The 54,631-nt window shown below is 60.3% G+C and carries 61 protein-coding genes (2 of these 61 only partly in view); 37 read left to right on the forward strand and 24 right to left on the reverse strand.

What is annotated here, in order from left to right:
- The 3 genes in view from ABXH05_RS04745 to ABXH05_RS04755 are tightly spaced (at most 17 nt apart) and all read left to right on the forward strand, a layout consistent with a single transcriptional unit that may run on beyond the window.
- A protein-coding gene (locus ABXH05_RS04745) for an exopolysaccharide biosynthesis protein (RefSeq protein ID WP_353560000.1) crosses the window boundary here: on the forward strand, window positions 1-151 show its 3' portion. It extends 503 nt beyond the left edge of the window; 151 of the gene's 654 nt are visible here — the last part of the coding sequence; its start codon lies off the left edge, out of view; its stop codon occupies window positions 149-151.
- Window positions 152-155: 4 nt separating this feature from the next.
- Window positions 156-686, forward strand: coding sequence for a disulfide bond formation protein B (locus tag ABXH05_RS04750; RefSeq protein ID WP_353560001.1), 531 nt, complete (start codon window positions 156-158; stop codon window positions 684-686).
- A 17-nt stretch (window positions 687-703) separates the two neighbouring features.
- Entirely contained in the window at window positions 704-1,264 is a 561-nt protein-coding gene (locus tag ABXH05_RS04755; RefSeq protein ID WP_353560002.1) for a demethoxyubiquinone hydroxylase family protein, read from the forward strand.
- 16 nt (window positions 1,265-1,280) lie between these two features.
- Here ABXH05_RS04755 and ABXH05_RS04760 read toward each other — a convergent pair whose 3' ends face one another.
- From ABXH05_RS04760 to ABXH05_RS04770, 3 genes are all read right to left on the reverse strand, one after another.
- Complete coding sequence (locus tag ABXH05_RS04760) at window positions 1,281-1,928, reverse strand: HNH endonuclease (protein WP_353560003.1); 648 nt, start codon at window positions 1,926-1,928, stop codon at window positions 1,281-1,283.
- A 156-nt stretch (window positions 1,929-2,084) separates the two neighbouring features.
- On the reverse strand, window positions 2,085-2,765 hold the full coding sequence (locus ABXH05_RS04765; protein WP_353560004.1) for an alpha/beta hydrolase: 681 nt from the start codon (window positions 2,763-2,765) through the stop codon (window positions 2,085-2,087).
- Between the two features lie 27 nt (window positions 2,766-2,792).
- Window positions 2,793-3,419 (reverse strand): DNA-3-methyladenine glycosylase family protein, encoded by a 627-nt coding sequence (locus ABXH05_RS04770; RefSeq protein WP_353560005.1) that lies wholly within the window; start codon window positions 3,417-3,419, stop codon window positions 2,793-2,795.
- Window positions 3,420-3,467: 48 nt separating this feature from the next.
- Here ABXH05_RS04770 and gluQRS point away from each other — a divergent pair, with 48 nt between their 5' ends.
- The 3 genes from gluQRS to ABXH05_RS04785 are packed head-to-tail and all read left to right on the forward strand — an operon-like array spanning window position 3,468 to window position 5,487.
- Entirely contained in the window at window positions 3,468-4,331 is an 864-nt protein-coding gene (gluQRS, locus tag ABXH05_RS04775) for a tRNA glutamyl-Q(34) synthetase GluQRS (RefSeq protein ID WP_353560006.1), read from the forward strand.
- A 4-nt stretch (window positions 4,332-4,335) separates the two neighbouring features.
- On the forward strand, window positions 4,336-4,920 hold the full coding sequence (locus ABXH05_RS04780; RefSeq protein ID WP_353560007.1) for a GNAT family N-acetyltransferase: 585 nt from the start codon (window positions 4,336-4,338) through the stop codon (window positions 4,918-4,920).
- 6 nt (window positions 4,921-4,926) lie between these two features.
- Complete coding sequence (locus ABXH05_RS04785) at window positions 4,927-5,487, forward strand: AAA family ATPase (RefSeq protein ID WP_353560008.1); 561 nt, start codon at window positions 4,927-4,929, stop codon at window positions 5,485-5,487.
- Here the strand turns inward: ABXH05_RS04785 and ABXH05_RS04790 are convergent.
- The 4 genes from ABXH05_RS04790 to ABXH05_RS04805 all read right to left on the reverse strand — a co-directional run bounded on the left by ABXH05_RS04790 (window position 5,484) and on the right by ABXH05_RS04805 (window position 9,398).
- Window positions 5,484-6,446, reverse strand: a complete 963-nt coding sequence (locus ABXH05_RS04790; protein ID WP_353560009.1) for an AEC family transporter — start codon at window positions 6,444-6,446, stop codon at window positions 5,484-5,486. The two genes, ABXH05_RS04785 and ABXH05_RS04790, sit on opposite strands and share 4 nt — an antisense overlap.
- A gap of 73 nt (window positions 6,447-6,519) precedes the next feature.
- The gene (locus ABXH05_RS04795) at window positions 6,520-6,909 is read right to left on the reverse strand and encodes a hypothetical protein (protein ID WP_353560010.1); all 390 of its coding nucleotides are present in this window, start codon (window positions 6,907-6,909) and stop codon (window positions 6,520-6,522) included.
- A 260-nt stretch (window positions 6,910-7,169) separates the two neighbouring features.
- Window positions 7,170-7,889, reverse strand: coding sequence for a hypothetical protein (locus ABXH05_RS04800; protein ID WP_353560011.1), 720 nt, complete (start codon window positions 7,887-7,889; stop codon window positions 7,170-7,172).
- Between the two features lie 75 nt (window positions 7,890-7,964).
- A complete protein-coding gene (locus ABXH05_RS04805) occupies window positions 7,965-9,398 on the reverse strand; it encodes a hypothetical protein (RefSeq protein WP_353560012.1) in 1,434 nt (477 codons plus the stop codon).
- 451 nt (window positions 9,399-9,849) lie between these two features.
- Here ABXH05_RS04805 and ABXH05_RS04810 point away from each other — a divergent pair, with 451 nt between their 5' ends.
- Entirely contained in the window at window positions 9,850-11,514 is a 1,665-nt protein-coding gene (locus tag ABXH05_RS04810) for an acyl-CoA dehydrogenase family protein (RefSeq protein ID WP_353560013.1), read from the forward strand.
- A 131-nt stretch (window positions 11,515-11,645) separates the two neighbouring features.
- Here the strand turns inward: ABXH05_RS04810 and ABXH05_RS04815 are convergent, their stop codons facing one another.
- Window positions 11,646-12,083 carry a hypothetical protein gene (locus ABXH05_RS04815; RefSeq protein ID WP_353560014.1) on the reverse strand — a complete coding sequence of 146 codons (438 nt, stop codon included), beginning with the start codon at window positions 12,081-12,083 and terminating at the stop codon, window positions 11,646-11,648.
- Between the two features lie 113 nt (window positions 12,084-12,196).
- Between ABXH05_RS04815 and ABXH05_RS04820 the strand changes: the two genes are divergently transcribed.
- The 4 genes from ABXH05_RS04820 (at window position 12,197) to ABXH05_RS04835 (ending at window position 14,624) form a co-directional block, all read left to right on the forward strand.
- On the forward strand, window positions 12,197-13,243 hold the full coding sequence (locus ABXH05_RS04820; protein WP_353560015.1) for an alpha/beta hydrolase: 1,047 nt from the start codon (window positions 12,197-12,199) through the stop codon (window positions 13,241-13,243).
- 9 nt (window positions 13,244-13,252) lie between these two features.
- A complete protein-coding gene (locus ABXH05_RS04825) occupies window positions 13,253-13,756 on the forward strand; it encodes a DUF2867 domain-containing protein (protein WP_353560016.1) in 504 nt (167 codons plus the stop codon).
- A 42-nt stretch (window positions 13,757-13,798) separates the two neighbouring features.
- A complete protein-coding gene (locus ABXH05_RS04830) occupies window positions 13,799-14,002 on the forward strand; it encodes a twin transmembrane helix small protein (protein WP_348135964.1) in 204 nt (67 codons plus the stop codon).
- Between the two features lie 97 nt (window positions 14,003-14,099).
- Window positions 14,100-14,624 carry a hypothetical protein gene (locus tag ABXH05_RS04835; RefSeq protein WP_353560017.1) on the forward strand — a complete coding sequence of 175 codons (525 nt, stop codon included), beginning with the start codon at window positions 14,100-14,102 and terminating at the stop codon, window positions 14,622-14,624.
- Between the two features lie 27 nt (window positions 14,625-14,651).
- Here ABXH05_RS04835 and ABXH05_RS04840 read toward each other — a convergent pair whose 3' ends face one another.
- On the reverse strand, window positions 14,652-15,662 hold the full coding sequence (locus ABXH05_RS04840; protein ID WP_353560018.1) for an alpha/beta hydrolase: 1,011 nt from the start codon (window positions 15,660-15,662) through the stop codon (window positions 14,652-14,654).
- A gap of 86 nt (window positions 15,663-15,748) precedes the next feature.
- Between ABXH05_RS04840 and ABXH05_RS04845 the strand changes: the two genes are divergently transcribed.
- The 6 genes from ABXH05_RS04845 (at window position 15,749) to ABXH05_RS04870 (ending at window position 21,113) form a co-directional block, all read left to right on the forward strand.
- Window positions 15,749-16,570, forward strand: a complete 822-nt coding sequence (locus ABXH05_RS04845) for a helix-turn-helix domain-containing protein (RefSeq protein WP_353560019.1) — start codon at window positions 15,749-15,751, stop codon at window positions 16,568-16,570.
- A gap of 60 nt (window positions 16,571-16,630) precedes the next feature.
- Window positions 16,631-17,404, forward strand: coding sequence for a rhomboid family intramembrane serine protease (locus ABXH05_RS04850; RefSeq protein ID WP_353560020.1), 774 nt, complete (start codon window positions 16,631-16,633; stop codon window positions 17,402-17,404).
- 263 nt (window positions 17,405-17,667) lie between these two features.
- A complete protein-coding gene (locus ABXH05_RS04855) occupies window positions 17,668-18,414 on the forward strand; it encodes an electron transfer flavoprotein subunit beta/FixA family protein (protein WP_348135975.1) in 747 nt (248 codons plus the stop codon).
- Window positions 18,414-19,352 carry an electron transfer flavoprotein subunit alpha/FixB family protein gene (locus ABXH05_RS04860; protein ID WP_353560021.1) on the forward strand — a complete coding sequence of 313 codons (939 nt, stop codon included), beginning with the start codon at window positions 18,414-18,416 and terminating at the stop codon, window positions 19,350-19,352. Before ABXH05_RS04855 ends, ABXH05_RS04860 begins: the two co-directional genes overlap by 1 nt.
- Before the next feature lie 181 nt (window positions 19,353-19,533).
- The gene (locus ABXH05_RS04865; protein WP_353560022.1) at window positions 19,534-20,409 is read left to right on the forward strand and encodes a 3-hydroxybutyryl-CoA dehydrogenase; all 876 of its coding nucleotides are present in this window, start codon (window positions 19,534-19,536) and stop codon (window positions 20,407-20,409) included.
- 41 nt (window positions 20,410-20,450) lie between these two features.
- Window positions 20,451-21,113 (forward strand): PAS domain-containing protein, encoded by a 663-nt coding sequence (locus tag ABXH05_RS04870; RefSeq protein WP_353560023.1) that lies wholly within the window; start codon window positions 20,451-20,453, stop codon window positions 21,111-21,113.
- Window positions 21,114-21,116: 3 nt separating this feature from the next.
- On the opposite strand, the gene ABXH05_RS04875 is transcribed toward ABXH05_RS04870, so the two are convergent.
- The gene (locus ABXH05_RS04875) at window positions 21,117-21,803 is read right to left on the reverse strand and encodes a TlpA family protein disulfide reductase (protein WP_353560024.1); all 687 of its coding nucleotides are present in this window, start codon (window positions 21,801-21,803) and stop codon (window positions 21,117-21,119) included.
- 48 nt (window positions 21,804-21,851) lie between these two features.
- On the opposite strand from ABXH05_RS04875, the gene argH reads away from it, so the two are divergent.
- From argH to ABXH05_RS04895, 4 genes are all read left to right on the forward strand, one after another.
- A complete protein-coding gene (gene argH / locus ABXH05_RS04880) occupies window positions 21,852-23,231 on the forward strand; it encodes an argininosuccinate lyase (protein ID WP_353560025.1) in 1,380 nt (459 codons plus the stop codon).
- Window positions 23,228-23,410 (forward strand): LPS translocon maturation chaperone LptM, encoded by a 183-nt coding sequence (gene lptM / locus ABXH05_RS04885; RefSeq protein WP_353560026.1) that lies wholly within the window; start codon window positions 23,228-23,230, stop codon window positions 23,408-23,410. The genes argH and lptM overlap by 4 nt, the downstream gene beginning before the upstream one ends.
- Before the next feature lie 8 nt (window positions 23,411-23,418).
- On the forward strand, window positions 23,419-24,702 hold the full coding sequence (lysA, locus tag ABXH05_RS04890) for a diaminopimelate decarboxylase (RefSeq protein WP_353560027.1): 1,284 nt from the start codon (window positions 23,419-23,421) through the stop codon (window positions 24,700-24,702).
- Window positions 24,703-24,771: 69 nt separating this feature from the next.
- The gene (locus tag ABXH05_RS04895; protein WP_353560028.1) at window positions 24,772-27,393 is read left to right on the forward strand and encodes a TIGR02302 family protein; all 2,622 of its coding nucleotides are present in this window, start codon (window positions 24,772-24,774) and stop codon (window positions 27,391-27,393) included.
- A 6-nt stretch (window positions 27,394-27,399) separates the two neighbouring features.
- Here the strand turns inward: ABXH05_RS04895 and ABXH05_RS04900 are convergent, their stop codons facing one another.
- Window positions 27,400-28,281, reverse strand: coding sequence for an MJ0042-type zinc finger domain-containing protein (locus tag ABXH05_RS04900; RefSeq protein WP_353560029.1), 882 nt, complete (start codon window positions 28,279-28,281; stop codon window positions 27,400-27,402).
- Window positions 28,282-28,623: 342 nt separating this feature from the next.
- Between ABXH05_RS04900 and ftsE the strand changes: the two genes are divergently transcribed.
- From ftsE to ABXH05_RS04920, 4 genes are all read left to right on the forward strand, one after another.
- Entirely contained in the window at window positions 28,624-29,277 is a 654-nt protein-coding gene (gene ftsE / locus ABXH05_RS04905) for a cell division ATP-binding protein FtsE (RefSeq protein ID WP_348135990.1), read from the forward strand.
- Complete coding sequence (locus ABXH05_RS04910; RefSeq protein WP_353560030.1) at window positions 29,274-30,266, forward strand: cell division protein FtsX; 993 nt, start codon at window positions 29,274-29,276, stop codon at window positions 30,264-30,266. The genes ftsE and ABXH05_RS04910 overlap by 4 nt, the downstream gene beginning before the upstream one ends.
- 257 nt (window positions 30,267-30,523) lie before the next feature.
- The gene (locus ABXH05_RS04915) at window positions 30,524-31,168 is read left to right on the forward strand and encodes a YdcF family protein (RefSeq protein ID WP_353560031.1); all 645 of its coding nucleotides are present in this window, start codon (window positions 30,524-30,526) and stop codon (window positions 31,166-31,168) included.
- Between the two features lie 54 nt (window positions 31,169-31,222).
- Window positions 31,223-31,951, forward strand: coding sequence for a lysophospholipid acyltransferase family protein (locus ABXH05_RS04920; RefSeq protein ID WP_353560032.1), 729 nt, complete (start codon window positions 31,223-31,225; stop codon window positions 31,949-31,951).
- Here ABXH05_RS04920 and ABXH05_RS04925 read toward each other — a convergent pair.
- The gene (locus tag ABXH05_RS04925) at window positions 31,948-32,499 is read right to left on the reverse strand and encodes a gamma-glutamylcyclotransferase (RefSeq protein ID WP_353560033.1); all 552 of its coding nucleotides are present in this window, start codon (window positions 32,497-32,499) and stop codon (window positions 31,948-31,950) included. The two genes, ABXH05_RS04920 and ABXH05_RS04925, sit on opposite strands and share 4 nt — an antisense overlap.
- A gap of 21 nt (window positions 32,500-32,520) precedes the next feature.
- On the opposite strand from ABXH05_RS04925, the gene ABXH05_RS04930 reads away from it, so the two are divergent.
- Window positions 32,521-33,606, forward strand: a complete 1,086-nt coding sequence (locus tag ABXH05_RS04930; protein ID WP_353560034.1) for a DUF2125 domain-containing protein — start codon at window positions 32,521-32,523, stop codon at window positions 33,604-33,606.
- A gap of 22 nt (window positions 33,607-33,628) precedes the next feature.
- On the opposite strand, the gene ABXH05_RS04935 is transcribed toward ABXH05_RS04930, so the two are convergent.
- The 3 genes from ABXH05_RS04935 to ABXH05_RS04945 all read right to left on the reverse strand — a co-directional run bounded on the left by ABXH05_RS04935 (window position 33,629) and on the right by ABXH05_RS04945 (window position 36,746).
- Window positions 33,629-34,588, reverse strand: coding sequence for a prephenate/arogenate dehydrogenase family protein (locus ABXH05_RS04935; RefSeq protein WP_353560035.1), 960 nt, complete (start codon window positions 34,586-34,588; stop codon window positions 33,629-33,631).
- A complete protein-coding gene (hisC, locus tag ABXH05_RS04940) occupies window positions 34,585-35,688 on the reverse strand; it encodes a histidinol-phosphate transaminase (RefSeq protein ID WP_353560036.1) in 1,104 nt (367 codons plus the stop codon). Before hisC ends, ABXH05_RS04935 begins: the two co-directional genes overlap by 4 nt.
- An 89-nt stretch (window positions 35,689-35,777) precedes the next feature.
- Window positions 35,778-36,746, reverse strand: coding sequence for a chorismate mutase (locus ABXH05_RS04945; RefSeq protein WP_353560037.1), 969 nt, complete (start codon window positions 36,744-36,746; stop codon window positions 35,778-35,780).
- A 246-nt stretch (window positions 36,747-36,992) separates the two neighbouring features.
- On the opposite strand from ABXH05_RS04945, the gene metX reads away from it, so the two are divergent.
- Both metX and metW read left to right on the forward strand, forming a co-directional pair.
- Complete coding sequence (gene metX, locus ABXH05_RS04950) at window positions 36,993-38,180, forward strand: homoserine O-acetyltransferase MetX (RefSeq protein WP_461494848.1); 1,188 nt, start codon at window positions 36,993-36,995, stop codon at window positions 38,178-38,180.
- Between the two features lie 14 nt (window positions 38,181-38,194).
- Complete coding sequence (gene metW, locus ABXH05_RS04955) at window positions 38,195-38,842, forward strand: methionine biosynthesis protein MetW (protein WP_348136006.1); 648 nt, start codon at window positions 38,195-38,197, stop codon at window positions 38,840-38,842.
- A 17-nt stretch (window positions 38,843-38,859) separates the two neighbouring features.
- Here the strand turns inward: metW and ABXH05_RS04960 are convergent, their stop codons facing one another.
- Entirely contained in the window at window positions 38,860-39,204 is a 345-nt protein-coding gene (locus tag ABXH05_RS04960) for a P-II family nitrogen regulator (RefSeq protein WP_348136008.1), read from the reverse strand.
- Between the two features lie 117 nt (window positions 39,205-39,321).
- Complete coding sequence (locus ABXH05_RS04965; RefSeq protein WP_353560039.1) at window positions 39,322-40,083, reverse strand: methyltransferase domain-containing protein; 762 nt, start codon at window positions 40,081-40,083, stop codon at window positions 39,322-39,324.
- Between the two features lie 128 nt (window positions 40,084-40,211).
- Here ABXH05_RS04965 and ABXH05_RS04970 point away from each other — a divergent pair, with 128 nt between their 5' ends.
- From ABXH05_RS04970 to phaR, 6 genes are all read left to right on the forward strand, one after another.
- Window positions 40,212-40,646 carry a DUF3995 domain-containing protein gene (locus ABXH05_RS04970; RefSeq protein WP_353560040.1) on the forward strand — a complete coding sequence of 145 codons (435 nt, stop codon included), beginning with the start codon at window positions 40,212-40,214 and terminating at the stop codon, window positions 40,644-40,646.
- A gap of 86 nt (window positions 40,647-40,732) precedes the next feature.
- A complete protein-coding gene (gene gloB, locus ABXH05_RS04975; protein WP_353560041.1) occupies window positions 40,733-41,503 on the forward strand; it encodes a hydroxyacylglutathione hydrolase in 771 nt (256 codons plus the stop codon).
- Window positions 41,504-41,520: 17 nt separating this feature from the next.
- Window positions 41,521-41,958, forward strand: a complete 438-nt coding sequence (locus ABXH05_RS04980) for a cupin domain-containing protein (RefSeq protein ID WP_348136015.1) — start codon at window positions 41,521-41,523, stop codon at window positions 41,956-41,958.
- A gap of 91 nt (window positions 41,959-42,049) precedes the next feature.
- Window positions 42,050-43,039 carry a polysaccharide deacetylase family protein gene (locus ABXH05_RS04985; RefSeq protein ID WP_353560042.1) on the forward strand — a complete coding sequence of 330 codons (990 nt, stop codon included), beginning with the start codon at window positions 42,050-42,052 and terminating at the stop codon, window positions 43,037-43,039.
- Between the two features lie 29 nt (window positions 43,040-43,068).
- A complete protein-coding gene (locus ABXH05_RS04990; protein ID WP_353560043.1) occupies window positions 43,069-43,734 on the forward strand; it encodes a peptidoglycan L,D-endopeptidase MepK in 666 nt (221 codons plus the stop codon).
- 252 nt (window positions 43,735-43,986) lie between these two features.
- Entirely contained in the window at window positions 43,987-44,586 is a 600-nt protein-coding gene (gene phaR / locus ABXH05_RS04995; protein ID WP_353560044.1) for a polyhydroxyalkanoate synthesis repressor PhaR, read from the forward strand.
- A gap of 9 nt (window positions 44,587-44,595) precedes the next feature.
- Here phaR and ABXH05_RS05000 read toward each other — a convergent pair whose 3' ends face one another.
- The 6 genes from ABXH05_RS05000 to ABXH05_RS05025 form a co-directional block, all read right to left on the reverse strand.
- The gene (locus tag ABXH05_RS05000; protein ID WP_353560980.1) at window positions 44,596-46,389 is read right to left on the reverse strand and encodes a putative bifunctional diguanylate cyclase/phosphodiesterase; all 1,794 of its coding nucleotides are present in this window, start codon (window positions 46,387-46,389) and stop codon (window positions 44,596-44,598) included.
- 521 nt (window positions 46,390-46,910) lie between these two features.
- Window positions 46,911-48,497 (reverse strand): gamma-glutamyltransferase, encoded by a 1,587-nt coding sequence (gene ggt / locus ABXH05_RS05005; protein ID WP_353560045.1) that lies wholly within the window; start codon window positions 48,495-48,497, stop codon window positions 46,911-46,913.
- Window positions 48,490-49,098: a hypothetical protein gene (locus ABXH05_RS05010; protein ID WP_353560046.1), complete on the reverse strand. Its 609-nt coding sequence runs from the start codon at window positions 49,096-49,098 to the stop codon at window positions 48,490-48,492. The genes ggt and ABXH05_RS05010 overlap by 8 nt, the downstream gene beginning before the upstream one ends.
- Window positions 49,099-49,485, reverse strand: a complete 387-nt coding sequence (locus ABXH05_RS05015; protein WP_353560047.1) for a hypothetical protein — start codon at window positions 49,483-49,485, stop codon at window positions 49,099-49,101.
- 8 nt (window positions 49,486-49,493) lie between these two features.
- Window positions 49,494-50,303: an enoyl-CoA hydratase/isomerase family protein gene (locus ABXH05_RS05020; protein ID WP_353560048.1), complete on the reverse strand. Its 810-nt coding sequence runs from the start codon at window positions 50,301-50,303 to the stop codon at window positions 49,494-49,496.
- Between the two features lie 20 nt (window positions 50,304-50,323).
- Window positions 50,324-51,154, reverse strand: a complete 831-nt coding sequence (locus ABXH05_RS05025) for an SDR family oxidoreductase (RefSeq protein WP_353560049.1) — start codon at window positions 51,152-51,154, stop codon at window positions 50,324-50,326.
- Between the two features lie 278 nt (window positions 51,155-51,432).
- On the opposite strand from ABXH05_RS05025, the gene pabB reads away from it, so the two are divergent.
- Genes pabB through ABXH05_RS05040 form a run of 3 tightly spaced genes read left to right on the forward strand, consistent with a single transcriptional unit; the run spans window position 51,433 to window position 54,254 of the window.
- The gene (pabB, locus tag ABXH05_RS05030) at window positions 51,433-52,785 is read left to right on the forward strand and encodes an aminodeoxychorismate synthase component I (protein WP_353560050.1); all 1,353 of its coding nucleotides are present in this window, start codon (window positions 51,433-51,435) and stop codon (window positions 52,783-52,785) included.
- Window positions 52,782-53,393, forward strand: a complete 612-nt coding sequence (locus ABXH05_RS05035; protein WP_353560051.1) for an anthranilate synthase component II — start codon at window positions 52,782-52,784, stop codon at window positions 53,391-53,393. Before pabB ends, ABXH05_RS05035 begins: the two co-directional genes overlap by 4 nt.
- A gap of 9 nt (window positions 53,394-53,402) precedes the next feature.
- Window positions 53,403-54,254 (forward strand): aminotransferase class IV, encoded by an 852-nt coding sequence (locus tag ABXH05_RS05040; RefSeq protein WP_353560052.1) that lies wholly within the window; start codon window positions 53,403-53,405, stop codon window positions 54,252-54,254.
- A 15-nt stretch (window positions 54,255-54,269) separates the two neighbouring features.
- Here ABXH05_RS05040 and ABXH05_RS05045 read toward each other — a convergent pair whose 3' ends face one another.
- Window positions 54,270-54,631, reverse strand: the 3' portion of a protein-coding gene (locus ABXH05_RS05045; protein ID WP_353560053.1) for a hypothetical protein. The gene runs 31 nt beyond the window's last position; the window shows 362 of its 393 coding nt (coding positions 32-393); its start codon lies off the right edge, out of view; its stop codon occupies window positions 54,270-54,272.

Raw genomic sequence — 54,631 nt, forward strand, 5'->3', positions numbered from 1 at the left:
CGTGATCGCCTCCTTGGGCTTCATCGAACGCGACGGCATTCTGGTGTTCCTCGGCACAGCCCTTGGCACAGCCTGGGTCATCGTCCTCATGAGCCTTGCCGGTGGTGCGGCGGCTCTCATTTCTGACGCCGTCAACTCGGTGGGACTGTAATCTGATGAACACCCTCCTCACGCTCATCCCCCCGCGCCGGGCAATTCTTGTGGCGGTTGCTGCCACCGTCGCCACGATTGCGGGGTTCCTGTTCTTTGAGCATGTGCTGGGCTACGTCCCCTGCGCCCTGTGTTATGAGCAGCGCTGGCCATTCTACATTGCCCTGCCGCTCCTGCTGGTGGCCCTGTTTGTGTCCCGCGAGGCCAATCTGGGTCGCTGGCCCACATGGCTGATGACCGGAATTGGCCTCGTCTTTGTGGTGAGCGCCATTCTCGGCCTGCGCCACGCAGGCGTTGAGTGGGATTGGTGGGAAGGCCCTGCTGACTGTGGTGGCGGTGGCGGCGGCGTGTCTGGATCCATTGAGGATTTCAACGCGGCCCTGTCCGGCAACATCACCATCGTGCCCTGCGACAAAGCCGCATGGCGCTTCCTTGGCTTGTCGCTTGCGGGATATAACTTCCTTATCTCCCTCGCCCTTGCGGCGGTGAGCTTCATACCCGCCTACGCCGCCCGCAAAGAAAGGCATGCCTCATGACGTCATCACCCAGAAAGATGAGCACCGCTGATCTTGCCGGCAACAGCGTCATCCAGCGCCGCCTGCACGAAATGATCCGTGTGGATCACGCTGGCGAAGCAGGCGCAGTGCGCATCTATGAAGGCCAGCTGGCCGTCTTCCGCGCTGCCAAGCCCCGCGCCAAGATCGTCCGCGACCTCGAGCACATGGCCGAAGACGAAGCCGTGCATCTGGACGCCTTCAACAAGGTCGTTGCCGAGCGCGGCGTGCGCCCGGCCCTGCTCAACCCCGTCTGGGGCGCGGCAGGCTTCGCCATGGGCGCTGTCACTGCTTTGATGGGCGAAAAAGCCGCCCACGCCTGCACAGCCGCCGTCGAAGAAGTGATCGACGAGCACTATCAGGCCCAGGTCCGTGAGTTGGACAGCGAGCCCGCTGAAAGCGAGCTGCGCGACATGGTGGAAAAATTCCGCGAGGAAGAAGTCGCCCACAAGGAAAAGGCCCTGGCCGAAGGCGCAGAAGAAGCACCTGGCTATCCCGTGCTTTCAAGCGCCATCAAAGCCGCCTGCCGCCTGGCAATCCGTGTGTCGGAGAAGGTCTGACCCTTAAGGTCTCAGCCTACGGCTCAAGCTCACTATCCCAGTAGAGATAGTCCTGCCAGCTTTCATGCAGGTAGTTTGGTGGAAACGCCCGTCCATTGTGATGCAGCTCGTGCACCGTTGGACGAATGGGCGCATCAAACGGGATCATGCCGATTTCCGTCGGCAGCCGGTTGGCCTTGCGCAGATTACAGGGCGAGCACGCCGCCACCACATTGTCCCATGTGGTCTGACCACCGCGCGACCGCGGAACCACATGATCAAAGGTCAGCTCCGTCCGCTCACCGCAATACTGGCAACTGAACCTGTCGCGCAAAAACACATTGAACCGCGTAAAGGCGGGATACTTCGCTGGCTTCACATAGGTCTTGAGAGACACCACGCTGGGCAGCTTCATCTCGGCCGTCGGGCTGTGCACCGCGCGGTCGTAGTGATCAAGAATATTCACACGATCCAGAAACACCGCCTTGATGGTGTCCTGCCAGGACCAGAGCGACAAAGGATAATAGCTCAGAGGGCGGTAGTCCGCGTTGAGGACGAGGGCAGGGCAACTCTCCGGTGAGGCATGCGCGGATCGCGTGGCAAACCGGCCAACGCCGGACTTCGCCAGGCTCAAATTCGACACTTCCGAATTCGCCGTCGCCCCGTCGATCGTCTCCGTGTGCATCGTCCCCGTTTGCATCCTCTAAGGCCTCCTGCCTTACCTCGTACGCAACTCGAATCTCGATTCGTCCCACCAAGGGTGCCTCAACTTCGCTGAAACATACAACATGGTGTGTGACGCAGGTATGACTCTACACAGACCACTCCCGCGCGAAACCCCTCATGCCTGCTGTGCAGCCGCAGCCTGCGCAAAACTGTCAGCCACAAACTGGCCACCAAGCTGCAGGCCTTCCGGGTCAATGCCGTGACCAACACCACGCGACACATGCCAGCGTGCCGTAAAACCGTTGTCGCCCAACGCCCCAACGGCACCATGCATGGCAGCGACCGGCACCATGTCGTCCGCATCGCCATGTATCAGCATCACCGGTGGCTTCGAGGGCACCTCAGCCAGACGTTCCGGCCCGATCAGGGCACCAGAATATCCAAGTATGCACGCAGGCCCCGGAGATCGGCGTGGCCCCACATGCAGCGACATCATGGTCCCCTGGCTGAACCCCACAAGCGCGAGCCCAGAGCCATCAAGCTTATGGCTTGCCAGTTCCCCATCAATGAAATCGTTCAGCGCAGGTGCGGCCTCGTCCACTCCCTGTGTCATGGCAGCTTCAGTAGGACCGCTCGCTCCCAATGCAAACCACTGATAGCCTGCAGGATTTCCATCGCAACGCTGTGGACCATTAGGCGCCACAAAGGCTGCTGACGGCAGCAATTGCTGCCAGTGCCGCCCCAGGGCAATCAGATCGTTGCCATCGGATCCATAGCCATGAACCAGAACCACCAGCCGGTCAGCCGGTCCTCCGTTGGCAGGGTCAAGGCGCGGCCCGTCAAGCTGTGTCGTCATGTCGTTGTCTCCATTTTCCTGGCAGCCCTACACCGGTGGAACGGCGTAGTAGGCCCACAGCACACGTGCTGCGACGCTTCGATGAGGCTGCCAGCGTTTTGCGATTTTTGTAATGCCGTCTGCATCCGGACGTTTGCGCTTGCGCATCAACCGTTGCGCGGCCGCCTGCAAGGCGATGTCTCCAGCCGGAAACACATCTGGCCGGCCAAGACCGGACAGCAGATAAATGTCAGCGGTCCAGGGCCCGATGCCTTTGACCGCAATCAGATGCTCATGGGCCTGCGTATCATCCATGCGGCTCAGCTTCTTGAAATCCAGCAGGCCGTCGGTCACAGCTTCCGCACTGGCCCGCAGATAGCGCTGCTTGGGGCCTGACAGACCATAGCTGCGCAATGTTTCATCGGACGTTGCCAGAACAGCCTCCGGCGTCACCTCGCCAAGCCCCGCTTCAAGGCGGCCCCAGATGGCACTCGCACTGGCCACGGACAATTGCTGGCCCATCAGGATACGCGCCAGCGTGTCAAAGCCCGCTGCGCGACGGCGCAAGGGTGGCGGCCCGCCACAGGCATCAAGCGCCTGCGCCATGTGCTCGCATTGGTCAGCCAGCGCGTCACAGGCACGGGCCACGTCTCGATTGGTTTTGATTATCGCCATCGGTGCTATTAGTGACTCATGAGCACGCAAACTACCAGCACGCACCCTATGAACAGTCTGGCAACCCGTTTTGCCCCCAGCCCCAATGGGCACCTGCACCCCGGCCACGCGTTTTCCGCACTGACCGCATGGGACTGGGCCAAAGCCAACAACGCTCGCTTCATCCTGCGCATTGAGGACACCGACCGCACCCGCAGCCGCCCGGAGTTTGAACAGTCCCAGCTGGAAGACCTCGCATGGCTTGGCCTTGAGTGGGAAACACCCGTCCGCCGCCAGTCCGAACACATGGCCGACTACCAAAAGGGTCTCGACCGGCTCACACAGCTCGGCGTCATCTATCCGTGTTTTTGCACCCGCAAGGACATTACCGAAGCAGCCATTGCGCCCCATGGCCCCGAGGGCGTGATCTATCCCGGCACCTGCCGACACCTGTCCCAGCACATCCGCGCCACCAAGATCGCAGAAGGCACAGCCCATGCTTTGCGCATTGATGCCACGCGGGCCCTTGCCATCGCGGAACGGCTCACCGGCAACCGCCTGACCTTCACCGAAGAGGGGTCAGGTCCGCAGGGAGAGACCGGACGCCTGCCCGTTGACCCCACCCCCATGGGCGACGCTGTCATCGCCCGCAAGGATGGTGTCATTGCCTATCACCTGGCCGTGGTGATGGACGACGCAGCCCAGGGCATCACCCACATCATTCGCGGACAGGACCTGTTCTTCGCAACACCCCTGCACCGCGTGTTGCAGGTCCTGCTGGATTTGCCCGAACCCACCTACCAGCATCACAGCCTCATCACCGACGATACCGGTGAGCGCATGGCCAAGCGCCGTGGCTCAAAAACCCTGCGCGACCTGCGCGCCGAGGGCATGACCCCTGACGACATCAGACGCATGGTCGGGCTAGACTGATGCCATGACAGACCAATTGACTGTAAGGCCGCTCACCGCAAAAACCTTCCCCGATCTTGAGGCGCTCTTCGCACAGAAGGGCTGCTCATTTGCCCGCGACTGCTGGTGCATGGGCTATCGCCTGTCGGGAAAAGTCATTCCACCCAAAGGCACCAGCCTTGCAGACCACCGCAAGGCCCTCATAGAGGACCGGGCCGGGCAAAAACCCGCACCGGGTCTTATCGGGTATGACAAATCCGGTGCCCCCGTGGGGTGGGTGACATTCGGCCCGCGGGAAGAGTTCGCGCGGCTGAAGCGCTCACCGGTCATGAAGCCCGTGGATGACACACCGGTCTGGTCAATCCTGTGCTTCGTTGTCCCCTCGCCCCATCGCGGGCAAGGCGTTGCAGCTGAAATGCTGTCCCACGCAGTCGCCTTCGCAAAAAAAAGCGGCGTACCAGCCATCGAGGCCTACCCCATCGACAAGGCGGAACGGTCCCAGTCGCAGTTTTTGTGGCATGGCGCCATGTCCATGTTCGAGAAGGCCGGCTTCAAGGAAATCGCCCGCCGCAAGCCCGAACGCCCGGTCATGCGGCTCAGCCTTGTTTGAAACCCTATGCCACTGATTTCCGGAACCACCATGTACAAACCGCTGGTCGTATTGTCCGGCTGCTCTGGCGGCGGCAAGTCCACTCTGATCCTGGAACTGGCGCGACGCGGCCACACCACATTTGACGAACCTGGCCGTGCAATCGTTCAAGAACAGATGCAGACGGGCGGCAACACTCTTCCGACAACGGACCCAATTGGCTTTGCAGAACTCTGTATCTCCCGGGCCATCAATCATTTTGAAGACGCGCCTGCGGACCAGACCTCGTTCTGCGATCGATCCATCATCGACGCAGTCAGTTTTCTGGATCATCACGATATGACACCGGAACACAGTGCCGAGAAAGCGCACAGATACCGCTATGCGGACGATGTTTTCCTGACGCCACCATGGCCCGAGATATTCACAACCGACGCCGAACGCACCCACAGCTTTGAAGACGCCGTGGCCGAGTATGAGCGACTGGTGATTTCATATCCGCAGTACGGCTACCGGATTCACACAATTCCCAAGTCCCCGGTTGCCGAGCGGGCAGACTACATATTGCAGGTCTTGAACAGCCGCTAGAACGACAACGCCCACGTCAGCACGGCAGAGAGCGTAAGCAGCGAAAGCCCCGTCGTCAGAACCACTGCACTGGAGGCCGCACCCGGTGCCGCCGCATAGCGATTGGCCATGATGAAAGTATAAACCCCCGACGGCACCGCCGCCATGACGGTTGCCACCTTGAGCCACATGACCGGCAGGGTGAACACATAAGACCCCAGCAAAAACACCACGATGGGATGCAGCATCAGCTTGAACAGCGCAATCTGCGACGCCGCGCCGACCGACCGCCGGATTTCGTACCGCGATAGGGTGGCGCCCATCACGAACAGCGCACACGGAATGCCCGCCTGACCGAGCTTCTCCAGCACACCATCAATCGGCAGCGGCAACGTAAGCCCCGTCTGTCCAAAGATCACACCGGAGCCAAGCGCCCACAGCAGGGGGTTGCGCGCCATGCCCTTGAGGCTGTCGACAAGGATCTGTTTCGTGCTTGGCGGTGCTGAACCGTCATGGCGCTCTGCCGCCTGCGCTGTTTCCAGCAAAAAAGTGCAGATGGTGAAAACCGTCAGCCCGTGAAACGCCAGGATCAGAAACAGCGGCACGGATGCTGCTTCCCCGAACGCGGTCAGAATGATCGGAATGCCGAGCATCACCGTATTGGAGAACCCACCGCCAAACCCGATGATGATCGCGTCCTTGAGCGGACGCCGCAGCACGCTCATGGCTACGCCAATGCCGACGGCCCACACAATGAGAATGCCGCCATAGTATGAGCCCCACAGGCCCCAGGGCAGCACATCGGGAATGTCCGTATTGGCCAACGCACGAAACAGCAGCGCCGGAATGGCGAAGTTGAACACGAACGTATCCAGCCCATCCGTCGCACTGTCCGAGAACCAGCCAAAGCGCGCCGCCACATAGCCGACCACAACCACGCCAAAGACGGGCAGCACAAGCGAGTAAGCAACTTCCATCATAAGGTGGGGTTCCGTTGGCAAAAGGCGTCAGCAGGTGGGCAGCACATGCGCCACCACACCTGCCTGCGTCAAGTCAGCCAGCCGCAAACGCCCCGAAGGTACGCTCGCGCTTGCGGGGCAGTCGCCGGGTTTCCTCCAGCAGCACTGCGTCCACGCACAGAATACCGCGCAGATTGCTGGCGATACTGTTGGCGCTGGCATCATCGGGCAATTCAGCCTCGACCCACACCGTCAGCCAGCCGGGCTCCGTTCCCGCCCGCGCCGAAAAACGTTTGGGCACAAGGCCCCGCTTGGCAAAAGGCGAGATCAACCGGGGCACGGTTTCAGGCTCCGCCGCCGCCCGAATGGTAAAGGCAAAGACGCGCGGCTGACTGGACCGCGCAGGCTGCCGCGACGGTTCTAAAGGCTCAAAAGGTTCAGCGTCGCTAGAGGCAGGAACCGCGATGTTCAAGAAGGGAGACATGACCAGACCCGGAAGAAGAGAATTCGAAAACAGAAGAAGAAGCGTGCACGACAAATACGTCCCGGCTGATAATCACAGCCGGGCCTGTAAGCCGTACGCCAACGCACATCGATGTCACTGAAGGACACGTGGTGCGCCAGGCGCTTCTGGTCTGGGTTTTGGTCATAACGCCAAGAACGGTAGTCCCGGCGTTTCAGGCAGCCAACATACAAATTTGCATATCACCTGCCCGCTTCTTCTCAGCAATCGGATGCAGACAACTACCAGTCGTAAAGGCCGGTGAAGCTGGCAAAGCCTGCGGTCTCCGCCCAGCCTGTCCAGGTGGAGCGCAAACGTTCTGTCGTCTTGGGGCTGTTCAGGCCCTGACCAAGGCCAAGGATCTGCAGATCATCGCATCCTTGAAACCGCTCATGGGTGGGCGCAGGCAAAGTGGCGGATTTGTTTTTCAGCCGCGCATATTCACTGTCTTCCACGCCATCCGTCAGCAGCACAAAAGTCACCGGACCATTCGCGCAATCCACGACCTGAGACATGGTCTGCAGGAACGGCAGGATGTTCGTCTTGTTCTGCGCCACCAGTTTGCCATCGCGCACCAGCTTCGGCACGCCGGTGATCAGCGTCTTGAGACCACGTGCAAAGTCTTCCGGCTTGGCGCGGGCAGACAGCACCTGGTCAATGCGCAGGGTGTTGGACGTCGCATCATAAGAGCCAAAGCTGCGCACCATGACCCGCGCCCGCAGCGGCAGGTCTTCAATCATCGGCGCGACCCGGTCCGCCACCCGGCGGGCGTAGTCGTCATTATTGACCATCGGATTGGACTTCGACAGATCCAGCCCGATCACCAGAACCGGCGCGGCTGCCTTTTCCAGCACTGGCTCTTCAGCAGGCGGCGATTCCGCCAGCAAGGCTGTGCTTGAAAGTCCGATGCCCACAACAAGGGCCATGCTCAAGGTCGAGAGTGTGGAAAGGCTGCGGCGCATGACGCATCGCTCCCGTAAGAAGGGTGAATCCAAAGTAGTATGCAGGCGTTGCCAACCAGGCCTTAAGTTTCAGGCCTATGTGGCTGTCGTCGGCAGGGCTGAATAGGCGTTGCCACCGGAGATCATCGGCCCGTCAAACTGCGCATCGCGCGCAAGTGCTGACTGGCTGCGGCTTGACCACCAGGTGTCGAAAATTTCTTCATACGCCTCAACGGACATGCTCTGTGAGTTGCGCTCAAGACGCGCCCGCAGATCATCCGCGCTTTCATGGCTTTCCGCCACTGGCTGCATGGCGGTGCCGCGACTGAAGAACCCACCACGCACCGGCTGTGCGCCCTGGCGCTTGCCAAGGCCCGCGCGGGCTTCGTCCATGCCATCCAGATGGGCCTGCACTTCGCGCATCAGGCCAGCCCACAGAATGGAACGACGCGCCTGCGGCTGTTCAAGCTGCTGAATCTCGCGGCTCAGCTGTACGTATTCATGCTCACGACGGTCCAGCGCATCCGCTTCAACAGCGCGCGACCGATATTCGCCCACGGCGACCAGATGCTTGAAGGCTTCAACCGCACCATGCAGCGCAATCGCGGCCACGCCGGTGACTACCAGAAAGATCACACCAAGTGACGCGAGCCATGTGATGGAATGCACATCACGGGATGTCGCTTCATCCACGATGCTCGGAGCAGCCACCGCGGCGCTGTTAACAGCTTCCTGTGTACCAAGACCAAGCCCGGCCAGCGCATCATCAAGCGATGTCGTGCCGCCAAAGGCATCTGCCGTGCCCGCAGGCAGCGACATGGTTGCCAGAAGGAAGCCGAGGCCACCGAGCATCAGCACGGCGAACACAAAGACGATACGAGTGAAGGTCTTCTGCCCGGTCGGCCCAAGCGACGCATACACCAGATGCGCCGCAATGGCGGCAAACAGAACCTGCAGCGATTTGAACCCAACCGAGTCAGCCAGCGTGCCCGGCAACTCCAAAAACTCATTGGCCAACGCCCGCGTCCAGAACTCGGACACGATTGTGTAGTCCACAAACAGAGCCCCGGCGAACACCAGCAGACCAGCCAGGATGGCCATCAGATGCAGCGGTGTCTGCCGCGCGTTCTGGGCGCTTGCCTGAAGGTAGTGGTCAATACGTGTACGGACAGACTGAGGCACAAGTCCGGACGTCGCTTCCACGCTCTCGCCATCATTGTCCAGCGTGCGGGAGGACTTGCGGCCAAACAGACCAGACGACTTGTCCCCGGCATATTCATCAGCGCCCGCAAAAGGCGGCTGCGACAAACGACGCGCGGCGCTCTCAATCTGCGGCTTCAGGGCTTCCACCTTGGAGCTGTCATTGATGTAGCGCTGCGAAAGGTCCTGATCGAGCTCGGATAGCCGCGACACGAGATGCAGCTTTGAAAGCGCTTCTCCGTTGCGTCCACAATTGCGGGCAGATGGGCTGCCTTCGTGCGGCGCCAGTGCTGATGGGTCAAATGCCCTGCTGTTAAGTCCTGCGGTCATGTTCTCGGCCCCTTCGCCGTCTTGTTCATGAGGGCTGCGGCAAACTCGCCCGCGCCCAACCAACTCACATTCCGGTACATCTGCCGCCACTGTGAGGGGGCGGCAATGAACGCTACCTGAACAAATTAACCTGCCTTAACAGGCATTAAGCCTCCGTCCAGGCGGTGCAGAAGAGGTACACAGTACAAAATCCCCACATTTCTGAGCTTTTTCACTCGAAACACCCCAAAAGCACAGCAATGCTGCACCGCACAGAATAGAGTGAAATGCGGCCAATCAATGACGCAAATTAACCTTGTTTTCCTTTGCCCCGCGAACCGGAGACTTGGCGAGAGACTGGGCTGCCCTGCGGTTTGCCCCAGATAACAGCGGGAGACACCTCCTCTCGCTTCGCAACGAGCGGGGCTATAGGGTGTCGCCAAATCGCACATTCATGCCGCCGGACACCCCTATGAGCCTCGCTGAACAGCACACATCATCTGATCCCATCAGCCGCAACGCGCGCACAGCCGCCGATGCGGCAGGCCGCTACCTCGCCGCTGCCACACACGCGGTCAAAGCTCGGGTCGCCCCTGACGGCAAACCGGATGCCGCTCTCATTGAGCGCGACCAGATGGCAGCCCACGGCCTCGCATGGACCGCCACCTATGTTGAAACCCTGCGCCAGCTCGCAGGCTATCTCGAACGCATGGAAGCAGCCGGCACCCTCACCGACATGGAACGCGGCCTCGCTGGCCTCGCCATCGGCGAATACATCGCCGAGCTATCCGGTGGCCTGCCCATGAGCCAGGGCGAAATTCTCCGCCCCCACGACATGGGCGTCCCCAAGACAGCCGTCGATGCCCTTGTGTCCGAGGCAGGTGAGCTGTTCGCGGAAGCCTCCTCAGCAGACGCCCGCGTCGCTCTGGCCAATCTGATCGAAGCCGATGCCGGCGGGCTCTACGGAAACCCCGGCCTCGATGAGACCCTTGATCTTGTCCGCGACCAGTTCCGCCGCTTCAGCGATGAAAAAGTCGCGCCCTTCGCCCATGGCTGGCATCTGGGCGATGAACTCATTCCCATGGACGTTGTCAACGCCATGTCCGAGCTGGGCGTCTTTGGTCTGACCATCCCGGAAAACGCCGGCGGCCTTGGCATGGGCAAGATCGCCATGTGCGTGGTGTCCGAAGAATTGAGCCGCGGCTATATCGGCGTGGGGTCTCTTGGCACGCGCTCGGAAATCGCCGCCGAACTCATTCTTGCCGGCGGCACCGACGAACAAAAAGCGCGCATTCTGCCAAAGATTGCGTCGGGCGAAATCCTGCCCACCGCCGTCTTTACGGAACCCAACACCGGCTCAGACCTCGCCAGCCTGCGCACCCGCGCCACCAGGAACGGCGACAGCTACACCATCACCGGCAACAAGACATGGATCACCCACGCCGCCCGCGCGGACATGATGACCCTCCTTGCACGGAGCAATCCCGACGCGCCGGGTTACAAGGGCCTGTCGATGTTTCTGGTTGAAAAACCGCGTGGCACCGAGAACAACGCCTTCCCCCTTGAGGGCATGACCGGCGGCGAGATCGGCGTGCTCGGCTATCGCGGCATGAAGGAATATGAAATCGGCTTTGATGGCGTGGACGTGCCCGCCACAAGTCTGCTGGGGGGCGAAGAGGGCAAAGGCTTCAAACAGCTGATGGCGACCTTTGAAAGCGCCCGCATCCAGACTGCCGCCCGCGCCGTCGGCGTGGCGCAGGCCGCCCTCGACCTTGGCCTTGCCTACGCGACAGAGCGCCAGCAATTCGGCAAGCCGCTGATCCGCTTTCCCCGCGTGGCCGGCAAGCTCGCCATGATGGCCGCCGAAATCATGGCCGCCCGTCAGCTCACTTACTTTGCCGCCCGCGAGAAAGATCAGGGCCGCCGCTGTGACCTGGAAGCAGGCATGGCCAAACTGCTGGGCGCCCGCGTCGCCTGGGCCGCCGCCGACAATGCCCTGCAAATCCACGGCGGCAACGGCTTTGCCCTTGAGTACCCGGTCAGCCGAGTCCTCTGCGACGCCCGCATCCTCAACATCTTTGAAGGTGCCGCAGAAATTCAGGCACAGGTCATCGCAAGGCGACTGCTCGAGAGCTAAGCAACAAGCGGCTGGATCCCCTGGTCAAGCCGTGGGATGGCGGCAGAGGCTGTTTCCGCTCTCCGCGCAAAAACGCCATTGTCCGGCTTAACCGGACAATCCATGCAGCCTGTCAATGCCGTGATAGAGACCTAGCCTGGACACTTCTTGTAGGTCTTGGAAACAAAGCCCGGTTCGTTCCACGCTTCCTTGGCGACCATCTCCACATACTCATTCTGGGACTGCACCCGCAGCTCTCCGTTGGAATGGATGATGCTCAGATGGTCAGGCCGCGTAATGCCGCTGTCATCGCCGCAGGAAACTAGCACCACATATTCGTTGGTTTCTTGGCCCGGTCCCCAGCTCACAGGTGTGTAGGTGAGGAAGGCGCAGCCAAACTCTGTGCCGGAAATGGCGCCGTCTGAAATCTGCAACCCCTCGCGTTCGCCATATTGGTCCGCAGCGCAGGCTTCAGGCCGTTCCGCATAGGTGTGTTTCAGAAAATCAGGCGCCTTTGACGTTGTCTCCGCCACCGCCCCTAAGGACCCCAACAGCGAAACCGCCACTACCGTTACCAGACCAACCCGCATTTATCGCGCCCCCGATTTGCATAATGTGTGAATTGCCACACAGGCACGACCCTGAAATGATTTGCCTCGCGATGCAATCGCATACGCACAACTCAGGTCCCAAAGGACACACCATGGGCAGCTCAACACTCTGGAAACGCATTGGCATTGGCGCTGGTATCGCCATTCCGGTTCTGGTGCTCATCGGCATCATCGGGTTCCTTCCCCCGCTCCTGACAGCCGCCCAGCGTCAGGAAATTGCCGGCACACCAGCTGATCATGGGATTGCCTATGAGGAAGTGACCCTCACCACATCAGACGGCGTCAACATTCGCGGCTGGTGGATGCCGGACGCAACACCACCTGGCATTGATGACTTCACCGGTGAAGTCATCGATACCCAGGGCGTCATTGTTTTTGTGCATGGTGCCAATTCCAACCGGGCCGCCTCCTTCGTAAACGGATACCCGCTCTTCAAGACGCTTACCAACATGCGTCACCACGTGCTGACCATCGACCTGCGCAATGCTGGCCTGTCTGACGCCTGGGGCTCGGAGAAGCTGGACTGGGGCGAAGCAGAAGCCCTCGATGTGCTTGCTGCGGTCGACTATGCCTATGAGCGCGGCAAGGGCGAGCCGATCATTCCCTTTGGTGTCTCCATGGGCGGCGCTGCAGTCATCAACGCAGCCGTACAGGACAAACGCATTCGCGGTCTCGTCCTGCTCGACCCGATGCTCGACACCTACGACACAATGGTTCACGGCACGGTCGCGGGCACCGGCTTTCCAAAGGCCCTTGCCCACGTAACCACGACCGCTGCGGGCCTCCTCCACGGCGCCCCGGCCTTTTCAGAAACAGCGCTTGATCGCGCCAAGCCCTATGACCGGCCAACGCTCCTCCTGCAGGACGAAAAAGACCCGGTGAACCGCACCATCCACGCGCAGGCGCTTGCCGAGGCCAACCGCAACATCGATCTATGGATCGCGCCGCACCCTGCCGAAGATCACCCCCGCCTCGCCTCAGCGGGCCTTTGGGGCACACACGTCGCCGCCTTTGAGCTGTACCCGGACGAAGTAACAGCCCTGCTGCAAGCCTACCTCACCATGGTGCACGCCATTTGCGATGCAGAAGACGCAGAAGCCGAACTCGCGGCGTCAGCAAACGCTGCAACAGCAAACTAGAGGTCCGTCATGACCATAAGTGAGACCGGTCTGCCGTCTTCAAGTGCCCTCAACGCCCTGCGCGTGCGCGGTGACTTTCTTGACTGCTTCTTCGGCCCCCACGGACCAACCCAGGTCACCACCATGGAAGCCGCGCACATTGCGATGTCGCAAATGCCCAAATGGGCCACCACCCTCATGGCCGCGCGCAACGCCATCGTCGGCCCCCTTGGCCTCAAGACAGGGTCATCTGCCCCACCACCGCCGCCCCCTGCACAGACCGGCGTCGGCGACAGCATTGGCATTTTCAAGATCATGAGTGCGTCGGACACGGAAGTCGTGGTGGGCGAAGACGACCGACACCTCAACTTCAGGGCGTCCATCTTCAAGGATGAGGCCGGGTTCTATCTGGCCACGTGGGTCAAGCCACACAATCTGGCCGGCCATGCCTACCTCGCCACCATCATGGTGTTCCACAAACTGATCGTGAGGGACGCCGTCAGGCGAATTGTGATGCCGCATCCTGCGACATAACTTCCCCTTGCTCCCCCACCCAAGCGGACTAGAATTTCTCCCATGGCAATTTTTGATTATCTCATTCCCATCGCCCTGGCAGCCGTCGCCCTTGTGCTGGTAGCGGGCCTCTTGAACATGTGGCGTGCAGGCAGTGCAGAGCAGGCCTCGCGCTCGCAGATGTTGATGCGCTGGCGCGTCATTCTGCAGTTTGTGGCGATCCTCATCATCATTGCGGCGTTCTGGTTCCAGGGTTTCCGCCCTTAACCCTGCGCTCCAGAAGGCCTTTTCATTTGGCCCCCGCGTTCCGATATGATCCTGCATGCCTAATTGGGCACGCGCCACGCAGGACGGGACACAACCCATGCCAGACTCCAATGAGCACGATCCTCAGCAACAGAGCGGGCCCCAGACCGGCCCCCATACCGACCTCGTCCACGACCCTGTAAGCAGCCGCCGCGAAGATCGCTGGGCGCTGTTCTGGGATGTGATGGTTTTCCAGCTGAAACTCGGCCTTGATGCCCTGCGCGACCTCGTCTTGAGCCCCCTGTCCTTCGGCGCCCTGCTGCTCGGCGTCATCGCAGGCGGCGACAAGCCCTACCAGTATTTTGAACGCCTGCTGCGCTTTGGCCGCCAGACCGAGCGGATCATCAATCTGTTTGGCACAGCCCGCGTGCCCTACGACCCCTATGAAGGCACGTCAGACAATCTCGCCGTCGACCGGCTGTTCTCCAATGTCGAAGACATGCTCAGACGCAATGTGGACGGCAGCGAAAAGGCATCGTCCGCCAAGACCAAAGTGGACGAGACAATCGATGAGCTTGAAGCCCGCCTTGAAAAGCTGAGGGCAAAGGCAAAACAACGGTTTGAGAGCGGCCCCACGGTCTGACGGCCTGACGGTCGCAGCGGACAGGCATCACACCTGTTTCTGTTCGGTATGCGTCTTGATAGCGGCGACGATGTTCTCCAAAGCCTCCGCCGATGACGCCTTGAGACCGTCATAGGCTTGAAAGACATGCGGCATGTCCGCCCAGACATCGATGGAGATGTCCGCCCCCTTCTCCTTTTGCACCTGTGCAAACTCCACAATCATGTCCCGCAGAACTTCACGCCCGCCTGCCTGCAGATAGATCGGCGCCAGCCCGCTGTAATCCTGATAGATGGGTGATAGCGCTTCGCGTCCAAAGGCACCTTCGGGGTCAAGCCACTCCCCGAATTTGAGGGCCATCCATCCCTGCACCAGATCGTACCGGTCATTGTCTCGCAGGCTGGCGCCACGGTCGCCAATGTCCGTCCACGGACATAATCCAATGCACAGCGCCGGCTGCTCCAACCCCTGAGCCTTCAGGGCTTGCAACAGCATCAGGGACATGTGCCCACCGGCACTGTCGCCGATCACCACAATGTCCTTGGGCGCAACGGTCTGGGTCACATAGGTCCAGGCCGCAAACGCGTCTTCCGCCTGAGCCGGGTGGGGATGTTCAGGCGTCAGGCGGTAGTCCGGCGCAAAGACAGAGGCCCCCGTATGGTGCGCCAGCATGGCCGCAAAGCGCGCGCTGACGCCGCCGTGAAACGTGTAGCCACCGCCATGGAGATACAGAAGCGTCACGCCCGAGCTTTCCGCCTTTGGCCGATACCAGCACCCATTGGAGTCGGCAGTGAGCTCTTTGCTGACGTCATACACATCATCCGTTTCCGGTTGGACGCTGTCGAACAGCAGCCGACCGCGCGCGATGTCTCCCCCCGTCATGGCGGCGGTAAACTGGTGACGCACAAAGCGGATACCGATTTCCAGATTGGCGTCCCAGTCCGGCGCCAGACGACGCCCAACCGCGTGCCGCAGATAGGTTGAGATTGCTATCCGGTTAAGGGTCGCAAAACTCTTCAGACGCAACATCAAGGGACCGGAGAAGTGCAATTTCGTCATGGCGGATACCTCGCATAAAGACTGCCCCTTTATTGTCCGCACACGCCGTCGCTTATAGAATGATTGCGTCAGTTTGGAGTGTGATGATGAAGCCCGTGTCAAAGCTGCAATTGCCGCCATCGCCGCTGTCCGGCTGCGTGTTTGCCGCAATTTGTCGCGACACACGCGGGGCTGCACTGTCTGACGAGGACAGGGTTTCCTATTTCCCAGCGTCACCACTCGTGACGCTCACCCTGGTGCGCACCGGCAAGCTCTACATGCTTCCCCCAGGACGGGACTGGCACGACGTCAGTGACCTGTCCCCGCTGCCACGACTGTCCGCGACCCCGCCCACAGATGTCCCGATTTCAAGTTGGGCACCCGACGACATCGAAGCCATATCGTTCGGGATTTACCCTGATGCATGGGTGCAGCTGGGAGGCGACACCGGGTTTTCACACATACCCCCGGGCCTCCAGGCAGCCGTCGACGCCTTTGATGCTCATGACGACGTGGACGCAGGCTGGTCTGCATTCAGCACCTCTCTTGAAAAGGTCTGGGCCGCCGAGAGGCGGTCATGGCCCGCAGTCACGAGCATATCTGACTGGGTTAGAGGGTTGATGGTCCGCACACTGACCACCGGGCGCGGAAAAAGCCTGCGGTCGCTGGAGCGCCGCCTCAAAAGGTTCAGCGGACAATCCAAACGCGCGCTGGATTTCCATGCATCATTCGACAATCTGCACCGCGTTTTCTACCAGCACCCCAAAAGCCCGCTCGCTGAGATTGCCGTCGAAGCGGGATATTCAGACCAGTCCCATATGGGCCGCGCCGTGCGACGGGCCACAGGCTTTTCGCCCGCCCATCTCAACCGCAGGATCGACACGGATGAGGCCTTCTGGTGCTACCGGGTGCTCGGCGAGCGATTCTGACAGCCTCTCACAGCCAAAAAGTGGCTCAAAAGCCTCAAGAAAACCCAAGACACTTGGGCTATGGCTTTTCCACGCGTTGTCCTAGACTCGCTTCATCGCAGCACGTTTGTTGCGGCACCCGTCGGCCAGGACCCAACGCCCATGTTCATCCCGATCCATGATGACAATCCCCTCAAGGTGATCTCGTTTCAGCGCGTCACCGTCGCGCTGATTGTCACAAATGTGCTCGTGTTCCTGTGGCAGACATCCCTTGCCCCCGGCGAGATCATTGCCGCTGACCAGGCCTTTGGTGTCGTGCCCGCAGCCCTGCTCGGCGGATTGCCGGACTTCGGCGCCTTCCCCGAAGAGTTGGCCCTCATCACCTATATGTTCCTGCACGCCGACGTCTGGCATCTGGGCGGCAACATGCTGTTCCTGTGGGTGCTTGGCGACAATGTGGAAGATGACCTGGGGCACATGCGCTATCTGGTCTTCTATCTGCTGTGTGGCATCGCCGGAGCGCTCCTGTTTGCGGCTCTCAAGGTTGATTCGACGATTCCGCTGATTGGCGCCAGTGCCGCCACATCAGGGCTGGTAGCCGCCTATTTGATGCTTCATCCGCGCGTAAAAATGTGGGCCGTGCTGGTTTTGCGTGTGCCGCTCTACATCCCCGCCTGGGCCGTTCTGGGCGGCTGGATGGCCTTTCAGGTGGTCATGGTCGTAGCGGATCCCGGCAGCCCCACCGCCTGGTGGGGCCATATTGGCGGTTTTCTGGCGGGTGTGGTGCTCACACCCTTCATGAAACGCGCTGGAGTGCCCCTGTTTGGCGGTTCCAACGAGAGTGCAGCCAAGTGACGCGGGCCTAGGCGCCCCAAACACCCTCGTTTTGGCCAATCCGCGCAATAAATGCTCTTCAAACAGGGTCGGGTCTTCGCGTTGACTCGCCTTTAGGGGACAAGTACGTTCCCGCACCGCAACAATACTCGGTGAGCAATCATCGGGTTTGCTTGGTTTTCCGCTCGCGCCCAAGGCGATTGGCTCCAAAAGCTGACCGGCCAAAGCGCGGCATCCAGAAACGAAGCTCCCTAACAAGTTTCGCAATCTCGGAGACTGCCTCCATGAAAGTGCTCGTGCCCATCAAGCGCGTGGTCGATTACAACGTGAAGGTCCGCGTAAAAGCAGACCAGTCCGGCGTTGAACTGGCCAACGTGAAAATGTCGATGAACCCATTCGACGAAATCGCTGTTGAAGAGGCCATCCGCCTCAAGGAAGCCGGAACGGCCGACGAAGTCATCGTCGTCTCCATCGGCCCACAGCAGTGCCAGGAAACAATCCGTACTGCCCTCGCCATGGGCGCCGATCGCGGCATTCTGGTGAAGACAGACGACAAGGTTGAGCCGCTCAACGTTGCCAAGATCCTCAAAGGCGTCGTCGAGGCTGAAAGCCCAGAACTCGTCATCCTTGGCAAGCAGGCCATTGATGATGACGCTAACCAGACCGGCCAGATGCTCGCAGCACTGCTCGGCTGGGGCCAGGGCACATTCGCTGCCAGCATCGAAAAGGCTGACAGCAAGCTCACCGTAGTGCGCGAAATTGACGGCGGCACACAGACCGTGTCCCTCAACCTGCCGGCCATCGTGACCGCAGACCTGCGCCTCAACGAGCCGCGCTATGCATCCCTGCCCAACATCATGAAGGCGAAGAAGAAGCCGATTGATGAAAAGGCACCGGCAGACTTCGGTGGTGACACCGCAGCCCGCCTGAACGTCCTCAAAGTGACCGAGCCGCCGGAACGTGAAGCTGGCATCAAGGTCGAGACCGTTGCTGATCTTGTCGGCAAGCTCAAAGAAGAAGGGGTTATCTAATGACAACGCTCCTTATTGCAGAACACTCAAACGACGCCCTCAATGATGCCACTGCCAAGGCCCTGACGGCCGCAGCGCAGATCGGCAGCGACGTGCACATTCTCGTCGCCGGTGAAGGCTGTGGTGCAGCGGCTGAAGCTGCGTCCAAGCTTGAAGGTGCCGCCAAGGTGCTGGTTGCGGATGACGCCCAGTACGCAAAGCAGGTTGCCGAGCCCATGGCCGCTCTCATCGTCAGCCTCGCTGGCGATTACGATGCGATCCTGTCTGCGGCAACAACAAATGGCAAAAACTACATGCCACGCGTTGCTGCTCTTCTGGACGTGGCACAGATCTCGGAAATCATGTCAGTGGAAGCCGCTGACACGTTCACCCGCCCGATCTATGCCGGTAACGCCATCGAGCACGTGCAGTCCACAGACGCCAAGAAGGTCATCACGGTGCGTACCGCGTCCTTCGCTGCGGCTGGTGACGGCGGTTCGGCTGCTGTTGAAAATGTTGCGGCTGCTGACAACCCCGGCCTGTCTGAATTCGTCGGCGAAGAGCTGACCAAGTCCGACCGTCCGGAACTGACAGCTGCCAAGGTCATCATCTCTGGTGGTCGCGGCATGCAGAACGGCGAAAACTTCGCCATGCTGGACAGCGTCGCTGACAAGCTGGGTGCTGCTGTGGGTGCTTCGCGCGCCGCAGTGGACGCAGGCTTCGTTCCCAACGATTACCAGGTCGGCCAGACCGGCAAGATCGTTGCTCCTGAGCTCTACATCGCGGTTGGCATCTCTGGTGCCATTCAGCACCTTGCCGGCATGAAGGATTCCAAGGTCATCGTTGCCATCAACAAGGATGAAGAAGCCCCGATCTTCCAGGTTGCCGATTACGGCCTGGTTGCGGACCTCTTCAACGCCGTGCCCGAACTCGACGAAGAGCTCGGCAAAGTTCTCTAAGCACCATCTCCCTTCAGGAGATAGGACTTAAACACGCTACGCTTGCCCGGAACCTTGGTGCATACTGTGCCCACAAGGTTCCGGGCAGCTTTTTTTGAAGGCCGGTCTGCTGCCGGCAACCAGTACATGCGTGACGCTGATAGCGGGCCCTTATCAGCGGACCAGAAGCAGGACAAACCTTATGAAAATCGGAACCGTTGGTGTGATTGGCGCAGGCCAGATGGGCAATGGCATTGCCCATGTGTGCGCCCTGTCAGGTCTTGATGTCATTCTCCACGATGTGGACGAAGGCGCGGTTGAGCGCGGCCTTGCCACCATCAACGGCAACCTTGCCCGCCAGGTCGCCAAGGGCACCATTGACGACGCCGCCCGCGATGCCGCCATGTCCCGCATCCGCGCGTCCGGTGGCCTTGAAGCCCTGTCCGCCTGCGACCTCGCCATTGAAAGCGCCACCGAAGAAGAACAGGTGAAGCGCAAGATTTTTGCAGATGTCTGCCCGGTCCTGTCCGAGCACGCCATCCTCGCAACCAACACCTCGTCCATTTCCATCACGCGCCTTGCGGCCTCAACCGATCGCCCGGAACGCTTCATGGGCATTCATTTCATGAATCCCGTGCCTCGCATGGAACTGGTGGAACTCGTCCGCGGCATCGCAACGGATGAAGACACGTTCAAGGAATGCAAAAGCTTCGTCGATCACATCGGCAAGAAGGCGACTGTTGCGGAAGACTTCCCGGCCTTCATCGTCAACCGCATCCTGCTGCCCATGATCAACGAAGCGATCTACACCCTCTATGAAGGCGTCGGCAGCGTTGAAGCCATCGACACTGCCATGAAGCTGGGCGCCAACCACCCGATGGGCCCGCTGGAACTGGCAGATTTCATCGGCCTCGATACCTGCCTGTCCATCATGCAGGTGCTGTATGAGGGTCTGGCGGATTCCAAATACCGCCCCTGCCCCCTGCTTGTGAAATATGTCGAAGCAGGCTGGCTTGGTCGTAAAGCAAACCGCGGCTTTTATGACTATCGCGGTGAGACCCCGGTCCCGACTCGCTAATGTCCATGGCGGCGCTTGCCGGTAAGATTTACAACTATTAATTGAACATCAAATCAACCTGTGGTTTCAAAGAAATCAAAGGGTTAGCGACTCGCGTTAACCATAATGCGGATGGGTTTTCACCAACGCTGTTAACCTCTGACAATTTGTCGTTACATACGCCTGTATTAACAACCATTCATATTCAGTGTGTGTTCGTGAGTAACGATCCTTCAGCGCCTTATGGCGATATCGACATTACTTTTCTTTCGGAACCCGAGCACCCAGGTGCAATAAAGCTTTGGAAGTACTGGCAGAGCAAATGCGCGAACCGGCTAATCCCGGATCGTGCAGACATGAATTTTGCCGATGTGCCGGAAATCGCCCCCAATCTGCTCATAGCCGAGCGGGTCGAGGGGACAGAAGATTTTCGCATGCGCCTGTTCGGCTCGGCGCTGACGCAGATCACCGGCGAGGAACGAACCGGAAAGCTGCTGCAGGAATTTGGCGTCCCTGAAACCAAGACGCGGGCGCGCTGGCAGGCAGTCATGGAAGAGGTCGCAAGAACAAAGCACCCGGTTTTCATCAAGGCCGGCGGCTCCCGCGACGAGACGTCTCACCTGATTTTTCACGGGATCGCCCTGCCGCTCACCAATGGCGGCAGCGGCATCGAACAGTTCTTGGGCGCGCTGTTTACAAATTACTCCAGCGACGAGCAGGACTAGGCATCAGCCACCTGCCGTGGCGGCACCTGCCTCGTCAGCCTGACCGGCAGCAATGGCAGCCCGAACAAGCGCCACTGCGTCCGGGTCATCCCAGTGGGCCGGCCCCACAAGGCGCCCAAGGCTTTTCCCGTCACGCCCGATCAGCAACGTCGTTGGAAGGCCAAAGGCGCCCAATCGGGTGCCCATGCGGCCGGTCTTGTCGTGATAGAGCGCCAGATGCTTGATCTCGATTTCCTCAAGAAAGTCCTTCGGCTTTTCAATGCCGCCTCGGTCAAGGCTCAACGCCAGCACCAGAAAGTCATCGCTGCCGGCTTCAGCCTGAAGCGCGTCCAGTGCGGGCATCTCTTCGCGGCACGGTGCGCACCATGTGGCCCACAGGTTGAGCAGCACAACACGGCCGGTGAAATCAGCCAATGTCAGCGGATTACCATCCCCATCAACAAACTCAATGGCCTCAAGCGGCAACGGCTCGCGGGCGGCCACAAAGTTCTGAACCGCCCCCACCGCATAGGGCTTTAAAGCCCCGGCAATTGCCGCAGGCGTCCCTGGCTCTTCAGAGGTGCCATCACCCAATTTGCCACCGAATGGCATGCCGTATAGAACCGCCGCAATACCCGCTGCCAGTATGAAGGCAGCCAATTGAAACCTGAGCTTGGGTGAGACTTTCTGCGGGCGTTTCTCGCGGGCCATCGAAGCAGGTTTCCTTGACATGAAGTTACAAGACAAAGCGTGAAAACAATGGGCAACAAAATGTGGGGCGGCCGGTTCGCTGACGGACCAGACGCCATCATGGAGGCAATCAACGTCTCCATCGACTTCGACCAGCGGCTGGCGATGCAGGACCTCGCCGGCAGCCGCGCGCATGCACAAATGTTGTCCGATTGCGGCATTATCTCAAGCGCCGACGTGGCAGAAATCCTTAAAGGACTGGATCAGGTCGAACAAGAGATCGTGAACGGCACCTTCCCGTTCCGGCGCGACCTTGAAGACATCCACATGAATGTCGAAGCCCGCCTGACCGAAATCGTCGGCCCGGCGGCAGGTCGTCTGCATACGGCCCGCTCGCGCAACGATCAGGTGGCAACCGACTTCAAGCTGCATGTGCGCGAACGCCTTGAGGCTTTTGACGAAGGTCTGAAGCAGTTGCAGATCGCCCTGGTCAACCAGGCAGACGCCAACGCAGACACGGTCATGCCGGGCTTTACACATCTGCAGACAGCGCAACCGGTCACCTTTGGCCATCACTGCCTGGCCTATGTGGAAATGCTGGCGCGCGACCGCAGCCGGTTCATGGACGCGCACGCCCGCGCAGGCCAAAGCCCGCTGGGCTCAGCAGCCCTCGCTGGCACGTCCTTCCCCATCAACCGGGAACAGACGGCCAAGGCCCTTGGCTTCGACGGCCCCACCCGCAACTCGCTTGACGCCGTTGCGGATCGCGACTTCGTGCTTGAAACCCTGTCGGCTGCCAGCATCTGCTCCATCCACCTGTCACGGCTGGCCGAAGAAATCGTCATCTGGACGTCGGCCCAGTTCAACTTCGTGCGCCTGCCAGACAAGTTTTCCACCGGCTCATCCATCATGCCGCAGAAGCGCAACCCGGATGCCGCTGAACTCGTGCGCGCCAAGCCCGGCCGCATCATCGGTGCCCTGACAAGCCTGCTGGTCATGCTCAAGGGTCTGCCCATGACCTATTCAAAGGACATGCAGGAAGACAAAGAGCCCGCCTTCGACGGCATGGACGCCCTCGACCTCGCCATTGCCGCAATGACCGGCATGATGGCCGATCTCACGGTCAACAAACCCGCCATGCGTGAAAGCGCCGGCAAGGGATTTTCAACTGCAACAGACCTTGCGGACTGGCTGGTGCGTGCCCTCGACATGCCCTTCCGTGATGCCCATCACGTGACCGGACGCCTTGTGGCGGCTGCCGAAGCAAAAGGCTGCGACCTTGATGGCCTGACCCTGGAAGAGATGCGCGAAGCCGAGCCAAAGATCACCACAGAAGTTTTTGACGTGCTGGGCCTCGACAACTCGGTCAAAAGCCGCACAAGCTTTGGCGGAACGTCGCCCGATAATGTCCGGGCACAGGTCGCATTCTGGCGGGAACAGCTTTCATGAGCGCTATATTGAGCAAGACAGCCCATCTGACCCTTGCGGTTGCGCTGGCGGCCGCAGTGTCGGCGTGCGGCGTGCGCGGCAGCCTTGTGCCGCCAGAAGGCAGCAAGGTCCTGATTGAAAAGTCGGACGGCGACCGCTTCCCAGCCCCCGCGCCTGCCGAAGAAACCGAAGAAAACTAAGTAACCAGATGCACCATTTCGCCTACAAGAACGGCGCACTCCACGCTGAAGACGTCGCCCTGTCCGCCATCGCGGACGAGGTGGGCACGCCCTTTTATTGCTATTCCACAGCAACATTGGAGCGCCACTACCGCGTGTTCTCCGAGGCCTTCAAGCAGGGCACCGGCGGCAACCCGGCGCTCGTGTGCTTCTCGGTCAAATCAAACTCGAACCTCGCCGTCGTCTCGACACTCGCGCGCATGGGTGCCGGGGCCGACGTTGTATCGCAGGGCGAAATCCGCATTGCGCGTGCGGCAGGCATCCCGGCAGACAAGATCGTTTTCTCCGGTGTCGGCAAGAAGCGCGACGAGATGGCCTACGCGCTGGACGCCGGCATCCTCATGTTCAATGTGGAAAGCGAACCTGAGCTTGAAGCCCTCAATGAGGTCGCGCTCGCCAAGAACACGCGCGCGCCAATCTCCCTGCGCGTCAACCCGGACGTGGATGCCAATACCCACGTGAAAATCACCACGGGCAAAGCGGAAAACAAGTTCGGCATTGCCTGGGAGCGCGCTCATGCTGTCTACGCACGCGCTGCTGAACTGCCGGGCATCGAGATTGTCGGCGTTGATGTGCACATAGGCAGCCAGATCACATCCCTTGATCCGTTCCGCGCAGCCTTCGCCAAGGTGGCAGAGCTTGTCCGTGAACTGAAAGATCAGGGCCATGACGTGCGCAACGTCGATCTCGGCGGCGGTCTTGGCATCCCCTACATGCAGGGTAATGAGCCACCACCCCACCCGGACGAATATGGCCGCATCGCCTGTGATGCGTTCGCCGACCTTGACGTGCGCCTGCTGTTCGAGCCCGGCCGCATCATCGCAGGCAATGCCGGCGTGCTGGTGACGGAAGTGACATACGTAAAGAACGGTGAGGCGAAAGACTTTCTGATTCTCGACGCCGGCATGAACGACCTGATCCGCCCAACACTCTATGACGCCTGGCACGACATGCTTCCCCTCAAGGAAGCTGATGCAGATGCCCCTCGTCTCAAGGCTGATATCGTCGGCCCGGTCTGTGAAAGTGGCGATACCTTCGCAAAGGATCGTGAACTTCCAGCGCTTGCTCAGGGCGACCGTCTCGCTATCCTCTCTGCTGGAGCATATGGCGCGGTTCAGGCTTCCACCTACAACGCGCGCCCCCTTGTGGCTGAGGTAATGGTCAACGGGGATCAGTGGTCCGTGGTTCGCGAGCGCCAAACTTATGACGCTTTGCTGGCCGACAACCGCATGCCGGGCTGGCTGGACACATAACGTCCACGATTCTGCGCCCGTCAGGTGGAAACCTGAGATTGCCCCGAAAGGGCTCAAGGAGCGCGCATTTTGGCCGATAAGGCAGACAAAACAGGCATCAAGACGGGCTGGTCCAGCAGCCCTGAAGATGCCCTGCCCAAGGGTCTGGGCCCCAAGGTCGCCATTACCCGCGCCAGCCTGGTCTGGGAGGCCCTGTGGCCCGCCCTGCTCGGCCCCGCCTGCCTTGCGGGCCTCTACGCCTCCGTGTCGCTGATCGACGGCTGGAGCCTCCTGCCGGGCATCGTCCAGTGGCTTGCCTTCCTCGGCGTCATTGCTGGCAGCGGGTGGTTTCTCTACGCCAACCTAAAAAATGTTTCATGGCCCGGTAAGGCAAACGCCCTGCGGCGCATCGAGACACGGTCCGGCCTCAAGCACCGTCCGCTGTCCTCACTCGAAGACGCCCGCGCTGACTTCATCGGCAATCGCGCAGATGGTGCTGCCCTTTGGGAGCAGCACCTCGCACAGATGGAAGCCGCCGCGCAAAGTGCGCAGGCCGTGACGCCAAAATCAAAAGCCCCACAGCTCGACCAATACGCCTTGCGGGCTGCCACCCTGCTGCTGCTCGCAAGCGCTCTGGTGTATGCGGGTCGCGACGCCCCCGCCCGCCTTGCTGAAAACCTGTTGCCCGGTGGCGCACTGGGAGGCGCTTCAAGCACCATCGCCTTTGACGCATGGATCACACCTCCGGCCTACACGGCCGTACCGCCCCTCTTCCTCAACACAGTGCAGCAGACCGGCGGCGACACGCCCAACACAGTCACCGTGCCTGAGGGAAGTGTTCTCACCGCACGGGTCTACGGCGCCTCCTCGGCAGAAGCACGCCTTGCCGACACAGGCACGGATTTTGAACCGGATGTATCAGGCGCCCATGAGATTGCCCTGGTGCTTGATCAAAGCGGCCCCCTCCAGATCATCGCCAACGGGCGGACACTGGATGAGTTCGGCATTGCGCTGAAGCCCGACACCAACCCGCAAATTCTGTTCACCGAAGGCGACGCCCTTTCTGTCACCGCACAGCTCTCGCTCGCCATCGGCTATGACCTGCTGGACGATTACGGCATCACCCGTGCAGAGATGCGCATCACCCTGCCCCAGCCTGAAGACGTCAGCACCACAGAAGATGCAACCGCCGGTGACGGCACCGCGCAGACGGATATCGGCGCCCTTGCAGCTGTTGAACCGCCCGTCCTCAAATTACCGCTGCCATCTGCACGCGTCGTCGATGCGGAAGGCGAATTCGCCTACAAGGATCTCACCAGCCATCCCTGGGCAGGTCTTCAGGTGGCGATCACCCTTGCAGCCTTTGACGAAGCAGAGCAGGAAGGCACCAGCCAGACGCGCATCATGCGCCTGCCCCAGCGCCGCTTCACAGACCCCGTTGCCCGCGCGGTCATTGAACAGCGCCAGCGCCTTGCCCGCACTCCGGATGAAGCCCCGCAGGTGGCCGTGGCCCTGAATGCCCTGACGCTTCACGCCGACAGATATTACGAGACCGCAAACGACTATCTGCCTCTGCGCGCCGCCCACTGGCGCCTGCGCGGAGCCAGCAATCCCGGCGATCTCGACGGCATCTACGATCTGCTCTGGGACATTGCCCTGCACTTTGAAGACGGCGATCTCTCCTTGGCAGAGTCTGCCCTGCGCGACGCGCAGGACGCCCTGATGGACGCTCTGGCCAATGGCGCACCCGACTCAGAGATCGAGCGCTTGATGGAAGAATTGCGCGACGCCATGGACCAGTTCCTTCAGGCTCTGGCCCAGCAGCAGATGCAGGCCGCCCAGAACGGCGACATGGCGCCCATGGATCCCAACATGCAGTCACTGGAACTCGGTGACCTTGAAAGCATGCTGGACGCCCTCCAGGACCTCGCCCAGTCCGGCTCCCGCGAAGCTGCCCGCCAGCTTTTGTCGGAGCTGCGCCAGATGATGGAAAATCTGGCCACCGGTGCCCCGGGCCAGATGAGCATGACGCCGCCGCAATCAGCCATGAACGACGCCATTGGTCAGATGGGTGAAATCATTGATCAGCAGCGCGCCCTGCAGGATGAAACCGTGCAGGAGGGCAATGCGGGTCAGGAAGGCCAGCAGGGCATGCCCCTTGGCGAAGACGGCACGCAGCAGGGCGGTGAGCAGGGTGGCCAGCAGCAAGGCCGCAATGAAGGTACAGGCTCTGGCGGCACGCTGCAGCAGCGCCAGGAGGATGTGCGCAACAGCCTCAGCCAGCTACGCGAAGGCCTGGACGGCACAGGCGTCGACACCCCGTCTGCCCTTGGCCGCGCTGACCGCGCCATGCGGGAGGCGCAGGAAGCCCTTGAAAGCGGTGACCTTGGCCGCGCGGCTCGCAAACAGGGTGAGGCGATTGAAAATCTGCGCGACGGCGCACAGGCACTGGCAGAAAGCCTGCTCAACGAGTTGGCCATGTCCGGCGAGCAGCAGGGCCAGGATCGTGGCCAGGGAGGCGAAGGTCGCGACCCGTTGGGCCGACCCCAGCGCACCACCGGTCCACAGCAGGGTGACGGTGTGGATGTGCCCGATGAGAGCGAAGTTCAGCGCGCCCGCCGCATTCTGGAAGAACTGCAACGCCGCGCAGGCGACCGCGAGCGGCCACCCATCGAGCTGGACTATCTCAACCGTCTGCTAAAGCGTTTTTAAAAGGTCTTAGGTTTCGTCCGACGGAACCGGCGTTTCGTTGCCGGTGTATTCGCCGGGTTCAACAAACCGCAAAACAAGATCACGCGCCGCCGCCGGTGGGCTGGACAGGCGGGTGACAAACTCTGCCGTCGCACCGGCGTCAAGCTCGGCTTCGGGAATGGCAAAGAAGTAGTGATAGAGCTCCTGGCCTTCTGCATCGCGCAGTGCCACGCGCACACGCGGCACGGACCCACGCTCTTCAGCCACATTCACAATCTCACCACGGATGGAAAGAACCGTGAGGCCGTTCTCGACGGCACTCTCATAAACAACCTGCCGGAATTCCATGCCCTGTTCCGCAACAGGTGTTCCAATCAGTTCGTAGAGTGAAGCTGTCGATGGCCAGTAGCGTGCGATGTCACCCCGGAATGCCCAGGCTGACCCGAAAAACGCAACCACAAACAAAACCAGTGCCGCCCAGCCTACAAGCTCGCCACGCGACCGTTTGGGCGCGGCGGTCGGTTTGAATTTCGCTGGCTTCGAAGCAGCAACATCATCATTCAGATCACCATCGGATGCAGAAAATTCCTCTTCAGGAATGGCTGTTTCTTCAACCGCTGCAGGCCGCTTGATGACCGGCTTGGCGACAGCCGGAGCTTCTTGCGGAGTTTCGTCTGTAGCCTCTTCGGCAGCAGGCGCTGCGGCGGCAGTCTCTGGGGCCGGTTCCGGCTCAGGGGCAGGTGCCGCTTCAACGGGCTCTTCAAGCTCTACGGGCTTGGGTGCATCTTCCGGAGGTGCCTGGAACCACTCATTGTTGCAGCTCGCACAACGCACTTTACGGCCCGGCGCCTTGAAGGCGGCAGCCTTGACCGTGTATCGCGTTTCACATTCCGGGCAGGTGATAATCATGGGCAGGCGGGTAATCTCTCAGTCTCTTAGCCAGCGCTACAGCCAAAGCATGTATGCCGGATTTCGATGTTGCGTGTTTTGCATGTCCCCGATGAACTAGGCAAGTCGAACTAGGCAAGTCGAACTAGGCAAGCAGGCAGGTCCTGAGCAGACAACGCAGCCCCTTCCATAGCAGGTCCTATGGTGCTTGCCTTATCAATGCGCCAAAGTCCGTTAAAACTTGGCTAACCATGCCGCGATTCGCTGCAAATCCGCGTGTTTTGGTGCCAAATAACCCCTTTATGCCCCGCGATCAGACCCGCGCGGCCTTTCTTGATCCCTCCAGCCAGGGCGTGCGTTCCGGTGATCCGCTTCGAAAATGTCGGCCTTCGCTACGGACTGGGTCCTGAAGTCCTGCGCGACATCAGCTTTCATCTGGAACCCGGTGGATTTCATTTCCTCACCGGACCGTCCGGTGCCGGCAAGACATCCCTCCTCAAACTGATGTTCCTGGCGCTGCGCCCGTCCCGCGGCCTCATCACCATGTTTGGCAATGATCTGGCCACCACAAGTCGCCAGCAGCTACCTGCTCTTCGCCGCCGCATCGGTGTGGTCTTTCAGGAGTTCCGCCTGCTCGATCACCTCACGACCTTCGACAATGTGGCGCTTCCCCTGCGCATCGCAGGTCACGACATGGCAGACTACAAGGACGACGTGATCGAACTGCTGCAATGGGTCGGCCTTGGCGAACGCATGCACGCAACACCGGCAACCCTGTCCGGCGGCGAAAAGCAGCGCGCTGCCATCGCCCGCGCCGTCGTTGCCCGCCCGGATGTTCTGTTGGCGGATGAACCAACCGGCAATGTGGACCCTGAAATGGGCATGCGCCTGCTGCGCCTGTTTGAAGAACTCAATCGCTTCGGCACCACCATTCTCATCGCCACCCATGACCACGCTTTGGTGGAACGCTCCGGCGCACCTGTCCTGCATCTGGCAAAGGGTGAGTTGACCCAATGACCGGCGCTGCAAAGAACAAAATGACTGCCCGCACCATGGCCTTCGCCGTGACCCAGCGGGTCGGACAGCGCTTTGGCCTGACAGGTCCAAACAGCCCGGACATGGAAGGTCTGGAACCTGCCAGTGATCTCATGCCCCGTGGGCGCGGCGGCGCGGCCCTGGGCGTGGTCATCGCGGGCATGTGCTACCTCGCCTGCCTTGCTCTGGGCGGTGCCCTCCTGACGTCTGACGCAAGCCGTGCATGGACACAGGATCTCGACAGGGCCCTCACCATTCAGGTTGTCCCCCGCGCCGGCGTGGACGTTGACGCCGAAGCGCAGGCCGTCATTGGCCTGCTTGAGGCCGAACCAAAAATCGCCTCCGTCGAAGCCTTGCCGGAATCTGCGTCCGCCGCCTTGATAGAGCCGTGGCTTGGTGATTCCGATGCCCTGTCAGGCCTGCCCATTCCCCTACTCATCCACGCGGACATGGCGCCGGGCGCCACAATCAACCTCGACATATTGCGGGCACGCCTCAAGGCCGCCGCTCCCAACGCCACTCTCGACACCCACGCCCGCTGGCGCGACGAGCTGGCAGGTGCTGCAACGGTGATTGAACTCGTCGGCATGGGCATCCTTGCCCTCGTCGCCATCACCACCGCAGCCATCGTGGTGTTCGCCACACGCTCTGCTCTTGCCGCAAACCGCGACACCGTTGAAGTGCTGCATCTCATCGGCGCACGCGATACGTTCATAGCCGGTGAAGTACAAAAGCGCTTCCTCACAACCGGTCTCAAGGCCGGTCTTGCAGGCTGGGGTGCTGCAACAATCACCTTCCTGCTGTTTGGCCTGTCCGCCAGTGACGGCGCAGGCATCGTGTCACTGCTGCCGCAATTGCAAATGCCCTGGACGCATTATCTTGTCCTGCTGGCCGTTCCGGTTGCAGCAACAGCACTGACTGCAATTGCCGCGCGCATGACCGTGGTCCGCGCCATGGCGCCCACGCTTTAGCCATATTTTTCAGCCTTTATTTGCCCTGAAAAATGCCCACGTGTTTTCAGTGGGCTGCAGACCTGCGACCATGGCCCTGTGTCCTTCACCAGACGATGCAGAGCAGCCCGGCCAACATGAATGGCACGATATTCGCTGTTAACTGGGGGTCTATGTGGCGGCACGTAAAAACGTGACGGCTATGGGACACCTTGTGAATATCAAACACAGTCTTTCTGCCGATTTTTGAATGTATTGATGCGTAACCGGACGAGAAATTGAACGACCCGATTCCCATTTTCGGACAGTCCAACGGCGAAGAGCGCAGGCGCTTCCGGCCCGTTCGGCTGCTTGTCGTGCTTTTTGCAACGCTTTTTCTCGTCGCTGTCGGCGGCTTCGTCCAGTTCGTCCTGGAAGTCCCCGAACCCGCAGAACAGTCCGCCACAGCGCCCGCCCTTGATGTGGACGCCATCGTGGTCCTCACCGGCGGCCGTGACCGCATCCTTACCGCCATGCAGCTTCTTGAAAGCGGCACGGGATCACGGCTTCTCATTTCCGGCGTCAACACCGATATCACCCGCGAAGATCTTGCAGCCCAGTTCGGCGGTCCCAACACACGCTTTGACTGCTGTGTTGATCTTGGCTTCCGGGCCCGCACCACAATGGGCAATGCAGACGAGACCAAGCGCTGGGCCGACGAGAAAAACTATGCCTCGATTGCGGTCGTCACCAGCGACTATCACATGCCCCGCAGCCTGCTTTTGCTGCGCAGCGAAATGCCTGATGTCACGCTGATCCCGGTTGTCGTGGCAAGCAACAGCGCGAATTCAGACCAACTCTTTGGCAATGTCAGGGTTGCGCGTCTTCTCGTCTCGGAGTACGCGAAATATGTCATTACCCTGCTGCGCACCCGGTTTGGCTAAATCACCTAGAGCTGCATCCGCGACCTGCGCACTGAAAACGAGAAACCACATCCCGTGATCGCGCTCCGCTCGCTGCTTTTTCAGATTTTTCTCTACACCACCAGTGCCGTCATGACGCTCGGCTGCCTGCCGCTGCTGGTCCTGCCCAGACGCTACACGGCGTCTGCAATCAATCTTTGGTCAAAGCTGCAATTGTGGGGAGCTGCCGCCATCACGGGCATCACCTACGAAATTCGCGGCGCTGAAAATCTGCCGGACGGCCCTTGCCTCATCGCGTCCAAACACCAAAGCATGTGGGACACCATCTTCTGGGCCGTCGGCGCAAAGGACCCGGCCATCGTCCTCAAGAAGGAACTGACCTATGTGCCGCTATATGGCTGGTACGCCATGAAAGCCGCGATGATCTCCATTGACCGCGGGTCAGGCTCCAGCGCCATCCGCAAGCTTGTGCGCCAGGGCAAACGGGCCATCGCCAATGGTCGTCCGATCATGATTTTTCCGGAAGGCAGCCGCATGGCGCCCGACGCAGACCCGCAATACAAACCAGGTGTCGCAGCGCTTTACGGCCAGCTCGATATCCCGTGCATTCCCGTCGCCCTGAACTCAGGCATGTTCTGGGCACGGCGCGCACTCAAGCGTCAGTCTGGCACCATTGTTGTGGACATCCTTCCCCCCATTCCGCCCGGCCTCAAACGCCGGGAATTCATGACGCAGCTTGAAGCAGCCATTGAGCCAGCCACGGACAAACTGGTTGCCGACGCCAGAACGCAGATCGGTATCTAGTCAGCAGCGAGTTTGGCTTCCACGTCGAGCAACAGAGCCTCAAGCCCACTGTCGCGAATACCCATCTCACGCAGGTGCTCAACCATACTGGCGAGATATTCCGGGTTGCGGCCGGACTTGCCCTCGCCATACGCGATCAGCTGAGCCTGGGTGGGGGCATCAAGCCGTCCGGCATATTGCTCATGTCCTGGCTCAGCCACATAGGTGAGCACGTTGCTGTGCCGGGACTTGTCGTCCAGCTTCACCGCATTGACCCGCACTTCACGATAGACCGCCGTCACCTGTTCGCGCTCACGCAGATAGGCAACTGTGTCATCCGCATTGGCCGCAGCAACCCGGTAGAGCATGCCCCGGCACGCGCCACCGCGGGTCAGACCCAGCACAAGCCCCGGCTTCTCCGGCGTGCCGCGATGATGGTGGCTGTAGACGCAGAACGCCCGGTGATACCCGGCGATCCGGGCCTGATGGCGCTCCAGATACTCAAAGCCCGGCCGCCACATGAGCGAGCCGTAACCAAAGACCCACAGGTCCTGAAAATTATCATCCACGGCTGCGCCAGACCTTCGTAAATGCACTATCGTTGGCAGGTGGTGCAGCCGACGACCGTCTGCACACCCCCGCAATATCGCAAGTCTGGCCTCATGCTCAACCGCATCCCCAAAATCTCATACCCGCTTCTTGGCCTGCTCCTGCTCATGGGCCTTTACTGGATCTACTGGAGCACGCTGGCAGACCGCATGAAGGTCGAAGTGGAAAACTGGGCCGCCGCACAATCGCGCAACGGCATCACCGTCACTTGGGACGACATGCGCGCCAGAGGCTGGCCCCTGCGGCTGCGCCTCGAACTCGACAATCTGCGCTACGACGCCGCCAATGCGGACGTGCCGTGGAGCTGGACCACACCCGAGTTTCACGCACACGCGTTGCCCTATCGGCTCAATCACATCATTGCGTCCGCCAAAAGTCCCATGCAGGTGACCTATGGCACAGCCGAGGCACAACAAGACTGGGAAGTGACGGCTGACGGCACGGACGCAAGCTACGTCATGGAGAGCGGTGCCCCGGCGCGGCTCGCCATTGATCTGCAATCTGTCGTGGCAACCCGCCTGGATTTGCCGGCGACTGTCGGAGCCGAGCGTCTCCAGCTTCACGCCCGCAAGGCGGATGATGTGCCCGGGGCAGTCGACATCGCCCTGCGTGGCGCCGACATCGCCATGGGAAAGACCCTGGCTCCCGGCATCACCGATATTCTCGGCCCACTCATCAACCACGTAGGCATTCAGTCACGTGTGACCGCAAATGCCGGTGACAATGTGTTTCAGGATATCGCGCTGCTGCAGCTTGAAGGCAGCGAAATTCAGGTCTCGCAGGGCACGGTCACCTGGGGTGACACCGGCGCAACCGGAACCGGCAAACTTGAAATCGCCCCCGACGGCACAAGCAATGGCCGTTTCGACACAACCCTCAAAGGCCATGACACCATCGTGGATGGCCTGATTGCCCAGGAGCTTGTTGCACGCAACCTGGAAGGCACGCTGAAATCAGCCCTCGCCATCCTGTCTTTGACATCAGGCGCTGACCCCGGACATATCCGTCTGCCGGTTATCATCCGCGACAGCGAGGTTTTTTTGGGCCCGGTGCCGCTCAGAATGTGAGCAGGCCCCAACGCCCGCGAGCCTACTGCTCGTCGTCGCCGGGCTTCGCGTGGCGTCCAAAATCCGGCACCGCTGAATCCTGACCAGCATCAATGATGCCGCGTCGAATGTCCCGCGTCCGGGTAAACAGAGTGAACAGCGCATCGCCGTCTCCCCAGCGGATTGCTCGCTGTAGGGCCGACAGGTCTTCCGCAAAGCGTCCAAGCATCTCCAGCACGGCTTCGCGGTTGTTCAAAAAGATGTCCCGCCACATGGTCGGGTCGGACGCAGCAATACGCGTGAAGTCACGAAAACCACCAGCGGAATACTTGATGACATCAGACTGGGTCACCGTCTCAAGGTCTGCGGCTGTGCCCACAATGTTGTAGGCGATCAGATGCGGAAGGTGGCTTGTGATGGCCAGCACCAGATCATGATGGTGCGGGTCCATGAAATCCACGTCGCTGCCACAGCCACGCCAGAACTGCGCCAGCTTTTCAACCTCTGCGCGGTCCGCCACATGGGCCACATCATCCTCTGCCGCCCCAATGGGCGTCAGAATGCACCAGCGCCCATCAAACAGTTCCGCAAAGCCCGCGTCCGGCCCGGACTGCTCAGTCCCCGCAATCGGATGGCCCGGCACAAAGTGAACCCCATCAGGAATATGCGGACTGACATCCCGCACCACCGCCGACTTGACCGACCCAACATCGGTTACGATGGCGCCTTGTGCCAGCACCGGCGCAATCGTTTCAGCAAGAGCAGCAAACGCCCCGACGGGGGCGGCCAGCACAATCAGGTCCGCACGCTTGGCTGCGTCTTCAGCGGTCTCGCAAACCTCGTCGCAGAACCCAAGTTCGCGGGCCCGCGCGCGGGTTTCAGGTGACCGCGCAAAGCCTGCGATATTTTTTGCAAGCCCACCGCGACGCACCGCATGGGCAAGAGATGCCCCAAGCAGCCCAAGCCCTAGAATGGCCACACGCTCAAACAGCGGTTCACTCATGAAGATGCACTCCCTGCCATAAAGTCAGTGAGCGCAGCCACAACCAGCTCGTTCTGCTCCGCCAGACCAATGGTCATGCGCAGGCAGTCGGGCAGCTTGTAAGAGGCCGTACCGCGCAGGATCAGACCGCGCTCGCGCAGGAACGCATCTGCCGCCTCAGCTGTCTTTCCATCTTCGCCGGAAAACCGCAGCAACAGAAAATTCGCCACCGCCGGCACAACTTCAATGCCAATGGCCGTGAACTGGCCGGTCAGCTTCTCAAGCCACTCCTGATTGTGCGCAACCGACTTGGCCACGTGCCCCGTGTCCTCGATCGCAGCCATGGCGGCCGCCTGCGCAGGTGCGCTCACATTGAACGGTCCGCGCACACGGTTCATGGCATCCACAACCGTTTCAGGCCCGTAGAGCCACCCCACGCGCAAGGCCGCCAGCCCGTGTACCTTTGAGAACGTGCGCGTCATCACCACGTTGGGCGATGTCGCCACAAGTTCGAGGCCCGCCTCATAGTCATTGCGCTGCACATATTCCGCATACGCCGCATCCATGATCAGCAACACATTGCCGGGCAGCCCAGCCTGCAGCCGCTTTACTTCGTCGATGGGAATGTATGTCCCCGTTGGATTGTTCGGGTTGGCCACAAAGACCATGCGCGTGCGATCCGTCACGGCAGCCAGAATGGCATCCACGTCTGTGGTCAGTCCGCTTTCGGTCACTTCCACGGGCACGCCACCGGCGGCTTGAGTTGCAATGCGATAGACCGCAAAGCCGTGCTCCGTGTGAATGGCTTCATCGCCCTTGCCCAAAAAGGCCTGCGCCAACAGGTGAAACAGCTCGTCTGATCCATTGCCACACACAATGCGTGACGCATCCAGCCCATAGCGCTTGGCAATGGCACCCCGAAGGCCGCCATACCCACCGTCGGGATAAATCTCCATGGACTGCGCTGCCTCAAGATAGGCCTTGCGTGCTTCAGGGCTTGGCCCCAGCGGTGTTTCGTTTGCAGAAAGTTTGATCGCGGTATCACGCCCGGCGATTTTTGCTTCGCCTGCCTTGTAAGGGGTGATCCCCTCAATACCGTCGCGCGGTGTAATCTCACCCATCGCGTTATTCCTTGAAAAAATGTCTTGTCGTCTGCCCGGCTTCAACGTGTCGCCCGCCCGAAGTGCCGTCCCCTTTTCACCAGTCTGGCTCAGAGGCCGATTGGCACCGGATAACCGCCAACCGGATAGGTCTCTCCGAACGGGCCGCCATGGCGTGTATCCATCAGGCTGAGCCGCTCATCGTCACCTTCAATGTGACCATCAATCGCGATCAGATGAAGTTGAGGCGCACCGGCGCCCTTGTCCGTTTCAGGACCCGCATGGGGGTCATCAGCAAAAGCAAGACGCCACGCGGACAGCCCGGCTTTTTCAAAAGCGGCGCCGCAAATATCAGGGCTGACAAAGCCCGAAGATGTGGAAACAACCAAAGTGATGTCATCGCCGGACGGGTTGCGCGGCGCTTTCGCCACCACAACTGCGCGCGGACCATCGCCGGCGAGATACCGCCGACGTACCGGCGCATCGCCTTCAGCTGCCACAACAAAAGGCAGCGCTGCCACAATGCTTGGTGACCCCTCGGCCCGGTTGAGCAAGGTCCACCAGGGTGCATCCCCGGGCTTTGCCCCGCGCTGACCATTTTCAGGTGCTGGCAGCACCGCCACCCCTGCTGAGCCGTCCGCGACCTGGCGCACCGCATTGCGGGCATCCTCAGCCACTGTCACTGGAATGCTGGACCCAAATTGCTGCCTGGCGAGGTCAAACCGCTGCACCGCACCGTCACCGCCGGCAATCGTCGCCGCAAAAGGCGCCTGAATGGCCGTCATGGCCGCAATCAGCTCGTGCCAGAGGTCAGCCACCGACATGAATGGCAAAGGACCTTTGTGGCGGGCCACAAGACGCCGCAGCATCTGGGCCTCACGCTCGATGCGGATGGGGCTGGCAGATAGAAGTGCAGGCCCCTTGGCCGCAGCCACCTGGCCCACAACTTCAGCCCGCGCCATCAGCAAATCGTGGATTTCGTCGTCAATCCGGTCAATTTCCACGCGCGCAGCAGCAAGGTCCGTGACTTTATCAGTCTCGACCGTTTCAGCAGGCGGGGTTTTTGTCGACGCGGACATCGGGTGATTTCAACTCTTGGCCAGGGCGGGAAGCGCGTATCAATAGGGCGTGCGGGGTCGAAAATCAAAAAAAACCGCCCTTCATCCTGCCTGTCTGTGAATTAATCTGTTTACCGCCCGTATCTCCCGCCCATTGACAGACCCCGCCCGGCTTTCCTAGCTACCTGCCCGCATTTTGTGATGCAGCCCGGCTTTGCACACCCAAGGGGTGCTGAAACGGCTGCTTGCCGCTATTACATGGCGACCATGACGAACGCTGAGACCAGTTTTGACGCTGAAGGGGCCGCATCCGGCGCCCAAAGCCATGTCCACGTCTTTGGACCCGACCAGCCGCTCAGGCTGGACGGTGGCGTGGACCTGACGCCGTTTGAAATCGCCTACCAGACCTATGGCGAGCTGAACGCGGACAAATCGAACGCTGTTCTCATCACCCACGCGCTTACCGGCGACCAGCACGCCGCCAATGCCCACCCCTCCACGGGCAAGGCCGGCTGGTGGAACCATATGGTGGGGCCGGGCCGTCCGATTGATACGGACAAGTACTTTGTCATCTGCCAGAACGTGGTCGGCGGCTGTCTGGGCACAACCGGCCCGACCGCCATCAATCCGGCCACCAATGAGCCCTATGGACTCAACTTCCCGGTCATCACCATCGGCGACATGGTGCGGGCGCAGGCCATGCTTGTTGAAGCACTGGGCATTGAACAGCTGTTCTGTGTTGCGGGCGGCTCCATGGGCGGCATGCAGGTGCTCGAGTGGTGCGCCTCGTTCCCTGAGCGCGTCTTCAGTGCCATCCCCATTGCCACCGCCGCGCGGCATTCTGCTCAGAACATCGCGTTCCATGAAGTGGGACGTCAGGCCATCATGGCTGACCCCAACTGGCAAAGCGGCAACTACAATGCACACGACAGCTACCCCTCCAAGGGTTTGGCTGTTGCGCGCATGGCTGCACACATCACCTATCTGTCGGAAGCAGCCCTGCACAGAAAGTTCGGCCGCAACCTGCAGGACCGCGAAAGCGTCACCTATGGCTTCGAGGCGGACTTCCAGATCGAGAGCTATCTACGCCACCAGGGGTTCACCTTCGTGGATCGCTTTGACGCGAACGCCTATCTCTTCATTACGCGCGCCATGGATTACTTCGACCTCGCCGCCGACCATGCCCGCCGCAACGGGCTTGAAAGCGGCACGCTGGCCGATGCCTTCCGCGGGACAACAACGCGGTTCTGTGTGGCATCGTTTACCAGCGACTGGCTGTATCCAACGTCAGAGAGCCGCCAGATCGTCCACGCGCTCAACGCTGTGGCAGCCAATGTGAGCTTTGTCGAAATCGAAAGCGACAAGGGCCACGATGCCTTCCTGCTGGATGAGCCGGAGCTCTTTGCCACCATTTCCGGCTTCATCGGCGCGTCTGCACGCGCACGCGGTTTATAGGGGAGGACGCACACATGGCTGCCGCAATGCCCGCCCCGCCCCGCGCTACCCGCGCCGACCTTGCCCGCATCGCCGAGCTTGTGAGCCACGGTGCCCGTGTGCTCGACATCGGCTGTGGCGACGGACAATTGCTGGAGATCATGCGCGATGAACGCGGCGTTGATGGTCGCGGCATAGAATTGTCACAGACCGGCGTGAATGCCTGTGTGTCCCGTGGTCTGTCAGTCATTCAGGGTGACGCCGACACTGACCTTGCGGACTATCCCGACCGCGCATTTGATTTCGTGATCCTGTCGCAGACCATTCAGGCCACGCAGAACCCGCGCGAGGTAATGACGCAGATGATGCGCATTGGCCGGCGGGTCATCGTGTCATTCCCCAATTTCGGTCACTGGAAAGTCCGGACCCATGTCGCCCTGCGCGGCCGCATGCCGGTCACGTCGTCGCTGGGGTATGAGTGGTGGGAAACGCCCAACATTCATCTGTGTACCCTCACAGATTTTACAGCCTTGTGTGATCTGCTGGGCGCGGACGTTGAGCGCACCATCACCCTGGGCAGCATGTTCGGCGGCTCAGCTGCCGTCCGGACACAAAAAGGCCCGCCCGGCTGGTGGGCAAACCTCACCGCCGAACAGGCCATTTTCGTGCTGGACTGCCAGTAAAAAGCAGTTTTTGGGGTTTAGCCTGCGATGGCTTCCGCGCCGGTTTCACCGGTACGAATACGCATGGCTGCCTGAAGATCGCTGATGAAAATCTTGCCGTCACCAATCTTGCCCGTCTTGGCGGCACCGGCAATGGCCTCCGCCACCTTGTCTGCCATCGCGTCATCGCACGCCACATCGACGCGCACCTTCGGCACAAGCTGCACCACATATTCAGCGCCACGGTAAATCTCGGTCTGGCCTTTCTGGCGGCCATAGCCCTTTACTTCGGTGACGGTCAGCCCCTGAATGCCAATGCCGGACATGGCCGTCAGAACTTCGTCGATCCGTGATGGTTTGATGATTGCTGTGACCATACGCATGGCTGTGTGCTCCCCAAGAGGCTGTTTCCTGACCGGGTCCATGTTCGCTGTGACATGCCCGGCGTTCTTTTTCAGATATTAGCCTAAGCGCGGGCATGAAACGGGGCAAGCACCCGATCACTCGTCAACAGCAGCATCCATCCATACGTCGCGGGCAGGTGCAGGTGCTCTCACCGGCGCCACCAAAGGCAAGCGACGTCGGGCCCGCTCGCGATGGCCGGTCGGTGCATAAATCTGCTTGGTGGCTTCCACCAAAATCACACCGGAGAAACGAGGCCACAGCGTCGCCCCCAATCGCTCCCACGCAATGGCTGACCGCAGAAACATTCGCCAGCCAACGGGTGGCATATAGAGCGCAGACGACCATTCAACCGGCGTGAACATGGCATTGCGCAACAGCGACACGAGCTGCCCCCGCGAGAATGGCTGGCCGCTTCCAAAGGGTGACCCTTCCCCGCGGGCCCACATGCCCCGCCGGTTCGGTGCGACAATCAAGATCCGTCCACCGGGAGCAAGCACGCGCCATGCTTCGCGCAAGGCAGGCCGCAGCTGGTCCGCCCCTTCCAGGTGATGCACCAGCAGCAACCGGTCAACGGAGGAATCGGAAAGCGGCAGACAGACTTCATCCACAAGGCCGGTCAGGAACTTGCCGTCCCTTGGCCAGTGCAAGACACCCTGCTGAGCGGGCATCAAAGCCGCAACGCGCGTCGCTTCATCTCGAAACATGCCCAGATACGGTGTCGCGTACCCCAGACCGACAACGCTCATGCCAGACACATTGGGCCAGCACGCCCGCACGGCCCGGCCCACAAGCCGCCGCGCAACACGCCCAAGCGGTCGCCCATAAAAGTCTCGCAGATCAACGACATCCAGATGCATAAGTCCATGCTAGCAGCAAGATGTTACGGGGTCTTTGATGATCCGCCGGTCTACGCAACCAATCCTGCAAAAAGTGTGTGGCAATATGCCGGGTCGCCGCCAGGCCTCACCTGTTGGACGCTATCTGGATGATGATTGCATACACGCTCATGTCGCTGCTCATCCTGATTGCCCTCATCCACGCCTATTGGGGACTTGGCGGCCGGTGGCCGGGCACCGATGACACCAGCTTTGTGGAACACGTGGTCGGGCGCACCAAAGACATGCAGCCGCCCCCACCCTTGGCCTGCTTTGGGGTGTCAGCAGCCCTTGTCATGGCCACCAGCCTGGTCGCAACGAAAGCCGGACTTGTCTCCATTGCGCCAGTGCCGCTGCTTGCCATTGATGTTGCCTTCTGGGGAGCCGCCTGTGTCTTCGCCCTGCGCGGCATCGGCGGATACATTCCCGCCGCCATGGCCTATGCTCGCGACACACCCTTCCATCGCCTCAATCGGCTCTATTACTCACCCCTGTGCCTGATTATTGCAGCGGGATTTGTGCAGATCGGCCGCGCTGCCAATTGAACCGTGTGACTGTGCGTCCTACTGTGCGGATCAAATCCCAATCGCCTGAAGCCGGCCCCCGGTCCCAGCATACGACGGAGCGTCAGATGTCCGATCTCATCGTCCACCAGATCCCCTGCCTCAGTGACAATTACGGCTATCTGCTGCACTCACAGAAAACCGGTGAAACAGCCACCATCGACACGCCGGAAGTGGAACCCATTCTCAAGGCGCTGGACGAAAAAGGCTGGCGGCTGACCCACATCCTCAACACTCACCATCACTTCGACCACGCTGGCGGCAACCGGGACATCAAAACCCGCACTGGCTGCACGGTCATTGGGCCAAAAGACGAAGCCGACAAAATCCCCGGCATTGATCGCGCGGTCGGCGATGGCGACACGATCGAATTCGGCGGCGGTGTGGCTCAGGTGCTGGGCGTGCCGGGGCACACGGCTGGCCACATTGCCTTCAGTTTTCCCGACGAGAAGATTGCCTTTGTCGGCGATACGCTCTTCGCCCTTGGCTGCGGTCGCCTGTTTGAAGGCACGCCGCAGCAAATGTGGACCAGCCTGCAAAAGCTGATCGCCCTGCCTGACGAAACCATCGTCTATTGCGCACACGAGTACACACAGGCCAATGCAAAGTTCGCGCTCTCCGTCGAGCCGGATAATGCAGACCTGCAGGCCCGCTCCCGCGAGATTGATGAACTGCGCCGCAAAGGAACACCAACCGTTCCCACGACCATCGGCCTGGAAAAAGCCACCAACCCGTTCCTGCGTCCAGCCAGCGACGACCTGCAACGCACCATCGGTCTGGAAGGCGCAAACCTTGTGGATGTCTTTGCCAAGACCCGTGAACTAAAAGACAATTTCTAAAGGCGTCGCGCACATCCATGGACGCCAAAAGCATCATTGCCACCCTCGACCTGCAGCCCCACCCGGAAGGCGGCTACTTCAGGGAAACCTTCCGCGATCCCGCAGGTGGAGACCGGGGGCACTCGACCGCCATCTACTACCTGCTGGAAGCAGGCGACCTGTCACACTGGCATCGCGTGCTCGATGCGGTCGAAGTCTGGCACTGGTACGCCGGCGGCCCTCTGGCCTTGACCCTGTCACCGGACGGTCACGACGCAGAAGCATTTCGCCTGGGGCCGGAACTTACGGCCGGCCAGCGCCCGCAGGTCATCGTCCCCGCCGGCCACTGGCAAACCGCTGAAAGCCTCGGCGAATGGACCCTGTGCGGCTGCACGGTCGCACCGGGCTTTGAGTTTGCGACCTTCGAGATGGCCCCCGCCGACTGGCGCCCGGTCCCACGCACCCACGGCAGCTGACAAAACCGTCATCTCCCCGGTTAACCCTGCCGACTCACACCTTCAGTCCTGATGCGCTATAGTCCACGTGGGGATTTGGGGGCGCTTACTCATGTTGCACAGACATCTGCTGCGCGCTGCACTTGTTGCAGCACCACTTGCAGCATCTTTGGCTGCGGCTTTCTTGCCAACGCTGGCGATCAGTGCGCCACTGCAAAAGCCCACAGGCATCAACTGCCCCCACAACCCCAATGCCATGGGCAGCGCCCGCACCATCGAGGTGGATACGCGCGGCGGCCCCGACCTTGGCACCATGCAATATGCCCGCACAGTCCCCGTCGGTCCCAAGGAATTGGTGCTGACCTTCGACGATGGTCCGAACCCGGATCACACACCGAAGATACTGGATGCCCTCGACAGGCACTGCATCAAGGCAACCTTCTTCATGGTCGGGCGCTACGCCAAGCTGCATCCCGAGATCGTGAAAGACGTGTGGCGGCGCGGCCATACCGTCGCCAGTCACACCTGGTCACACCCCATCCTCTCCAGGATGTCCTACTACAACAGCGTCCGGCAGATTGATCGCGGAACGGATGCGATTGAAGCAGCTCTGGTCGGCGCAACCGACGCCAACGGCATCAAGGCGGAAGTCGCACCGTTTTTCCGTTTCCCCGGGCTCAATCACACCAAGCGCCTGCGCAACTATCTCAGCAAAAAGAACGTGGCGATCTTCTCCTGCGACATCGGCACCGATGACTGGCGCCGCATATCGCCGCGCACCCTCTACAAGCGCGCTCTTCGGATGATTGCGTCGAAGGGCTCCGGGGTGGTGATCTTTCACGACACCCACTACCGCACGTCCTACATGCTGCCACAGATCCTCGATGAACTGGCCCGACGCGGATACACAACCGTCCACATGGTGCCCAAGGGAGATGCAAGGCACATGGCCGCCCAGGCTCGTGCAGCCGAGGTTCATGCAGAACTTGCTATTGAACCCACAATGCCAATGCCGCCTGCACAGGCGTTCCCAGGCACCTCAACTACGCCAGAAAGTGTCGCCGAAGCATCACACTCCCTGCGGCCCACTGTGGCAAACTAACCTCCGGACACCTCCTGAAGAGCAACACCATGACCACTCGGCGTACCTTCCTGAAATCATCCGCAGCCGCGGCCGTCGCCACAACCAGCCTTGTGGCAGCGCCGGCCATCCTGCGCGCTGAAGCGCCCTACAAGCGCACCCTGCGCATGCAGAGCCTCAACTCCGGTGAAAAGCTGACCACCACCTACTGGGCCGATGGTGAATATCAAAAAGGTGCCTTCCAGCGCATTTCCTGGTTCATGCGCGATCTGCGCACCAACACCACAACGCAGATGTCACCGGCCTTGATGGATCTCTTGTGGGATATTGATCAGCTGACGTCATCCTCCAAGCCCATCTACACAATGTCGGCCTTCCGCTCCGAGCGCACCAATGCGTGGCTTGCTGCCCGCTCTACGTCCGTGGATCCGGGCTCCTTCCACAGGCTTGGGATGGCCATCGACATTACCCAGGAATTCGGCGACCCCCACGCGGTCTATCGCGCGGCCCGCAAACTCAACCGAGGTGGCGCTGGCTACTACCCCACACGCACCCCCTATGTGCATGTGGATGTTGGCCCCGTGGACAGCTGGGTACATCCGGCAATCGGCCGCCGTGATCGCGACGCTGAGTACGAAGCGCAACTTGCTGCGGAAAAAGCAGCGGATGCACCTGCCGAAACGCCACCAGAAACGCCAGACAGTTCCAATTCGTGATTTGGCGGCTGGCACCTGCCCGTTCGACAGAAAACGGCAGATTTCCCGGGGTTTTTGGATATATCGCCCACGCCAGATGCAAACCCTTCTCGCAAACGCAGCAAATTTGCTCAGCGTTCCTCGCAACTGCACTTGCGCATTGCAGCATGGCTACGCGAGAATGTGCCTTCCGGTTAGGCAGATCACGAGTCGACAGACCGTCGCCCCGCTGCCAGCCCACCTCGTTCACCAAACCGACGGAAGCGTGACAACGTGGCTAAGAAGCGGTCTTCCGGCAATGAGCCGATCACGATCAAGAAATACGCCAATCGCCGGCTCTACAACACGGCGACATCGAGCTATGTGACGCTTGATCACCTGGCGGACATGGTGAAACAAAATCAGGACTTCGTCGTTATCGACGCCAAGACCAGCGACGACATCACCCGGTCCGTCCTCACACAGATCATTTTTGAAGAAGAAGCCAAGGGTGGCCAGAATCTGCTTCCCATCCGCTTCATGCGTCAGCTGATCAAATATTATGGCGACAGCCTGCAGGGCGTGGTTCCTGGCTTCCTGGAAATGAGCCTTGAGAATTTTGCCAAGGAACAGGAACGGGTGCGCAGCCGCATCGCCAGCGCCGTTGGCGAGGATCGCGTGACCGCCATCGAAGAGCAGGTGCGTGAGAATGTGGCCGCTCTTGAAAGCGCTGTGCGCAGCCTGAACCCTTTTGCTTCAGCGACGGAAGAAGAAAAGCCTGCAGCGCCCGCCAAGGATGATGCAGCTCCTGAGCAGAACGTGGCTGAAATGCAAAAGCAAATGGCCGCGATGCAAAAGCAACTCGACGAGCTTGCTGGGTCAAAAAAGAAGTAGAGCTAGCGCTTAGGCTGTTTCTAGGCTCGCCACATCGGTTTCCCATGGCGGCGTCAACACAGGCTCGCCGAGGAAGAACCCCTGCATGTACTCCACGCCATAGGCGCGCAGGAGTGTGACTTCATCCTCATTGCCAACCCATTCCGCCACCACAGGCAGATTGAAGTTCTTGGCCAGATGAACAAGCGTCTGCACAAACAGCTGGTCGTCACGGCTGCGCACAAGACCTTTGACGAAGGACCCGTCAATCTTGACCATATCCACGTCCAGCGCCTTGAGGTTGCGGAACGAGGTGTAGCCCGCGCCGAAATCATCAATCGCAACGCGGCAGCCCAGTTCACGCAGTTCGCGGACAAACTTGGCGGATTCTTCCAGCTCGTGAAGCGCCACCGTCTCCGTGATCTCCACGATCAGCCGCGTAGCCAGATCACGACGTGATCCGACATAGCCACGAATGCTCTCCAGCCAGGTACCATCCATGGCCGTCATACCGGAGACGTTAATTGCGAGTTCCGCCTGCGGATAATCCTCAAGCGTCTTGATCGCCATCTCCAGAACGCGATGATCCACCAGCCGGACAAGTCCGAGCTTTTCAGCCACAGGAATGAACTCGCCAGCAGACACGACTTCCCCGTCGGGACGCTTCATCCGCAGCAGGCACTCATGCAGATCAGCCGCGCCGGTCTTGGAGGACACGATAGGCTGATAGGCAAGGCACAGGCGGTCTTCATTGAGGGCTGCAACAATCTGGTCGGCCAACTCAACATTGCGGCGGCGGCGGGATTCGCGCTGCTCAGACAACTGATAAATGCCATAGGCACCACGTCGCGTGGTCTTGGCATTGTCGAGAATTTCCTCAGACCGTGACAAAGCTTCCGCCGCATTGCGGGCGCACCGCGGAATGGACACACAGCCAATCGAGACACTCGCAGATACCGGCCCGGAACCCGTATCAATCACGGTTTCTCTTACAGCCTGCATCAGACGCTCAGCCGTGTAGGCCATTTCAGCCTCACCGCAATTGGTCAAGATGATGCCAAACTTGTTCCCCGCAACACGTCCTAGCGTGTCGCTCTGGCGCAGCTGCGATGTCAGCCTCTGCGAAACCGCCACAATGACCTGGTCCGCCACATCGAATCCGTAGGCGTCGTTGATGAGCGCCAGATTATCAATGCCAGCCATCATGAAAGCCGCATCGCGATCAAAGCGTTCGCTATAGGCAATGGTCTGAGACAGGAGTTCGCGCAGGCGTGCGCGGTTTACGTTGCCGGTCAGTTCGTCATATCGGGCGAGATAACCCAGACGTCGTTCCTGATTTTTCCGCGCTGAAATATTGCGGACAGTGCCAACCACCCGGCCGGGACGTCCATTGTCGCCCACAAACCAGGAACCACCATCTTCAATCCAGACGGGTTCACTGTGGCCGGGCACATTAATCGCGTATTCGCAGTCAAAGGGGACACCGTCGCCGCGGTCGGACTTGTCGCTGGTCATAACCGCGTCATAGCGCGAGACACCTGCATCAGGGTCCACCAACCGCGCGTAAGAGCGGCCTGTAGACACATGGTCAGACGTCAGCAATTCGCGGCCGTCAGATGACCAGACAGCACTGACACCTTCGCTCCACACAATGGTGTCCGTGGCGATATCCCATTCATAGATGGCAATACCTGCAGCACTCAGTGCTGTGGCCTGAAGATCATTGGAAAGACTCGCAGTGTCACGTGCATCCCGCACCGAACCTTCGGTGGCAGATGTATTGACCGTCGCACTTCTTGCCTGATCAAACCCGTCGTTACGCATCGTCACGTGTACAGCCCCTGTCAAAGCAGGCCCGACACTCGGAGAACCATTCTGGTCCCTCAATCTTCGGGCAACATTTCGGAAAAGTGACATGCAGCCATTAAAAAAGACGAAACATCCCGTTCTTTGACAATTTGTCATGGCGGTTTTGGGCTAACAGTGCGCTGGCATCGTCCTTGCTCCTTAACGAGGTATGAGGATTGGCCGCACCAGATTTGTTCACTTGCCCCACCGCGTCAGCGCGGTCGCACATGCCCATGGCGTGAACACAAATCCGCAGAAAACAGCGATTTCCAAGCGTGCCGAAACCGAAGCTCAACCCAAGGCGCCCGCAGCACGTGTTCACAATGCACGTGTCCTATGGCGGGAAGTCCCGGATTGGCACACTCTTCCGGGAAATCCGGGTGCCGAAATGAACAAGAGCGCACAGGCCTATGCGCGTGCGATTGATTTGCACGCAAAGCCCGTTTCCGGTCGCCTTGCGAACCAGGTCGCCTGATCCAAGGCCCATCTCACCTGCATCAATAGCCGATTGCTGCACCGTCTTTGCGGGGGTCTGAGCCGCCCGTAAGCGTGCCCTGCTCCCAGTTGATGGCAATGCCCTGCCCGCCACCAAATGGCGGCACGGCTTCCGCCACACGGTGACCACGCGCCGTCAAACCCTCAAGAGTAGCGGCGGGAAGTCCGCGTTCGATCGCAAGCGTGCCGTCCTCAGTCAGGAAGCGGGGAAAATCAATCGCCTCCTGAATGTCCATACCGTAGGCCAGCATGTTGAGCACCACCTGCACATGCCCCATGGGCTGGTAATGCCCGCCCATGACGCCAAACGGCATGACGGCTTTTTCATCTTTCACCAGCATGGCTGGAATAATCGTATGCATGGGCCGCTTGTTGGGCGCGATGCAGTTGGGGTGGCCGTCTTCAAGCACAAACCCCGCGGCGCGGTTCTGAAACACCACACCTGTCTGCTCATCCGCAATGGTCGAGCCAAAGCCTTGGAACAAAGAGTTGATGAAGGAAACCGCATTGCGGTCCTTGTCGACGACCGTGAGATAGGTCGTGTCCTTGTGCGGGTTGTCCTGCGCCTGCGGCAGGTCAGCCGCCCGGTCTGGATCAATCTCCGCTGCAATCGCATCCGCAAAGGCATCTGACAACAGATGGTCCACCGGCACCTGCGCCTGGTCCATGTCGGCCACATACATGTCGCGGGCTGCATAGGCACGACGGGCGGCTTCCACCTGCAGATGCACCCGCTCGGGTCCACGTGGGTCCAGCCCGTCCACATTCAGACGATCAAGAATGTTAAGCGCAATCAACGCTGTGATGCCCTGGCCGTTCGGAGGGATCTCAAGCAGCCTGTGGCCACGTGTGTCCGTCGAGATCGGCGCCACATAGTCAGCAGACGTATTGGCAAAGTCCTCAAGCGTATGCAGCCCGCCTTTGGCCTGCAGCGTCTGCACCATGCGTTCCGCGATTTCACCTTCGTAAAACCCAGCCCTGCCGCGCTCACCAATGGCGCGCAGGGTGCGTCCAAGTGCCGGGCTCTTCCAGATGCTGCCAATGACCGGGGCATCCCCGGAGGGCAGGTAGAGCGAGCGGATGTCTGGATCATTCTTCAATTGCGGAACAAGAAACATCCAGTCAATGGCGATACGCGGCGACAGGGCAAAGCCCTCTTCCGCGAACGCAATAGCCGGTGCCAGCACCTCATCCATACCCATGGTGCCGTGATCCGCCAGCAACTTTGCCCAGGCATCAATGGCACCGGGAATGCTGATGGAATGAACGGAGGTCTCACCAATCCTGTCGAGCCCCTGCTCAACAAAGTAGTCCCTTGTCGCCCCAGCTGGCGCACGCCCTGACCCATTGAGGCCGATCACATCAGACGACCCTTTGGGCGCAAACAGCACAAAACAGTCCCCGCCAATGCCCGTCATCATGGGTTCAACGACACACAGAACCGCGCTGGCAGCCACTGCAGCATCCACAGCGTTGCCGCCGCGCTTCATGATATCGACGGCGGTCAGCGACGCCTGCGGATGAGACGAGGCGCACATGCCATTGAGGCTATGAACCGTTGACCGTCCGGGACGTTGAAAGTCACGCACTAGCGCCTCCCGCGCCAATACCCCGCGCCTTGGCAGCCTGCACCAGCGATAACAACCCTATGGCCATGGCCAGATGCCCTACGTCCATCTGGCTGAGCCCAAGGCCCGGCGCTATCCGCATGAGCAATGGCGTCAGCAGCGCAAATGACAGCGCAGCCGCAATCACCCAGATCGAGGCACGGGGAAAATCTTCAAACTTCCAGGCTGCAACGCCCGTCATGCCGATCAACACGACAATCTGAACAAGTGCTGCGAAGTGAATCTGATCTGTGAGCACCGCTACCACATAGACAACAACCGGAATGGCCAGACCAATCGTCGTCCAGCGTTCAGGCATAGGCCGCACGAGATGCGACACAATGCCTATCAGGATCGCGCCAAGGCCAACTGAAATGCAGAACAGCAGGACGGTCACATAGACAGGTTCCACGCTGGGCACAAACAGTCGCAGCGCCGCGAACAGCCCGCCAACCGCAAAGCTCATCAGCCCCACCAGCCAGAAAATCTGTCCGCCCACGGAGGAGGCACGGACCTGGAGCACCGCAAAAATGCCAGCGCCAAGAAACAAACCAGCAAACAATGCCGGTGCTACGTTACCCATCTAGTTGTCCTTCTCATCCCCATTCAGCCGCGTATCCAGCAGCAATGCCTTGATGTCGCCAACAGCCCGCTCAAGTCTGTCGAGCCGATGCGCCATCTCATCCAGTCGTTCTAGCACAGGCGCAAGGTCACTGCCCGCAACGCCTGCTTCACCCGGTTCACTTGGTATCGGCGTAGATACGCCAGCGCGCGACGCCACCTCTTCGGCAGGTGCCTTGAGGAACTGCGCCATCCCGCGCACCTCATCAACCGATAACTCCCGCTGATCCTTCCAGACCGCTGCCAGCTCAATCAGCGGCATGCCAATGGCCTCAGCCAGATCATTCGGCGACCGGCCCATATCGTTGAGCCGGTCCGTGAACCACTTCTGATCAAAAAACAGCGCCATCTATCCGCCTAGCGCCCTTTGAATTGCGGCGGCCGCTTCTCAAGAAAGCTCGCGACGCCCTCTGAGTGGTCTTCGGTCTGAAACAGTTTCCCCAACGTCCCCGAAACCCAACCACCGAGCGCCTGATAGTCCTGACCAGCCGATATCCGCAGACCTTCTTTCATGTAGCGCAGGGCAAGTGGAGCATTCTCCGCAATGCGTCCCGCCAGGCTGCGGGCCTCATCCATCAGCGTGTCATGGGCGACCACCCGGCTGAGAATGCCGATGCGCTCCGCCTCATGGGCATCCACCACATCGCCGGTAAACAGCAACTCAGCGGCCTTTGACGCCCCCACAAGGGATGGCAGGCGACCAAGACCGCCAATGTCGGAGATAAGCCCGCGCTTGATGAATATCTCGCCCATCTGCGCGCGTTCCGACCCTATGCGAATGTCTGCAAACAGGGCCAACTCCATGCCCCAGCCCACCGCAGGGCCGTTGACGGCGGCAATGACCGGTCTGTCACACTCAAGTACTGCCATGGCGGCAGGTGTCGGTTTGGGTCGCACGGAGGTGAGCTTCGCAACGCTCGCGTTTTTCTGCTCCCCGGTCATCATTTCCTTGACGTCTTCTCCGGCACAAAAGGCCGGGTCGGCACCGGTAACGATCACGCAGCGCACGTCGCTATCTGCTTGCGCCGCCCGAAATGCCTTTTCCAGCTCGTCATAGGCCTGCCGGTTCAGCGCATTGCGCCGCTGCGGCCTGTTCAGCATCACCGTCGCAACGTGATTTGCAACCGTGTACTGAACGGTCTCAAAGCGTGAAGGGTCAATCGCCATGATACGTGCCTGACCCCTGCCTATCGGGCTGTGAAGTCTGGAATCTGGTCGCCCAGCTCTCCGATGGCGTCGCCCTTGGCAGATCCAAGCGTCGTCCCGCCATCGCAATCAATGATGGTGCCGGTGACATACCGCGACGCTTCGCTGCTCAGCCACATGCAGGTTTCAGCAATGTCAGTCTTGGTGCCGTATTCCCGCAGCGCGATGGAGCTGATGATGGCTTCCTCAGCTTCTGGCGTTGGCGCAAGACGGCGCATCCCTTCCGTATCCGCAATCGGACCCGGCGAGACCGCATTGACGCGCACACCACCGGGACCCCACTCAAGCCCAAGACATTTCACCAGCATGTTGATGCCCGCCTTGGCCGCACACACATGCGCCTGGAACATCGCAGGCTGCACCGCCTGCGGTGCCGTTATGGCCACCAGGGATGCACCGGGACGCTTGAGATAGGGGAACGATGCCCGCAGCACATTGAACGTGCCGATCAGATCGATATCGATCACCACCTTGAAGCCGTTCGATGACATACCAAGAGCCGGCGCAACAAAGTTGCCTGCCGCACCGGACAGCACAAAATCAATCTCGCCGTATTCTTCCTTGGCCTTCTTGAGGGCCCCATCCACGCTCTCAAAGTCGCGGACGTCACACGCCATACCAAAAGCCGTGCCGCCTTCATCGGTGATGCTTTTGACCGCGTCCTGAATCTTGTCGTGGCTGCGCGAGATCAGGACGACCTTCGCCCCCTCCCGAGCAAAGCGCTGGGCAACACCCAGATTGATGCCTGAAGACGCCCCTGCAAAGAATGCGACTTTGTCCTTCAGCAAGTTCTCGCGAAATACATCACTCATGTCTTGTTCTCCCTCAGGCCCTCTCAGGGCACAAATCCCGTTGTCGTTCATCCGCGCAAGAAGCGTCAAAAACCATGCATGGCTGGTCCTCAATGGACATGCGCCGCATGCCCCTTAAATGCGGTATTGTTACCCATCAGCAAAGCAACTGCATGCGCCCAGCGCAAGGTTGAACCCGCGCAATTGCCCGCTTCAGGCCAAATCAACGGACACCTCACCTGTCGTCAGCCCTACCAGACCAAACGCCCCACCTCCCGGCATCCGCCATATGGGAAAGGGTGACACTGCCCACCGGCATCCGCCCGGCAGATATCTTTGCGCCGGTAGCTGACAGACCCTTCGCGCAGTTGCTCGATTGGCAGGGGTCTGACGATGTCGCGTACATCCTGCTGGACCCTGCGGAAACACTGACCATCACCCTGGGTGAACTGGATCCAGCGACCCGCGGCGGTGCCTTACGGCGTCTCGATGCAGCTCTTCAGGCATGGAAGCAGGTGCATTCATATGAGCGCGGCGAAACACCCGTCCCCTTTGCCGGTGGCGCTGCCGGGTTCTTTGCCTATGAGCTTGCCCATGATCTTGAGCGCCTGCCGCATCCCAAAGGAATGGATCAGGACACCCCGGTACTAACGGTAGGCTTCTATGACGCCGTTCTCGCCTGCCCAAATGGCGCGGATCACGCATTTGTTCTGTCCCCATGGGATAGCCCTGTCACACAGGAGCGCAGGTCAGCGCTGAAGGCCTTGGTTGAACAGGCCTCAAAGGCGCGCCCACCAGCAACCAGCCCCTGCGGCGATCCACAGCCAACCATAGGCCCCGATGCCTATCGCGCCAGCGTCGCACAGGTCATTGAGCTCATTCACGCCGGCGACATCTTTCAGGCCAATCTGGCGCAGCGCTTTGATTCCAGTTTGCCAACAGGCATCACGCCATTCGATATTTACCAGCGGCTGGCTGGTGATGCGCCCGCCCCGTTTGCAGCACATCTTACGCTGCCCGACCGCACGCTGGTTTCATCGTCACCGGAACGCTTCCTGAAGATCACACCGGACGGCCATGTCCGCACAGAACCCATCAAAGGCACCCGCCCGCGCGGCGAGACGGACGCACGCGACAAGGCATTGGCAGACGAGTTGATGAACAGCGCCAAAGACCGCGCTGAGAACATCATGATCGTCGACCTCCAGCGCAATGACCTGTCGCGCACCTGCGCGGACCATTCCGTGAAGGTGGACGCCCTGTGCGAGCTGCATTCGTTTGAGAACGTGCATCACCTGATTTCAACCGTCACCGGCACGCTGCGGCCCGACGCATCATCGCTGGACTGCATGGCTGCCTGTTTCCCCGGCGGGTCCATCACCGGTGCGCCAAAAGTGCGCGCCATGGAAATCATCGCTGAAGAAGAGCCCCATAGCCGTGGTGCCTATTGCGGCTCTATCGGGTTCATCGGTCTGGACGGCGCAATCGATACATCCATTGCCATCCGAACACTGACAATCACCGACAGAAAAATCACCTATCACGCTGGCGGCGGCATTGTTGCCGACAGTGACCCCCACGACGAATATGACGAGACCATCACCAAGGCCAGCGCCATGAAGGCTGCTTTGATGGGCGGCACATCCTCATGATTCTTGTGATCGACAATTACGACAGCTTCGTTTTCAACCTCGCCCGCTATGTGCGCGAGCTTGGCGATGCTGTTGAGGTCATCAGAAACGACGCCATCACCGTCGATGAGGCCCTGGCCATGAAGCCCGCAGGCATCATCATTTCGCCGGGACCCTGCGGACCGGATGAAGCCGGCATCTCGACACCACTCTCCCGCACAGCCATTACCAACAGCATTCCCCTGCTCGGCGTATGCCTGGGCCACCAGTGCCTTGTGGCGGCCTGCGGCGGCACCATCATTCGGGCAGACCGCCCCATACACGGTCAGGCATCCGCGATCACCCATCACGGTAAAGACGTCTTTGCAAGTTTGCCGTCCCCCATGCAGGTGGGTCGTTATCATTCACTGATTGCCGATACCGCCCTGCTGGAAGACCTGTCGGTAACGGCCCGGCTGGAAGACGACCCATCCACGATCATGGCCGTAGCTCACAAGACGGCACCGGCATTCGGCGTGCAGTTTCACCCCGAAAGCGTGCTGACGGATCACGGCCACGCGCTGATGAACAATTTCCTGGGATATACATCCCGGCGCACCGCTGAGCGGTTTGCGCAAACGGCCGAATAGGACGCACCCATGTCGATGCCCCGTATCTGGCTGAACGGAGCCCTCGTCCCGGCAGACGAAGCTGCCATTGCGCCATCTGATCGCGGCCTGCTTCTGGCTGACGGCCTGTTTGAAACCCTGCTCGCCCGGGAAGGCCGCATCATCCGCCTGGACCGACACATCACGCGCCTGCTCGAAGGGGCAGCGGTCATGCAGATCAAGCCACCCTTTGAGAGCCGCACGCTGCGCGCAGCTGCCCGCGAAACCCTCGAGGCAAACGGCCTTGCCAACAATGATCGCGCAAGCCTGCGCATGACGCTCACCCGCGGCCCCGCTGGGCGAGGGGTAGCGTTGCCGCAAGACCCATCGCCGACCCTGATGATCACAGCTGCCGCCGCACCTGCCCCACCCGCAGGTCTGTCAGTCATGGTCAGCAGCGTCAGCAAGCTGGCCACCAGCCCCGCAAGCCCCCTTAAGACACTGAACTACACCGACAACGTGATGGCCCGCATGGAAGCGGACGCCGCAGGCGCCGACGAAGCGCTCATGCGATCCGCTGACGGCGGCATCGCCTGCGCCACCATCGGCAATGTTTTTGTTGTGAAGGAGGGGTCAGTCACAACACCGCCCGACGACGGGTCGATCCGCGCAGGCATCACCCGCAATGACACGCTGGCACTTGCACGCGACGCGAACCTGAATGTTGTCGAGGCTGGCATCAGCGTCGAAGCCCTCAAGGCTGCAGACGAGATATTCCTGACCAACAGCCTGTGGGGCATATGCCCTGTGACCACACTCGAGGGCACCACACTTCCAGCAGGCCCGACCACAAAAAAACTTGCCCAGGCACTCCATGAGGCCTGGGCAAGTGATGTCGTCTAGGAACGTGCGTGGCGGTTATTCGCCGACCGCAAAGTCCCGTCGCGCGGTTGTTATGGTCACCGAGAACCCGGCCACCACATCCAGCAGCGCCAGAGCAGTAATAAAGAAGAACGTCGATGTTGCTGCTTCAGGTACAATGATGAACTCGATCAGGCACAGCACGAAGACAAGCATCGACAGGCCGTGATTGATGATCGAGGACTGCGCCGTGCCGGTGGCGCGCACAATCTCAATGAACAACAGCACCAGACCAACAACAAGGAACAGGTCGGAAACGGTGAACGTCCAGACCGCGCCTGAAACCATGTCGAGTGAGAAAAGCTGCGTGGCCAGATCAGGCCCGGTGATGAAAACCACCACGTTGTAGGCGATCAGCA

This window comes from Pyruvatibacter sp. HU-CL02332 (assembly GCF_040362765.1).
Taxonomy (GTDB): domain Bacteria; phylum Pseudomonadota; class Alphaproteobacteria; order CGMCC-115125; family CGMCC-115125; genus Pyruvatibacter.

Bases quoted from the DNA above. Each gene is read 5' to 3' on its own strand.
- ABXH05_RS04750 (WP_353560001.1), top strand. From the start codon at position 156: ATGAACACCCTCCTCACGCTCATCCCCCCGCGCCGGGCAATTCTTGTG.
- ABXH05_RS04755 (WP_353560002.1), top strand. From the start codon at position 704: ATGAGCACCGCTGATCTTGCCGGCAACAGCGTCATCCAGCGCCGCCTG.
- ABXH05_RS04760 (WP_353560003.1), bottom strand. From the start codon at position 1,928: ATGCACACGGAGACGATCGACGGGGCGACGGCGAATTCGGAAGTGTCG.
- ABXH05_RS04765 (WP_353560004.1), bottom strand. From the start codon at position 2,765: ATGACGACACAGCTTGACGGGCCGCGCCTTGACCCTGCCAACGGAGGA.
- ABXH05_RS04770 (WP_353560005.1), bottom strand. From the start codon at position 3,419: ATGGCGATAATCAAAACCAATCGAGACGTGGCCCGTGCCTGTGACGCG.
- gluQRS (WP_353560006.1), top strand. From the start codon at position 3,468: ATGAACAGTCTGGCAACCCGTTTTGCCCCCAGCCCCAATGGGCACCTG.
- ABXH05_RS04780 (WP_353560007.1), top strand. From the start codon at position 4,336: ATGACAGACCAATTGACTGTAAGGCCGCTCACCGCAAAAACCTTCCCC.
- ABXH05_RS04785 (WP_353560008.1), top strand. From the start codon at position 4,927: ATGCCACTGATTTCCGGAACCACCATGTACAAACCGCTGGTCGTATTG.
- ABXH05_RS04790 (WP_353560009.1), bottom strand. From the start codon at position 6,446: ATGATGGAAGTTGCTTACTCGCTTGTGCTGCCCGTCTTTGGCGTGGTT.
- ABXH05_RS04795 (WP_353560010.1), bottom strand. From the start codon at position 6,909: ATGTCTCCCTTCTTGAACATCGCGGTTCCTGCCTCTAGCGACGCTGAA.
- ABXH05_RS04800 (WP_353560011.1), bottom strand. From the start codon at position 7,889: ATGCGCCGCAGCCTTTCCACACTCTCGACCTTGAGCATGGCCCTTGTT.
- ABXH05_RS04805 (WP_353560012.1), bottom strand. From the start codon at position 9,398: ATGACCGCAGGACTTAACAGCAGGGCATTTGACCCATCAGCACTGGCG.
- ABXH05_RS04810 (WP_353560013.1), top strand. From the start codon at position 9,850: ATGAGCCTCGCTGAACAGCACACATCATCTGATCCCATCAGCCGCAAC.
- ABXH05_RS04815 (WP_353560014.1), bottom strand. From the start codon at position 12,083: ATGCGGGTTGGTCTGGTAACGGTAGTGGCGGTTTCGCTGTTGGGGTCC.
- ABXH05_RS04820 (WP_353560015.1), top strand. From the start codon at position 12,197: ATGGGCAGCTCAACACTCTGGAAACGCATTGGCATTGGCGCTGGTATC.
- ABXH05_RS04825 (WP_353560016.1), top strand. From the start codon at position 13,253: ATGACCATAAGTGAGACCGGTCTGCCGTCTTCAAGTGCCCTCAACGCC.
- ABXH05_RS04830 (WP_348135964.1), top strand. From the start codon at position 13,799: ATGGCAATTTTTGATTATCTCATTCCCATCGCCCTGGCAGCCGTCGCC.
- ABXH05_RS04835 (WP_353560017.1), top strand. From the start codon at position 14,100: ATGCCAGACTCCAATGAGCACGATCCTCAGCAACAGAGCGGGCCCCAG.
- ABXH05_RS04840 (WP_353560018.1), bottom strand. From the start codon at position 15,662: ATGACGAAATTGCACTTCTCCGGTCCCTTGATGTTGCGTCTGAAGAGT.
- ABXH05_RS04845 (WP_353560019.1), top strand. From the start codon at position 15,749: ATGAAGCCCGTGTCAAAGCTGCAATTGCCGCCATCGCCGCTGTCCGGC.
- ABXH05_RS04850 (WP_353560020.1), top strand. From the start codon at position 16,631: ATGGCTTTTCCACGCGTTGTCCTAGACTCGCTTCATCGCAGCACGTTT.
- ABXH05_RS04855 (WP_348135975.1), top strand. From the start codon at position 17,668: ATGAAAGTGCTCGTGCCCATCAAGCGCGTGGTCGATTACAACGTGAAG.
- ABXH05_RS04860 (WP_353560021.1), top strand. From the start codon at position 18,414: ATGACAACGCTCCTTATTGCAGAACACTCAAACGACGCCCTCAATGAT.
- ABXH05_RS04865 (WP_353560022.1), top strand. From the start codon at position 19,534: ATGAAAATCGGAACCGTTGGTGTGATTGGCGCAGGCCAGATGGGCAAT.
- ABXH05_RS04875 (WP_353560024.1), bottom strand. From the start codon at position 21,803: ATGGCCCGCGAGAAACGCCCGCAGAAAGTCTCACCCAAGCTCAGGTTT.
- argH (WP_353560025.1), top strand. From the start codon at position 21,852: ATGGGCAACAAAATGTGGGGCGGCCGGTTCGCTGACGGACCAGACGCC.
- lptM (WP_353560026.1), top strand. From the start codon at position 23,228: ATGAGCGCTATATTGAGCAAGACAGCCCATCTGACCCTTGCGGTTGCG.
- lysA (WP_353560027.1), top strand. From the start codon at position 23,419: ATGCACCATTTCGCCTACAAGAACGGCGCACTCCACGCTGAAGACGTC.
- ABXH05_RS04900 (WP_353560029.1), bottom strand. From the start codon at position 28,281: ATGATTATCACCTGCCCGGAATGTGAAACGCGATACACGGTCAAGGCT.
- ABXH05_RS04910 (WP_353560030.1), top strand. From the start codon at position 29,274: ATGACCGGCGCTGCAAAGAACAAAATGACTGCCCGCACCATGGCCTTC.
- ABXH05_RS04930 (WP_353560034.1), top strand. From the start codon at position 32,521: ATGCACTATCGTTGGCAGGTGGTGCAGCCGACGACCGTCTGCACACCC.
- ABXH05_RS04935 (WP_353560035.1), bottom strand. From the start codon at position 34,588: ATGAGTGAACCGCTGTTTGAGCGTGTGGCCATTCTAGGGCTTGGGCTG.
- hisC (WP_353560036.1), bottom strand. From the start codon at position 35,688: ATGGGTGAGATTACACCGCGCGACGGTATTGAGGGGATCACCCCTTAC.
- ABXH05_RS04945 (WP_353560037.1), bottom strand. From the start codon at position 36,746: ATGTCCGCGTCGACAAAAACCCCGCCTGCTGAAACGGTCGAGACTGAT.
- metX (WP_461494848.1), top strand. From the start codon at position 36,993: ATGACGAACGCTGAGACCAGTTTTGACGCTGAAGGGGCCGCATCCGGC.
- metW (WP_348136006.1), top strand. From the start codon at position 38,195: ATGGCTGCCGCAATGCCCGCCCCGCCCCGCGCTACCCGCGCCGACCTT.
- ABXH05_RS04960 (WP_348136008.1), bottom strand. From the start codon at position 39,204: ATGCGTATGGTCACAGCAATCATCAAACCATCACGGATCGACGAAGTT.
- ABXH05_RS04965 (WP_353560039.1), bottom strand. From the start codon at position 40,083: ATGCATCTGGATGTCGTTGATCTGCGAGACTTTTATGGGCGACCGCTT.
- ABXH05_RS04970 (WP_353560040.1), top strand. From the start codon at position 40,212: ATGATGATTGCATACACGCTCATGTCGCTGCTCATCCTGATTGCCCTC.
- gloB (WP_353560041.1), top strand. From the start codon at position 40,733: ATGTCCGATCTCATCGTCCACCAGATCCCCTGCCTCAGTGACAATTAC.
- ABXH05_RS04980 (WP_348136015.1), top strand. From the start codon at position 41,521: ATGGACGCCAAAAGCATCATTGCCACCCTCGACCTGCAGCCCCACCCG.
- ABXH05_RS04985 (WP_353560042.1), top strand. From the start codon at position 42,050: ATGTTGCACAGACATCTGCTGCGCGCTGCACTTGTTGCAGCACCACTT.
- ABXH05_RS04990 (WP_353560043.1), top strand. From the start codon at position 43,069: ATGACCACTCGGCGTACCTTCCTGAAATCATCCGCAGCCGCGGCCGTC.
- ABXH05_RS05000 (WP_353560980.1), bottom strand. From the start codon at position 46,389: ATGCGTAACGACGGGTTTGATCAGGCAAGAAGTGCGACGGTCAATACA.
- ABXH05_RS05010 (WP_353560046.1), bottom strand. From the start codon at position 49,098: ATGGGTAACGTAGCACCGGCATTGTTTGCTGGTTTGTTTCTTGGCGCT.
- ABXH05_RS05015 (WP_353560047.1), bottom strand. From the start codon at position 49,485: ATGGCGCTGTTTTTTGATCAGAAGTGGTTCACGGACCGGCTCAACGAT.
- ABXH05_RS05020 (WP_353560048.1), bottom strand. From the start codon at position 50,303: ATGGCGATTGACCCTTCACGCTTTGAGACCGTTCAGTACACGGTTGCA.
- ABXH05_RS05025 (WP_353560049.1), bottom strand. From the start codon at position 51,154: ATGAGTGATGTATTTCGCGAGAACTTGCTGAAGGACAAAGTCGCATTC.
- ABXH05_RS05035 (WP_353560051.1), top strand. From the start codon at position 52,782: ATGATTCTTGTGATCGACAATTACGACAGCTTCGTTTTCAACCTCGCC.
- ABXH05_RS05040 (WP_353560052.1), top strand. From the start codon at position 53,403: ATGTCGATGCCCCGTATCTGGCTGAACGGAGCCCTCGTCCCGGCAGAC.